At 40.3% G+C, this 57,671-nt stretch carries 43 protein-coding genes, 1 tRNA gene and 3 pseudogenes (1 of these 47 only partly in view); 33 read left to right on the forward strand and 14 right to left on the reverse strand.

The features are described from left to right. Positions 1–16: 16 nt before the first annotated feature. Positions 17–169: pseudogene (locus L5B83_RS12450) on the reverse strand (IS110 family transposase); the annotation flags it as partial. Between the two features lie 30 nt (positions 170–199). After that, positions 200–355, reverse strand: a pseudogene (locus L5B83_RS12455) (IS110 family transposase); the annotation flags it as partial. A 345-nt stretch (positions 356–700) separates the two neighbouring features. On the opposite strand from L5B83_RS12455, the gene hrpA reads away from it, so the two are divergent. Then, positions 701–4,609 carry an ATP-dependent RNA helicase HrpA gene (gene hrpA / locus L5B83_RS07035; RefSeq protein WP_265777988.1) on the forward strand — a complete coding sequence of 1,303 codons (3,909 nt, stop codon included), beginning with the start codon at positions 701–703 and terminating at the stop codon, positions 4,607–4,609. A gap of 161 nt (positions 4,610–4,770) precedes the next feature. Here the strand turns inward: hrpA and L5B83_RS07040 are convergent. Then, positions 4,771–4,887: pseudogene (locus tag L5B83_RS07040) on the reverse strand (YbhB/YbcL family Raf kinase inhibitor-like protein); the annotation flags it as partial. Positions 4,888–5,188: 301 nt separating this feature from the next. Here L5B83_RS07040 and L5B83_RS07045 point away from each other — a divergent pair. Continuing rightward, complete coding sequence (locus L5B83_RS07045) at positions 5,189–6,472, forward strand: SLC13 family permease (RefSeq protein WP_265778394.1); 1,284 nt, start codon at positions 5,189–5,191, stop codon at positions 6,470–6,472. Between the two features lie 98 nt (positions 6,473–6,570). Here L5B83_RS07045 and L5B83_RS07050 read toward each other — a convergent pair whose 3' ends face one another. Continuing rightward, positions 6,571–7,860, reverse strand: a complete 1,290-nt coding sequence (locus L5B83_RS07050) for a citrate synthase (protein WP_250363103.1) — start codon at positions 7,858–7,860, stop codon at positions 6,571–6,573. A 344-nt stretch (positions 7,861–8,204) separates the two neighbouring features. Here L5B83_RS07050 and sucA point away from each other — a divergent pair, with 344 nt between their 5' ends. From sucA to L5B83_RS07125, 15 genes are all read left to right on the forward strand, one after another. Then, positions 8,205–11,000 (forward strand): 2-oxoglutarate dehydrogenase E1 component, encoded by a 2,796-nt coding sequence (gene sucA, locus L5B83_RS07055; RefSeq protein WP_265777989.1) that lies wholly within the window; start codon positions 8,205–8,207, stop codon positions 10,998–11,000. Between the two features lie 77 nt (positions 11,001–11,077). Continuing rightward, a complete protein-coding gene (odhB, locus tag L5B83_RS07060) occupies positions 11,078–12,298 on the forward strand; it encodes a 2-oxoglutarate dehydrogenase complex dihydrolipoyllysine-residue succinyltransferase (protein WP_265777990.1) in 1,221 nt (406 codons plus the stop codon). Positions 12,299–12,399: 101 nt separating this feature from the next. Beyond that, positions 12,400–13,566 (forward strand): ADP-forming succinate--CoA ligase subunit beta, encoded by a 1,167-nt coding sequence (gene sucC, locus L5B83_RS07065; protein WP_250363100.1) that lies wholly within the window; start codon positions 12,400–12,402, stop codon positions 13,564–13,566. A 1-nt stretch (position 13,567) separates the two neighbouring features. Then, positions 13,568–14,440 (forward strand): succinate--CoA ligase subunit alpha, encoded by an 873-nt coding sequence (gene sucD, locus L5B83_RS07070; protein ID WP_265777991.1) that lies wholly within the window; start codon positions 13,568–13,570, stop codon positions 14,438–14,440. Positions 14,441–14,595: 155 nt separating this feature from the next. After that, on the forward strand, positions 14,596–16,506 hold the full coding sequence (locus L5B83_RS07075; RefSeq protein WP_265777992.1) for a TonB-dependent receptor plug domain-containing protein: 1,911 nt from the start codon (positions 14,596–14,598) through the stop codon (positions 16,504–16,506). Positions 16,507–16,594: 88 nt separating this feature from the next. Further along, positions 16,595–17,389, forward strand: a complete 795-nt coding sequence (locus L5B83_RS07080; protein ID WP_265777993.1) for a helical backbone metal receptor — start codon at positions 16,595–16,597, stop codon at positions 17,387–17,389. 5 nt (positions 17,390–17,394) lie between these two features. Next, the gene (locus tag L5B83_RS07085) at positions 17,395–18,366 is read left to right on the forward strand and encodes an iron ABC transporter permease (protein WP_268739355.1); all 972 of its coding nucleotides are present in this window, start codon (positions 17,395–17,397) and stop codon (positions 18,364–18,366) included. Then, positions 18,359–19,156, forward strand: a complete 798-nt coding sequence (locus tag L5B83_RS07090; RefSeq protein WP_265777994.1) for an ABC transporter ATP-binding protein — start codon at positions 18,359–18,361, stop codon at positions 19,154–19,156. The genes L5B83_RS07085 and L5B83_RS07090 overlap by 8 nt, the downstream gene beginning before the upstream one ends. Before the next feature lie 37 nt (positions 19,157–19,193). After that, positions 19,194–20,402 carry a PD-(D/E)XK nuclease family protein gene (locus L5B83_RS07095; RefSeq protein ID WP_265777995.1) on the forward strand — a complete coding sequence of 403 codons (1,209 nt, stop codon included), beginning with the start codon at positions 19,194–19,196 and terminating at the stop codon, positions 20,400–20,402. A gap of 261 nt (positions 20,403–20,663) precedes the next feature. Then, positions 20,664–22,592 (forward strand): ABC transporter ATP-binding protein, encoded by a 1,929-nt coding sequence (locus L5B83_RS07100; protein ID WP_265777996.1) that lies wholly within the window; start codon positions 20,664–20,666, stop codon positions 22,590–22,592. A gap of 151 nt (positions 22,593–22,743) precedes the next feature. Then, positions 22,744–24,117 (forward strand): YdgA family protein, encoded by a 1,374-nt coding sequence (locus tag L5B83_RS07105; protein WP_265777997.1) that lies wholly within the window; start codon positions 22,744–22,746, stop codon positions 24,115–24,117. 170 nt (positions 24,118–24,287) lie between these two features. Further along, a complete protein-coding gene (gene pxpB / locus L5B83_RS07110) occupies positions 24,288–24,938 on the forward strand; it encodes a 5-oxoprolinase subunit PxpB (protein WP_250350528.1) in 651 nt (216 codons plus the stop codon). Continuing rightward, the gene (locus tag L5B83_RS07115) at positions 24,935–25,867 is read left to right on the forward strand and encodes a biotin-dependent carboxyltransferase family protein (RefSeq protein ID WP_265777998.1); all 933 of its coding nucleotides are present in this window, start codon (positions 24,935–24,937) and stop codon (positions 25,865–25,867) included. Before pxpB ends, L5B83_RS07115 begins: the two co-directional genes overlap by 4 nt. After that, positions 25,854–26,594, forward strand: coding sequence for a 5-oxoprolinase subunit PxpA (gene pxpA / locus L5B83_RS07120; protein ID WP_250350526.1), 741 nt, complete (start codon positions 25,854–25,856; stop codon positions 26,592–26,594). The genes L5B83_RS07115 and pxpA overlap by 14 nt, the downstream gene beginning before the upstream one ends. A 41-nt stretch (positions 26,595–26,635) precedes the next feature. Then, positions 26,636–27,820 carry an NRAMP family divalent metal transporter gene (locus L5B83_RS07125; RefSeq protein WP_250350525.1) on the forward strand — a complete coding sequence of 395 codons (1,185 nt, stop codon included), beginning with the start codon at positions 26,636–26,638 and terminating at the stop codon, positions 27,818–27,820. Positions 27,821–27,887: 67 nt separating this feature from the next. On the opposite strand, the gene metH is transcribed toward L5B83_RS07125, so the two are convergent. From metH to ribA, 7 genes are all read right to left on the reverse strand, one after another. Continuing rightward, positions 27,888–31,577, reverse strand: a complete 3,690-nt coding sequence (gene metH / locus L5B83_RS07130; RefSeq protein WP_265777999.1) for a methionine synthase — start codon at positions 31,575–31,577, stop codon at positions 27,888–27,890. A 110-nt stretch (positions 31,578–31,687) separates the two neighbouring features. Next, a complete protein-coding gene (gene tilS, locus L5B83_RS07135; protein ID WP_265778000.1) occupies positions 31,688–32,980 on the reverse strand; it encodes a tRNA lysidine(34) synthetase TilS in 1,293 nt (430 codons plus the stop codon). 14 nt (positions 32,981–32,994) lie between these two features. Further along, complete coding sequence (gene pdxY, locus L5B83_RS07140) at positions 32,995–33,855, reverse strand: pyridoxal kinase PdxY (RefSeq protein WP_265778001.1); 861 nt, start codon at positions 33,853–33,855, stop codon at positions 32,995–32,997. Between the two features lie 75 nt (positions 33,856–33,930). After that, entirely contained in the window at positions 33,931–34,884 is a 954-nt protein-coding gene (gene accA / locus L5B83_RS07145; RefSeq protein WP_250363090.1) for an acetyl-CoA carboxylase carboxyl transferase subunit alpha, read from the reverse strand. Positions 34,885–35,036: 152 nt separating this feature from the next. Beyond that, a complete protein-coding gene (locus L5B83_RS07150; protein WP_250363089.1) occupies positions 35,037–35,627 on the reverse strand; it encodes a Fic/DOC family protein in 591 nt (196 codons plus the stop codon). After that, entirely contained in the window at positions 35,614–35,787 is a 174-nt protein-coding gene (locus L5B83_RS07155) for an antitoxin VbhA family protein (RefSeq protein WP_250350154.1), read from the reverse strand. The genes L5B83_RS07150 and L5B83_RS07155 overlap by 14 nt, the downstream gene beginning before the upstream one ends. 4 nt (positions 35,788–35,791) lie before the next feature. Continuing rightward, complete coding sequence (gene ribA, locus L5B83_RS07160) at positions 35,792–36,448, reverse strand: GTP cyclohydrolase II (RefSeq protein WP_250350155.1); 657 nt, start codon at positions 36,446–36,448, stop codon at positions 35,792–35,794. Positions 36,449–36,518: 70 nt separating this feature from the next. Here ribA and L5B83_RS07165 point away from each other — a divergent pair, with 70 nt between their 5' ends. Next, positions 36,519–37,250, forward strand: a complete 732-nt coding sequence (locus tag L5B83_RS07165; RefSeq protein ID WP_250363088.1) for a phosphatase PAP2 family protein — start codon at positions 36,519–36,521, stop codon at positions 37,248–37,250. Between the two features lie 42 nt (positions 37,251–37,292). After that, complete coding sequence (nagK, locus tag L5B83_RS07170; protein WP_265778002.1) at positions 37,293–38,207, forward strand: N-acetylglucosamine kinase; 915 nt, start codon at positions 37,293–37,295, stop codon at positions 38,205–38,207. Between the two features lie 133 nt (positions 38,208–38,340). Here the strand turns inward: nagK and L5B83_RS07175 are convergent, their stop codons facing one another. After that, a complete protein-coding gene (locus L5B83_RS07175) occupies positions 38,341–39,144 on the reverse strand; it encodes a gluconate 5-dehydrogenase (RefSeq protein ID WP_250363160.1) in 804 nt (267 codons plus the stop codon). A 414-nt stretch (positions 39,145–39,558) separates the two neighbouring features. Between L5B83_RS07175 and L5B83_RS07180 the strand changes: the two genes are divergently transcribed. From L5B83_RS07180 to truB, 8 genes are all read left to right on the forward strand, one after another. Then, entirely contained in the window at positions 39,559–41,001 is a 1,443-nt protein-coding gene (locus tag L5B83_RS07180) for an alanine/glycine:cation symporter family protein (RefSeq protein WP_265778003.1), read from the forward strand. Between the two features lie 24 nt (positions 41,002–41,025). Beyond that, positions 41,026–41,754, forward strand: a complete 729-nt coding sequence (locus L5B83_RS07185) for a protein kinase family protein (protein ID WP_442780627.1) — start codon at positions 41,026–41,028, stop codon at positions 41,752–41,754. Between the two features lie 81 nt (positions 41,755–41,835). Beyond that, positions 41,836–41,912 (forward strand) — tRNA-Met (locus L5B83_RS07190). Positions 41,913–42,033: 121 nt separating this feature from the next. Further along, positions 42,034–42,489 carry a ribosome maturation factor RimP gene (gene rimP, locus L5B83_RS07195; RefSeq protein WP_265778005.1) on the forward strand — a complete coding sequence of 152 codons (456 nt, stop codon included), beginning with the start codon at positions 42,034–42,036 and terminating at the stop codon, positions 42,487–42,489. 24 nt (positions 42,490–42,513) lie between these two features. Beyond that, positions 42,514–44,001, forward strand: coding sequence for a transcription termination factor NusA (gene nusA, locus L5B83_RS07200; protein ID WP_265778006.1), 1,488 nt, complete (start codon positions 42,514–42,516; stop codon positions 43,999–44,001). Positions 44,002–44,018: 17 nt separating this feature from the next. Continuing rightward, on the forward strand, positions 44,019–46,562 hold the full coding sequence (infB, locus tag L5B83_RS07205; RefSeq protein ID WP_250363157.1) for a translation initiation factor IF-2: 2,544 nt from the start codon (positions 44,019–44,021) through the stop codon (positions 46,560–46,562). A 128-nt stretch (positions 46,563–46,690) separates the two neighbouring features. Continuing rightward, positions 46,691–47,107 (forward strand): 30S ribosome-binding factor RbfA, encoded by a 417-nt coding sequence (gene rbfA, locus L5B83_RS07210; protein WP_250350478.1) that lies wholly within the window; start codon positions 46,691–46,693, stop codon positions 47,105–47,107. Beyond that, entirely contained in the window at positions 47,100–48,026 is a 927-nt protein-coding gene (gene truB / locus L5B83_RS07215; RefSeq protein ID WP_265778007.1) for a tRNA pseudouridine(55) synthase TruB, read from the forward strand. Before rbfA ends, truB begins: the two co-directional genes overlap by 8 nt. Positions 48,027–48,080: 54 nt before the next feature. Here truB and L5B83_RS07220 read toward each other — a convergent pair whose 3' ends face one another. Further along, on the reverse strand, positions 48,081–49,103 hold the full coding sequence (locus tag L5B83_RS07220) for a branched-chain amino acid aminotransferase (protein WP_265778008.1): 1,023 nt from the start codon (positions 49,101–49,103) through the stop codon (positions 48,081–48,083). Positions 49,104–49,589: 486 nt separating this feature from the next. On the opposite strand from L5B83_RS07220, the gene L5B83_RS07225 reads away from it, so the two are divergent. Together L5B83_RS07225 and rlmM are read left to right on the forward strand one after the other, a co-directional pair. Then, complete coding sequence (locus L5B83_RS07225) at positions 49,590–50,480, forward strand: transcriptional regulator GcvA (RefSeq protein WP_250350475.1); 891 nt, start codon at positions 49,590–49,592, stop codon at positions 50,478–50,480. Further along, positions 50,473–51,564 (forward strand): 23S rRNA (cytidine(2498)-2'-O)-methyltransferase RlmM, encoded by a 1,092-nt coding sequence (gene rlmM, locus L5B83_RS07230; RefSeq protein ID WP_265761821.1) that lies wholly within the window; start codon positions 50,473–50,475, stop codon positions 51,562–51,564. Before L5B83_RS07225 ends, rlmM begins: the two co-directional genes overlap by 8 nt. A gap of 143 nt (positions 51,565–51,707) precedes the next feature. On the opposite strand, the gene L5B83_RS07235 is transcribed toward rlmM, so the two are convergent. Next, the gene (locus L5B83_RS07235; protein WP_265761822.1) at positions 51,708–51,899 is read right to left on the reverse strand and encodes a hypothetical protein; all 192 of its coding nucleotides are present in this window, start codon (positions 51,897–51,899) and stop codon (positions 51,708–51,710) included. 122 nt (positions 51,900–52,021) lie between these two features. Between L5B83_RS07235 and L5B83_RS07240 the strand changes: the two genes are divergently transcribed. The 4 genes from L5B83_RS07240 to oppB all read left to right on the forward strand — a co-directional run. Continuing rightward, entirely contained in the window at positions 52,022–52,390 is a 369-nt protein-coding gene (locus L5B83_RS07240) for a transcriptional regulator (protein ID WP_265761823.1), read from the forward strand. A 160-nt stretch (positions 52,391–52,550) separates the two neighbouring features. Beyond that, the gene (gene uvrD / locus L5B83_RS07245; RefSeq protein ID WP_265778009.1) at positions 52,551–54,734 is read left to right on the forward strand and encodes a DNA helicase II; all 2,184 of its coding nucleotides are present in this window, start codon (positions 52,551–52,553) and stop codon (positions 54,732–54,734) included. Between the two features lie 526 nt (positions 54,735–55,260). Next, on the forward strand, positions 55,261–56,901 hold the full coding sequence (locus L5B83_RS07250) for an ABC transporter substrate-binding protein (protein WP_265778010.1): 1,641 nt from the start codon (positions 55,261–55,263) through the stop codon (positions 56,899–56,901). A 78-nt stretch (positions 56,902–56,979) separates the two neighbouring features. After that, positions 56,980–57,671, forward strand: partial view of an oligopeptide ABC transporter permease OppB gene (oppB, locus tag L5B83_RS07255; RefSeq protein ID WP_265778011.1) — the 5' portion only. 229 nt of this gene lie beyond the right edge of the window; 692 of the gene's 921 nt are visible here — the first part of the coding sequence; it begins with the start codon at positions 56,980–56,982; its stop codon lies beyond the right edge, outside the window.

The raw sequence follows: 57,671 nt of genomic DNA on the forward strand, positions 1-57,671 counted from the left end.
AATACAAATTCGTTAATTAAAGTGCGTAAGCATCCCATTGTGAGCCATCACGGACAATCGCATTTAAAATGGTCAGAAGCTTACGCATACAAGCGTTAATCGCCACTTTGAACGCCTTGCCATTCGCTCGCAAACGTTCGTAAAATTGTTTAAGCTTAGGTTCAAAGCGCACACAAACAAACGTTGCCACATGTATAAGGACAATTAAGTTAACACTGAAATCGCGTAAATACTCAATGGGATGCGCAATCCCTTTCGGGTTGTTGGCTTCAGTCTTTGTTCGTTTTGGGTTAGAAAGCCCAATTACGAAATGATGTTTAGCAACATCAATACCACAATAAGTTTGTTTATTCATCATTAACCTGCCTTGCATTCGGGTTTAAGTCTGGCAACTGTTCGGTTTTTTGGTGAAATATTATCTGCTCTCATTGCTACAATTCGGCTTGTTGTCTGGGGCGAACTCGAGATGCAGATAACGGGATTTTGTTGCTATTTTATATTAATCTTAATATACAAGGGATGGACCTATGTGTCCGTTCGTATAAAATCAAAACCAAAGTGCGGTGCAAATTTTATTTATTTTTTGATTGTTTTTAGTAAACTTGCCCACAAATATATAACAAGAAAACCTTGAAAATCATTCACGCTATTGATTATTTTACGCTTGATAAAAGCTAGCGTGAGCTTAGATATAAAACTAATGAAAAATACAAAACACAAACAACCATTTAACCCAGTACAAAAAGCCTTATTCACTCAATTAGGCGCGATAATGAACGTGGATTATCGCCGTTTGAAAGGGCGAATTAAAGGGCTACATCAAATCAAAAATGCCCAAACGCAAGAAAAAGTGGCGGCAGAAATCCAACTACAAATTCAGCAATCACAGGCACGTTTACAGCAACGTCAAGAAGCGGTTGGGAAAATAGAATTTCCTCAAAATTTACCAGTCAGTCAGCGCAAAGATGAAATTTTAAATGCCATTAAGCAAAATCAAGTGGTGATTATTGCGGGGGAAACGGGATCAGGAAAAACCACGCAATTACCTAAAATGTGTCTTGACTTAGGTTTGGGCAAAAAAGGGCTAATTGGGCATACCCAGCCCCGTCGTATTGCTGCTCGCAGTGTTGCAACGCGTATTGCAGAAGAATTACACTGTGAATTAGGCTCATTGGTGGGATATAAAGTGCGCTTTAATGATCAAATTAGCGATGAGACTCAAATTAAATTGATGACTGATGGGATCTTATTAGCCGAAATCCAAAGTGATCCTTTTTTAAATCAATATGATACCTTGATTATTGATGAAGCGCACGAACGCAGTTTGAACAATGATTTTATTCTTGGCTATCTGAAACAGCTATTACCAAAACGCCCTGATTTAAAAGTTATTATCACCTCAGCAACCATTGATGTAGAACGTTTTTCTCGCCATTTTAATAATGCCCCCATTATTGAAGTTTCAGGGCGAACTTACCCTGTTGAAGTGCGTTATCGTCCTGTGATTGAAACGGAAGAACAAGATCAAATTCAAGCTATTCTCAATGCGGTTGATGAACTGCAAGCAGAAGGGCGGGGCGATATTTTGATTTTCTTGAACGGTGAACGTGAAATTCGCGATACTGCTGACGCATTAGAAAAGCAGCAACTAAAACATACTGAAATCTTACCGCTCTTTGCACGTTTATCGGCACAAGAACAAAATAAAATTTTTCACCCAAGTGGCTTAAATCGTATTGTATTGGCAACGAATGTCGCTGAAACTTCACTGACCGTGCCGGGCATTAAATATGTGATTGATCCGGGAACCGCACGCATTTCTCGTTATAGCTATCGTACAAAGGTACAACGTCTTCCGATAGAACCTATTTCACAAGCCTCGGCTAATCAACGTAAAGGACGTTGTGGACGTGTATCAGAAGGGATTTGTATCCGCCTTTATTCAGAGGAGGATTTTAACCAACGTCCAGAATTTACTGATCCTGAAATTTTACGCACAAATTTAGCTTCGGTGATTTTGCAAATGACGGCACTCGGGCTAGATGATATTAGCGCATTTCCTTTTGTAGATGTCCCCGATAAACGCCATATCCAAGATGGCATTAAATTATTGGAAGAATTACAAGCCTTTCAAATGGTGAAGACCAAACAAGGCGAAAAACGCCAGCTCACCCAAATTGGGCGACAGCTTGCGCAACTTCCTGTTGATCCACGCTTGGGAAAAATGTTGCTCAGTGCAGTAAATAGTAATGCCTTACACGAGGTAATGATCATTGTAGCCGCACTCTCTATTCAAGATCCTAGAGAGCGCCCACAAGAAAAACAACAAGCAGCCGATGAAAAACATCGCCGTTTTGCGGATAAAAAATCTGATTTTCTGGCTTTTTTAAATTTGTGGAATTATTTGCAAGAACAGCAAAAGGCACTGAGTAAAAATCAATTCCGCCGTTTATGTCAGAAAGATTATTTGAACTATATCCGTGTACGTGAATGGCAGGATATTTATCATCAAATTCGTTTAACCGTGCGTGAAATAGGTTTGCCGATTAATTCGCAAACAGCAGAATATACCCAAATTCACACCGCACTGTTGGCTGGCTTGCTTTCTCATATTGGTATGAAAGAAGCGGAGAAGCAACAATATTTAGGTGCAAGAAATGCCCATTTTGCTATTTTTCCGAATTCCGTGTTATTTAAAAAACAGCCCAAATGGTGTATTGCCGCAGAATTAGTGGAAACCTCAAAACTATGGGGGAGAATGGTGGCAGAGATTGATCCTGAATGGATTGAGCCTTTAGCTCAACATTTAGTGAAAAAATCTTATGCTGAACCACGTTGGTCAAAAGCTAAAGGGGCAGTGATTGCCAATGAAAAAGTAACCCTCTATGGCGTGCCAATTGTGGCAAGTCGTCCAGTCAATTATGGACGAATAGATCCGATTGTCAGCCGAGAAATCTTTATTCAATCAGCATTAGTTGAAGGAAATTGGCACACTAAACACGCCTTTTTCTTAAAAAATCAACAACTTATCCGCGAAGTGGAAGAGTTGGAACATAAAAGCCGTCGTCGAGATATTTTAGTTGATGAACGCACATTATTTGACTTTTATGATCAACGCATTGGCACGGAAGTGGTGTCACAAAAGCATTTTGATACTTGGTGGAAAAAAGCTCGCCAACAAGATCCTGAATTGCTTAATTTTGAAAAAGCCTTTCTTACCAATGACAATGCGAATGTCAGTGAGTTAGATTTTCCGAATTTCTGGCATCAGGGTAACGTAAAATTAAAACTGAGCTATCAATTTGAGCCGGGTATGGAAGCCGATGGGGTAACCGTGCATATTCCCTTGCCATTGCTGAATCAAGTAGAAATGCAAGGTTTTGACTGGCAAATTCCGGGGCTACGCAAAGAGCTGATTATTGCACTGATTAAATCCCTGCCAAAAACCTTACGCCGCCATTTTGTGCCTGCGCCGAATTATGCGGAAGCCTTTCTTGGGCGGGTGAATGATTTAGATAAACCGTTGTTAGAAACCCTTTCTGCGGAATTGCGTAAAATAACAGGCGTTTATGTTGCCCCTGATGAATGGAATTTAAGCCAAATTTCACCGCACTTAACAATGACGTTTCGTGTCGTCAATGAGAAAGGGAAAAAAATTACTGAAAGTAAAAATTTAGATGAATTAAAAGTCCATTTAAAAGAGCAAGTACAAGAAACGTTGTCAGCAGTTGCAGATGAAGGTATTGAACAAACAGGTATTCATTTATGGAATTTCGATCAGTTACCGCAATATTATGAACAGAAAAAACAAGGCTTTACCATCAAAGCCTATCCTGCCATTGTGGATGAAAAAGAGTCTGTAGGAATTAAATTGTTTGAAACAGAATTTGAGCAAGCAGTGGCAATGGAACAGGGGCTACGCCGTTTATTATTACTCAATGTTCCATCACCAATAAAATATTTACACGAAAAACTGCCGAATAAATCAAAATTGGGGCTCTATTTCACGCCTTTTGGTAAGGTACTGGAATTAATTGACGATTGTATTGCTTGTGCAGTGGATAAATTAGTACAAGATTTTGGTGGTTTTGTGTGGAATGAACAGGATTTCGAGCGTTTAAAAGAGCATATTCGTGCAAATTTAAATGAAACCACGGTGGAAATTGCCAAACAAGTTGAAGAAATATTGACACGGGTCTTTGAAATCAATAAACGTTTAAAAGGCAAAATGGATTTCACCTTAGCTTTTGCACTTTCAGATATTAAAGCGCAAATTAATCATCTGATTTATCCAAATTTTGTACAGAAAACAGGCTATCAACGTTTACCCGATTTATTGCGTTATTTGCAAGCTATTGATAAACGTATGGATAAATTACTGCAAGATCCTAATCGTGATCGCGCCGCAATGCTAAGAGTAGAAAACGTACAAAACGCCTATCAGCAGTTATTGCTAAAACTGCCAAAATCGAAGCCAATCCCAGCAGAAGTGGCGGAAATTCCTTATATGATAGAAGAATTAAGAGTAAGTTTATTTGCTCAACAATTAGGGACGAAATATCCTATTTCAGATAAGCGGATTTTGAGTGCGATTAATACATTGGGGTAACGGTAAATTGCTAGAATAGAAATAATGACTTTTTTCTATCTCTTTTTGCTCTTTGAGCGACTAACTTTCTTTTGCTTACCCAAAAGAAAGTTAGTCGCTCAACGAGCGAAATTCGTGATTAATCCCAAAGAAAAAAGACATTTAAGGTAGAATAAAAAATCTTCTGCGATGTCAAATTTGCCTAACACACTTGCCCAACTGTTTGCCCCTTGTACATAATCCGTGGCGCTTTGGCTTTCATTTTTTTGTATGGAAGTGTGCGTTAAATTGTCGATAACAAGAAATTAAAAATAGTTAAAAAGTTAGTCGTAATTTTAACTTTTAATTAATAATTTAGCGGAAAAAATAAATCAAAGAAGTCATTTATTTGAATGGGATCACAACAAATTCTAAGTAAATTCTTTATATTAAACAAGCGGTAATCAAACAGTTTGAGGTTTTATATGGGAATTAAACAATATTGGCAAGGAATGCAAACCTTAAATAATAAAAAATTTTTTTGCTTTCTTTTTTCTATTATTTTTGCCTTATTGCTTACCTTGTTTGCTTCTGATGCAAGTTTTACAAAAATTCAAAATTATGTGCTATTTCTACTCTTTTTTTTCCATTAGTTTATGGGTAACAGAGGCCATTCCGCCTTTTTCCGTCAGTATTTTGATTGTAGGGTTTCTTGTACTGATAATGGGAAAAAGTGAGGCCTATGATGCAATGAAATATTTGCAGACGTGGTCAGATAGTGTGATTTGGCTATTTTTAGGCGGATTTTTCCTTGCGGAAGCAATGAAGAAAACCAAACTTGATATAATGTTGTTAAAAGCTGTGCTACCAAGATTTGGCACAAATCCCCTTTATGTGCTGTGGGGGCTAATGCTTGTTACCGCGGTGATGTCAATGGTGATGAGTAACACCGCAACCACGGCAATGATGATCGCCACAATCAGCACATTATTCTCGCGTTTATCTGAACAGGGGCATTTATCTAAAGCGTTACTATTAGGCATTCCTGCGGCAGCCTCGGTGGGGGGAATGGGGACAATTATTGGCTCTGCACCGAATGCTATTGCCGTGGGAGCATTAGAAAAATTGGGTTATCCTATTTCCTTTTTAGAGTGGATGATGGTCGGCGCGCCTTTAGCATTTTTATTGCTCTTTATTTTCTGGCGGGTGTTAATTTATAAATACAAATTAAAACATCAGGCACCTTTGCGTTTTGATTTTTTAACCCAAGATGAAGAAGACACAACCAACCAAGAAAGATTACATAAAACGATCGTACTAATTATTTTAGCGATCACGCTATTTTGTTGGCTGACTTCTAAATGGATAGGCATTCCTGTTGCCGCAGCTTCTGGCATTCCCATCGTTGGCTTAACAATGACAGGCGTGCTAGAGGCAAAAGATATTCGCCGTTTACCTTGGGATACCTTAATGCTCGTTGCAGGTGGATTGGCGTTAGGGCTTGCGATTGAAGAACAGCAAATCACCACACATTTTGTTGAGAAAATTAGCCATATTCAAGTGAGTTTTGTCTTATTGCTGATTTTATTTGGTTTTATCACAGTGTTATTGTCGAATTTTATGAGTAATACCGCCGCAACAACGATTCTTATCCCGATGGGGGTATCATTACTTGCAATGGTAGGGGGGGAAGGTGCAACCCCTACGATTTTGCCTTTAGTGATCGGGTTAAGTGCGTCTTGCGCTTTATTTTTACCCGTTTCCACTCCGCCAAATGCCATTGCATTTAGTACGGGGTTGATTAAACAATCTGAATTTCGTTTAGGCGGGGTAATCATTGGTTTACTGGGGCCTGCACTGACAATTGTGTGGATAATGTTATTGGCAACAGTTCATTTGGTTTAGAGAAAGGCAACGCTAAGATCGTTATGCTTTTTCGTGCGAAAAACCACAATAAAAAACCACCGCACTTTAAAAGTGCGGTGGTTTTTTTGTTCTTTTCGTTATTCTTTTCCTTCCAACGGAGTAAACGGACGTTCTGTGTGTCCTGTATAAAGTTGGCGAGGACGTACAATTTTCATATTGCCCGGTTTAAACATTTCTTTCCAGTGTGCGATCCAACCGACTGTTCTTGCAAGCGCGAAGATAACCGTAAACATTGAGGTTGGAATGCCTATGGCTTTTAAGATAATACCTGAATAGAAATCTACATTTGGATAGAGTTTGTGGTCGATAAAATAGGGATCGCTTAATGCAATACGCTCTAGTTCCATTGCTACATCGAATAATGGGTTATTAATATTCAATTCTTTAAGCACTTCGTGGCAGGTTTGACGCATCACTTTCGCACGAGGATCATAGTTTTTATAAACACGGTGTCCAAAACCCATTAAACGAAATGGATCGTTTTTGTCTTTGGCGCGCGCGATATATTCTGGAATGCGTTCAATACGACCAATTTCCTCTAACATATTGATACAGGCTTCGTTTGCACCACCGTGTGCAGGCCCCCAAAGGGAGGCAATACCCGCAGCAATACAAGCAAATGGATTTGCCCCTGAGGAAGCGGCAGTTCGCACCGTAGAGGTCGAGGCGTTTTGTTCGTGATCGGCGTGTAGGATAAAAATGCGATCCATTGCACGTTCAAGTACGGGATTGACTTCATAAGGCTCACAAGGCGTTGCGAACATCATATGTAAGAAATTACCTGAATAAGAGAGTTTATTCAGCGGAAACATAAAAGGCTGCCCGATAGAATATTTGTAACACATCGCAGCAAGTGTTGGCATTTTTGCCAGTAGGCGAATCGCGGTAAGTTCACGGTGTTCAATGTCATTAATATCTAAGGAATCGTGATAGAACGCAGCTAATGCACCACTTACCCCACACATAATTGCCATCGGATGAGAATCTCGGCGGAACCCGTGGAAGAAACGGGAAATTTGTTCGTGGACAAGGGTATGTTTGCGCACCAATTGGCGGAACGCTTTGTATTCTTCTGCATTTGGGCGTTCGCCAAATAATAATAAGTGTGCGACTTCTAAATAATCCGCATTTTGTGCTAAATCAGCAATCGGATAACCACGGTGGAGGAGAATGCCGTTGTCGCCGTCGATATAGGTAATTTCAGACACACAAGAGGCGGTGGACATAAAACCGGGGTCAAAGGTAAAAAGTTTATTTTTTACTAGAGATTGAACGTCAATGACATCATAGCCGAGTGAACCTTTACGCATTGGGAGTTCAAGTTCACGTCCATCATTTAAGGTGAGTTTTGCATTTAATTCTGTCATAGATCTTCCTCTTTTGTTGGCGTTGATAATGTTGTATTTGTTGAATTATTATACTTTCTAATGAATTTTCACTATAACCTGTTATGGCGTAGCTGTCTTTAATATTTACAAAAAAATTTTGTTAAGGAAATGTTATTTTCTCAAAAATGAGAGACAGATCAAAAAATCAAGAAAATGTTAATGTTTTGTTAATTGAATTGGTTGCGAATTAGGGGAATTTGATTTTAAATTATTCGACTAGCACTGAAAGAAAAATCAATGCGTGTTTCTGATTGAATCCTATGTATAATAAACCTAATGAATTTTAGGTTGTAAATTCTACCCAACCAAGCTAGGTGGTATTAATGAAACAAACAAGCCCAATTAGTGAATGGTTAGCTTCAAGTGCGTTAAATGGAGCAAACCAGTCTTATATTGAAGAACTGTATGAAAGCTATCTTCAAGATCCCCATTCTGTTGATGAAAGCTGGCAGCAAATTTTTGATCAATTACCCAAACACACCGTCGTAGAGCAAGCCCATTCGCCTATTCGTCAATATTTTAAACGTTTGGCAAGAGATGCTCAGGTGGAGGGCGTGACTGTCATTGATCCAAAAGTTAGCGGACGACTGGTAAAAGTGTTGCAATGGGTGAATGCACACCGTAATCGTGGGCATTTACACGCGGATCTTGATCCATTAAAACTTTGGCAACGTATGGATTCGCCAACCTTAGACTATAAATTCTATGGTTTTACCGATGATGATCTTGATGAAGAATTTGACATCAGTGGTTATGTGTATGACAAAGAGAGAATTAGCCTGCGTGAGCTTTCTTCATCATTGAAAGGCACTTACTGTGGCACGATTGGGCTTGAGTTTATGCACGTTAATGACCTTGCGGCACGAACTTGGTTACAGAAAAAGTTAGAAAATTGGTTAAATCAACCATTATTTAGCAAACAAGAACAGCTTAAATTCCTTGAAGAATTAACGGCCGCAGATGGTTTGGAGCGTTACCTTGGTGCGAAATTTCCCGGTGCAAAACGTTTTTCTCTTGAAGGCAGTGATGCGTTTATTTTGCTGATGAAAGAAATGATTCGTCAAGGGGCGAAACAAGGCATTAAAGAAATCGTAATGGGAATGGCACACCGTGGGCGATTAAACCTATTAGTGAATGTGCTGGGCAAAAAGCCGGCAGAATTATTTGATGAATTTGCTGGAAAGCACTACGGTAACGGAACGGGCGATGTGAAATATCACCAAGGTTTTTCTTCAGATTTTATGACCGATGATGGGGTGGTGCATTTAGCACTGGCATTTAATCCTTCTCACTTGGAAATTGTCAATCCTGTGGTGCTTGGTTCAGTACGAGCGCGACAAACCCGACTTAACGATGCAGAACGCTCACAAGTGTTACCTATCACGGTACACGGCGATTCTGCGGTAGCTGGGCAGGGCGTGGTGCAAGAAACCCTAAATATGTCTGCTACGCGTGGTTATTCCGTGGGTGGAACGATCCGAGTTGTCATCAATAACCAAATTGGCTTTACCACCTCTAATCCGCACGATACGCGTTCAACGGAATACAGCACCGATATTGGTAAAATGATTGAAGCGCCTGTTATTCACGTAAATGGTGATGATCCAGAAGCTGTCGCTTATGCGGCAAGAATGGCGGTGGAGTTTAGAAATAAATTTAAACGAGATATTTTTATTGATTTAGTTTCTTACCGCCGTCACGGTCATAATGAAGCCGATGAACCTGCAGTCACGCAACCGTTAATGTATGAGCGCATTAAACGTCATCCTACTCCACGCAAAGTGTATGCCGATCGCTTAATTGCAGAAAATGTGATTGATGAAGCTTACAGTTTAGAATTAATGAATAAGTATCGTGATGCGTTAGATAATGGCGATTGTGTTGTTCCAGAATGGCGTGAACGTGATGTTGAAGCCTCTGATTGGATGAAATTCCTTAGCCAAGAATGGTCAGATTATGAAGGCAGTATTGATGAGCAACGCTTTACTGCGCTTGCCTTAAAAGTGTGTGAATACCCAGAAAATCACCCAATTCATTCCAGAGTGAAAAAAATTTATGATGATCGTAACTTAATGGCAAAAGGCGAAAAACCATTTGATTGGGGAATGGCGGAAACAATGGCGTATGCCACGTTACTTGATGAAGGTTATAATGTTCGCCTATCAGGAGAAGATGCGGGACGTGGCACATTTTTCCATCGTCACTCCGTATTGCATAGCCAAAAAGATGGTACTGTCTATACGCCATTAGCGCATCTACATAACCAACAAGGGCATTTTGAAGTTTGGGATTCTGTGCTTTCAGAAGAAGCCGTGCTAGCTTATGAATATGGTTATGCCACCACAATGCCAAGAACGCTTACATTGTGGGAAGCGCAATTTGGTGATTTTGCTAACGTGGCGCAAGTGGTAATTGACCAATTTATTAGCTCAGGTGAACAAAAATGGGGCAGAATGTGTGGCTTGGTGATGTTATTACCACACGGTTATGAAGGACAAGGGCCAGAACATTCATCGGCACGTTTAGAACGTTATTTACAACTTTGTGCGCAACAAAATATGCAAGTGTGTGTACCTTCAACGCCTGCACAGATTTATCATTTATTACGCCGTCAAATGATCCGCAAAGTGCGTCGTCCACTTATTGTGATTACGCCAAAATCCTTACTTCGCCACCCACTTGCTGTATCCAGTAAAGAAGAATTAGTGAATGGCATTTATCAGAATGTGATTGGCGAAATTGATCATCTCGATCCAAAGCAAGTGAAACGTGTGGTAATGTGTTCGGGTAAAGTGTATTACGATTTATTAGAACAACGTCGCAAGAATAATCAAACAGATGTGGCGATTATTCGTATTGAACAGCTTTATCCTTATCCGCACGAAGAAATGAAAGCGATACTTGCGCCTTATCGCCACGTAACGGATTATGTATGGTGTCAAGAAGAACCACAAAACCAAGGCGCGTGGTATTGTAGCCAGCATAATTTTGTGAGTTCATTGCCAGAACAGGGTAAATTACGCTATGTGGGCAGACCGGCTTCGGCATCGCCAGCAGTGGGATATCTAGCTTTACATAATGAACAGCAACGTGATTTAGTGAATGAGGCATTAGCCTAATCTTAAAAGTGCGGTCAAAAAATACCGCACTTTTATGCAAACAAACATAAATAAGACACTCTAAGAAGGAATAAAAAATGAGCGATTTTGAGATTTTAACTCCCGTGCTACCTGAATCTGTGGCAGATGCAACGGTTGCCACTTGGCATAAAAAAGTGGGTGATCAAGTAAAACGTGATGACGTCCTTGTAGAAATTGAAACGGATAAAGTGGTGTTAGAAGTGCCTGCACAAGGTGATGGTGTGCTTGAAAGTATTTTACAAGCAGAAGGGGCAACGGTAATCAGCAATCAAGTGCTAGGCAAAGTAACTGCTCAAGCGATAGTTGGAAATGATACAAAAGAAAGTGTGCAAAAAGTCGAGCAAACTCCTGCCGATCGCCATTTAGCAAATTTAACGTCAGAACCGACAAATAGCGATACGTTAAGCCCGGCAGCTCGTCGGTTATTAGCAGAAAATGATTTAACTGCTGATCAAGTACAGGGAACGGGCGTAGGGGGACGTATTACTCGTGAAGATATTGAACGCACGGTTGCCCAGCGAGCAAGCCAAGCTCAGCCAAAGCAAGAAGCAACGCCAACCACATTAAATGTGGCAGGGCGTGATGAAAAACGTGTGCCGATGACCCGCTTACGCAAGCGGGTGGCAGAGCGTTTATTAGAAGCGAAAAATAGCACCGCAATGCTGACAACGTTTAACGAAGTCGATATGCAACCGATTATGCAACTACGTAAAAAATACGCAGAAAAATTTGAAAAATTACACGATACTCGCTTAGGGTTTATGTCTTTCTACGTTAAAGCCGTGGTGGAAGCACTAAAACGCTATCCAGAAGTGAATGCCTCTATTGACGGTGATGATATTGTGTATCACAACTATTTTGATATTAGTATTGCCGTTTCCACCCCGCGTGGCTTAGTGACCCCTGTATTACGCAATTGTGATAAGCTGAGTATGGCGGAAATTGAAAAGCAAATCAAAACCTTAGCTGAGAAAGGACGTGATGGTAAATTAACGGTGGAAGATCTCACGGGCGGAAACTTCACCATTACTAATGGCGGTGTGTTTGGCTCATTAATGTCCACGCCGATCATCAACCCACCGCAAAGTGCCATTTTAGGTATGCACGCCATTAAAGATCGTCCAGTGGCTGTGAACGGCGAAGTCGTGATTCGCCCAATGATGTATTTAGCGCTTTCTTACGATCATCGTTTAATTGATGGACGTGAAAGTGTCGGCTTCTTAGTGACTATTAAAGAAATGCTGGAAGATCCAACACGTTTATTATTAGAAGTGTAGTCTTAACTTAAGGCGATAAGGAGACTTATCGCCTTATTTTTATCAGTTTACCAGCGGATTTATTGTGAAGCACAGCACAACAAAGGGAGAGAGACAACGCGATGAATTTACACGAATATCAAGCAAAACAACTGTTTGCGCAATACGGATTACCCGTAGGTGAAGGTTATGCGTGCGAAACGCTAGAGCAAGGCTTGGAGGCCATTCAAAAATTAGGTGGCTCAAAATGGGTGTTAAAATGCCAAGTTCACGCAGGCGGACGTGGCAAGGCTGGCGGTGTGCAAGTGGTCAGCAGCGAACAACAAGTGCGGGCATTTTTTGACAAATTTTTAGGCAAGCGTCTTGTTACTTTTCAAACAGATAGCAAAGGACAGCCTATTAATCATATTTATGTGACGAACTGCGTGGCGGTGAAAAAAGAATTGTATCTGAGTGCGATTGTAGATCGTCGTTCGCAACAAATTGTCTTTATGGTTTCCACAGCGGGGGGCGTGAATATTGAAGAAGTGGCGGAAAAAACACCGCACTTATTACATCGTATCGCGATTGATTTATCCGTGGGTGGAATGCCATATCAAGGGAGAGAATTGGCTTTCAAACTGGGCTTAACAGGCAAACAAATCAAGCAATTTACCGACATATTTTGTCAGCTAAGTCGCTTATTTATCGAAAAAGATCTCGCCTTATTAGAAGTGAATCCATTGGTCATTTTGGATAATGATGATCTCACTTGTCTTGATGCCAAAATCGTGGTGGACAGTAATGCGTTATATCGTCATCCAGATTTACTTGCGATGCGTGATCTCAGTCAAGAAGATCCCCGTGAAGCCGAAGCAGAAAAATGGAATCTTAATTATGTAGCATTAGATGGCAACATTGGCTGTATGGTTAATGGGGCAGGATTAGCAATGGGAACAATGGATATTGTTAAATTATACGGCGGACAGCCAGCTAATTTCCTCGATGTAGGGGGAGGGGCAACCAAAGAACGTGTGGCTGAGGCGTTTAAAATCATCTTAACCGATCCGGCAGTAAAAGCGATTTTAGTCAATATTTTCGGTGGCATTGTACGTTGTGATTTGATTGCCGAAGGCATTATTGCTGCAAGCAAAGAAGTGGGGGTGAATGTCCCTGTGGTGGTACGTTTAGAAGGGACAAATGCGGAATTGGGCAGAGCAATGCTCGCAGAAAGTGAGACCAACATTATTTCTGCACAAAGTTTACAACAAGCGGCAAGCGAAGTCGTGAAAGCGGCAAGAGGAGAATAAAATGTCAATTTTAGTGAATAAAAACACCAAAGTGATTTGCCAAGGTTTCACCGGTGGACAAGGCACATTTCATTCAGAACAGGCGCTTGCTTATGGCACAAAATTAGTGGGAGGCGTTTCTCCCGGTAAAGGAGGCACAACTCATCTGGGCTTGCCTGTTTTTAACACCGTGCGTGAAGCGGTAAACCAAACTGGCGCAACGGCAACAGTAATTTATGTTCCTGCCCCTTTTTGTAAAGATGCCATTTTTGAAGCCATTGATGCAGGAATATCACTGATTGTTTGTATTACGGAAGGCATTCCAACCTTAGATATGCTCCAAGTAAAACAAAAACTCAATGAAACAGGCGTAGTGATGATAGGGCCAAACTGCCCGGGAATTATCACCCCTGATGAATGCAAAATTGGCATTATGCCGGGGAATATCCACCAAAAAGGGCGCGTTGGTATTGTCTCTCGTTCAGGCACATTAACTTATGAAGCGGTAAAACAAACAACGGATCAAGGTTTTGGGCAATCCACTTGCGTTGGGATTGGGGGCGATCCTATTCCCGGCTCAAGTTTTATTGATATTCTGCAACGTTTTCAACAAGATCCCGAAACTGAAGCCATCGTGATGATTGGTGAAATAGGAGGAAGTGCGGAAGAAGACGCCGCAGAATTTATTCGCCATAACATCACTAAACCCGTAGTGGCATATATTGCTGGCATCACTGCGCCAAAAGGGAAACGAATGGGACACGCTGGTGCGATTATTAGTGGAGGCAAAGGCACTGCCGATGAAAAAATCCACGCTCTACAACAAGCCGGCGTAACCACCGTGAAAAGCCTTGCGGAGATTGGAATAGCGTTAAGGAAAATCTTAACGCAATAAGTCATTTCTAAAGTGCGGTCAGTTTTTGCTGATTTTTTATAACGGCAAAGATAGAAAAATGAATAACATTCATTGTAATAATGAATAATTCGGATTTGCGAAGCAAGTGGGGCTGTGTCAAAATAGCGCCATTTTTTATGTAGAAAGGAAAGACAATGCAAAAAAATATGATTACCACAGCAATGTTGTTTGCGTTTTCTAGCGCACTTTATGCCACAGAAAACGTAACACAAAGCGAAGCTCTTGCACCTATTTATGTGTATTCTGCTTATGCCACTCCCGTGAATGAAGATCAAACTGCCTCATCCGTGACGGTTTTAACTGAAAAAGATTTTGCTGAACGCGATGCCACTTATGTTTCTGATGTATTAAAAACTGTGCCAAGTGTGGCAATCGGTGCTTCAGGGGGACGCGGTGCGATAACAAGTTTATTCTTGCGTGGTGCAAATTCTAACCAAACCGCTGTTTTTATTGATGGTGTAAGAGTGAATGATATTGGCAGCGGTGGTTTTGATTTTGGTGGCTTAACCTTAAGCAATATTGATCGCATTGAAGTGTTGCGTGGTGAACAATCTGCGTTATGGGGCAGTGATGCAATGGGCGGTGTGGTATATATCACCACGAAAACAGGCCTGCATACAGATAAACCATTTAATGTAGATTTTAATGTCGGAATGGGATCAAAAGGCACTTATGATGCTTCAGCCACAGTATCAGGCTATAACAAAGGCTTTTATTATGCATTTTCTGGTGATAGCCATAGTACAAAAAATATTTCTGCATTGAGTGAACATCGCTTTTATTATCGCTCAGAAGATGGACACGCTGTCCAAACGTATGGAGCGACAGAAAGAGATAAATTCCACCGTGATGGCGTTTCAGCAAAATTAGGCTATGATGATGGCAGACAAGGTGTGGAAGTATTGGCTTCTCATTCATCTCAAACGGTTCATACCGATCCGTATTTATTAAGCCAAGAAGCCACAGCAGATAATTATTCTCGCACACGCCAAGATTTATTAAAATTAAGCGGTTATTACGGTACAGAGCAAGATCTCTTAAAGCATCACTTCAGCGTGAGCAAAGTGAAAACTAAGGTGGATAACCATTCTTCTGATTCTAATGAAACCCGCGGTAAGCGCATTAATGGTAGCTATCAATTAGACATTAATTTTGACCGCGAAGGGGAGATTACCCAAGGTTTAAGTTTGTTAGCCGATTATCAAAAAACAAAATTTGATTCTCTAAATTTCATTGATAAAGAAACCAAAGCCTTTACGGAAAAAAGCATTGCGGCGGAATATCGTTTATTTAGCAAAGCGGATCACAGCCTTTCATTAAGTGGCCGTTATGTGGATAACTCAAAATATAAAAATGCCTTTGTGGGGCGCATTGCGGGGGCTTATCGTCTATCTGATAACTTGAAAGCCCACGCCAGCTTTGGCAGTGCTATTCACAATCCAAGTTTAATTGATTTTTATGGTTGGTATGGTTCTTATGCAGCTAACCCAAATTTAAAACCCGAGAAAAGTGTCGGTGGCGAATTTGGTTTATTGTTGGAAAGTAACGATAAAGCGCATCAACTTGATGTAACCTATTTTGCACGCAAAGTTGAAGATTTAATTAGTGCAACTAGAACACAATCTATCAATCTTGAAGGCAAAAGCCGCATCAAAGGCGTTGAAGTCGCTTATAACGGCAAAATCACCGATGATTTAAGCGCTTATGCCAATTATACTTATACCCAAACAAAAGATAGTAACGGTCAAGCATTACTTCGCCGTCCAAAACATATGGCAAATTTAGGTTTAGCCTATCATATCACAGAAGCGTTGGGTGCGAATGTGAATGTAAACTATGTGGGTAAACGCATTGATACTATTTATCCTGCAAGAGTAAAAATGCCTTCTTACACCTTGGTTAGCCTTGGCGCGAATTATCAAGTTACGCCAAACTTAAATGTGTATGCCAACTTGAATAATCTGTTTGATAAAAAATATGAAAGCGTTGCAGGCTATGGCCAATATGGTCGCACCTTATATGTGGGCTTAAAAGGCAGCTTCTAACCCATAAGCAGATAGGCTTTTGTGAAAGTGCGGTGTAAAATTAATAAAATTTTCACCGCACTTTGTTTTTTGGGGACATCATTTTTTAATGCAAAAAATTCGCGTATTTTTCACCGCACTTTTCTTTTCCGTTCCGCTTTGGGCGCAAGAGCAATTTGTCTCACTGACATTGTGTAGTGATAGGCTTTTGGCTGAATTAGCACGCCCTGAACAAATTGCCGCACAATCTATTTATTCAACTAATCCCTTAATGATGCTGGATAAAGTTAATCAACATAAACCCGCACTTGAAGCGCGATTAACAGATTTGTTGCCTTATTTAGATAAAACCATTTTGCTCAATGAGCAGTTTTATCCGCAACTGGTCGCCGATCTCAAAAAACTTGGCGTAAAGATTTTCCCTATTAATGATAGCCCACAAACGGCAGAGCAGCTTTTTGCATTAATCCTACAATTAGGCAAACGCCTTGGTAATGAAAAACACGCACAGCAACTGGTGGCAAAGCTAAAAAACAGCGATTTTCAGCTTAATCAAGCTCACACCCACACCTTAATTCTTTCTGATACTGGGGTGGTAGAACCCATTTTTCCGCAATATCAAGTGTTGCTAAAATTGCTTGGCTTAACCCCCCTCGAAAATGCAGTAACCGCACAAAATTTTTCCCTTGAGAAACTGTTGCGTGCGCAACCGAATTGGCTGATTTCTATCCGTGATAAACAAGGTTATAACGAACAGGCTGAAGTGCTTAATCACCCTTTGTTAGCCAATATGTTTCCCGCACAACGAATGGCAACAATGCCATTAAAATATGGCTATTGCTTTGATCACGGTGTTTGGCAAGGGGCGGAAATGATTTATCGCCAACTCAATAAGGAAGAATAACTAGAATGAAACGATTAAACCTTTCCCTTTTTGTCTTATTACTTTTGTTGATTGCCTTTGCCATTTTTCATCAGCTTGGTGATTTTGCGCATTTACGCAATGCACAAGGGATTGCTACGGATATGCGAGCTTTGGTGTTATGGGACATTCGTTTGCCACGTCTAGGTTTGGCTATTTTAACCGGAGCAAGCCTTGCTGTGGCGGGCAATGCAATGCAAGGATTATTTCAAAATCCATTGGCTAGCCCCGGCTTACTTGGCGCAGCAAATGGGGCAACCACTGCAAGCGTGTTTTTACTGTATTATTTTTCTTTACCCTTATCCTTTTTACTGTTTGGTGGCATTTTAGGAGCGTTAGGCAGTTTTTTGTTGGTTTATTTCATCGCTAAAAATAAAGGCACAACAATGATGATTTTAGCAGGGGTTGCAGTGAATATGTTACTCGGTTCAGCCATTGCATTATTACTTTCCAATGCGCAAAGCCCTTGGGCATTAGCGGAATTATACCGCTGGTTACAGGGTTCATTAATCTGGGCGAAAATAACACCGCTCTTGCTTTCATTGCCTATTGTGGTGGGCGGTGCAATTTGTTTATATTGCCAACGCCGTTACCTCGATTTACTCACCTTCGGGGAAGAAACCGCTAGCACGATGGGTATTGACCCAAAACGTAGCTTTTTTATCACCACTCTTGGCGTGGCGTTGCTGGTGGGCGCAACCATTCCACAAACAGGGACAATCGGATTTATTGGCTTAATTGCGCCGCACTTTGCCCGCATTTGGATCAAAAAACAACCATCACAACTTTATTTGACAAGTGGCTTAATGGGCGCATTACTGTTGTTAGTTGCTGATCTTGCTATTCAATATATCCCGTTTTTCTCGCATATTTATATTGGCACACTGACCGCCATTATTGGCGCCCCTTGCTTGATTTGGATCTTGCTTACCCAACAACGGAGATTAGCCCGTGATTAAATTGCATAATGTTAGCCTTTCCTACGGCATTCAGAATATCACTTGCCACATTCCGCAAGGTAAATTGGTGGGCATAATGGGCGGTAATGGAGCAGGGAAGTCCACTTTGCTCAAAGCCATTGCTGGCATTTTACCACTTGAAACAGGCACGATTTTATTTAATGAACAACCGCTCAATAAAATGAGCTTAATTCAAAAAAGCCAAATATTGGCGTATTTCGCTCAAAACACAGCGATTTATTGGGATTTATCTGTCTATGATGTTATCGCACTTGGTTTACCTGAAACGATGGATAATCTTAGTGAAAAAGTGCGGTCAAAAAAAGACACGTTTTTTGATCGTTTATTTCACTCATCAAATAAGCAATGGCAGAAAGAAAAGATCCAGCAAATCGCTTGCCAATTTTCGGTTCAACATCTGTTAGAACAACCTTTCCAACAGCTTTCAGGTGGCGAAAAAGCCCGTGTTCAGCTTGCCCGTTGTTGCATAAAAAACGCACCAATCTTATTGGCAGACGAACCCATTGCCCCCCTTGATCCTTATTATCAAATTGATATTTTAGAACAATTAAAATCACTCACCCCAAGCACCACCTGCGTTGTCGCCATTCACCACCTTGATCTGGCTTACCGTTTCTGCGATGAGATTATCTTGCTACACCAAGGCAACTTACTCGCCCACGGCAATACGCAAGATGCCTTAACCGCAGAAAATTTAGCCATTGCGTTTGGCGTTAAGGCGGAGATTGATGTGGAAAAAAGAATGTTTGGAACTATTCATAAATTATGATTAATTATTTATATTTAATCAAAAATGAGAAAAGAAAATGACAAGTGAACCACTTAAATCCTTATCTGAAATTCATAAAACACTCGCTTTTTTTCAGCGTGAAAATGCTAAAACAGAGTTATATGATGCGAGCCGTTTTAGCCCTTTTCAATTTATAAGAACTAATGAAAATGGTTTATCTGAAATCATTGCATTCTTACTTGACCCTAGTCAAAATCACGGGCAGCAAGACTTATTTTTAAATAGTCTATTAAAATATTTAAACCTGCCAGAATATTTGTCTTATAACAACGTGTCAGTAACTTGTGAAAACGCAACTTTTAATAATAGAAGACACGATATTTTTATTGAAGATTTTTTACATAATAAACGCCAATGGATTATTTCTATTGAAAATAAGTTAAGATATGCAGTCGATCAAAATAACCAATTAGAAGATTACTGGAAAGATATTAATCGTTATAGCCCTAATTTTTGTTGTTTGATCTATTTATCCCCGTTTAAGAAACCGCCTAGTGAACAATCTATTGATACAGATAGATGGAATAAATTAATTCAAGATAATCAAGCAAAAGCTATTGGTGCAGAAGATCTGATTAAGTGGCTGGAGCAAACGCCAATAGTCGCTCCAAATATTCGGGCTTTTTGTCAGAGTTTTATACAGTTTTTAAAGGAAGATATTATGAATGAAACAAAAGAAAATAATCAATTATTAGATGAGTTAGTGAAAAATCCTAATTGGGTTGAAACAGCAACAACGTTATTAGAGTTATCAGATAATATTTATCAAAAATTAGAAGATAGTTTAGTTCAACAACTTCAGAAGATCCTTAACGATAACAAAAAATATTCGAGAATGATTAAATATAACTGGCATTTTTATAATATACATAAAGAAGGTATTTTCCTTGATAAAGAAGATAAAAAGTATTCTTGGAGTATAGGTATCGCAAATGACAATAAAAAGTATCATAATGTATATTATGGATTTTGGGCTAATAAAGATAATATCTCACAGGAAAATTACCAAAGATTAGAAGAAATATTTAAATTAGAAGGATTTGAACAAGCTAAATGGTGGATACAATGGCAATATTGCAATGGAAACTTAAGAAATTGGGATGGAAAAACTTGGAAAGACGTTATCACTGGTCATCTAGCAAAACAAATTTTTGAGTTATTAGAGCCTTTTATTAAGCAAGCCAATGAAAATTTAGAAGAATTAAAATGCATTACGAATAAATAGAAAAAGTGCGGTGATTTTTCACCGCATTTTTGTGTATTTTCTTCTGAAGATTAGATCTTATCTTCTATCAATTGATCTAATAGGCAGCTAGGTTCTAGCTGACAGGCTTCAGATTTGATTTGATCTTCTAGAATTCATCAACTATAAATCATTTTTACTTTTTAAAAAGAGAGCAAAATGGCACATCGTTCTTATTTCTACTCAATATGATGAATAACTGCTAAAATAAGGACAATTTTTTAAGAAATTAAAGGACATAATGTGGCGTTAATTAGTCTAACCAACGGTTATCTTTCTTTTAGTGATCATCCCTTGCTAGATCACACGGATTTATACATTGAAGCAGGCGAACGTGTTTGTTTAGTTGGGCGTAATGGGGTAGGCAAATCTACCTTAATGAAAATTTTGGCAGGCGAAATGGTGATGGACGACGGACGTCTGCAATTTGAGCGTGATTTAGTCATTTCTCGCCTTGAACAAGATCCCCCTCGCAATGCACAGGGTAACGTGTTTGATTACGTTGCAGAAGGTATTGCGCATTTAGCTGATTTATTGAAAGAATATCACCGCACTTCTGATTTACTTGAACAGCAATATAGTGAAAGTACGCTAAATCGTTTGGCAGAAATTCAAACTCAGCTTGAACACGCAGATGGCTGGCGTTTTGAAAATAAAATTCGTGAAACCCTAATGAAACTAGGGCTTGAAGCAAATATGCGATTGGCTGAGTTATCCGGTGGCTGGTTACGTAAAGCGGCACTGGCTCGTGCATTGGTGTGTGATCCTGATGTATTATTGCTCGATGAACCCACTAACCATCTTGATGTTGATGCTATTGAATGGCTAGAAAATTTCTTGCTGAGCTTTACTGACTCAATTATTTTTATTTCTCACGATCGTGCTTTTATCAGCAAAATGGCGACCCGCATTGTGGATCTTGATCGTGGACAATTAGTCTCTTACCCGGGCGATTACGCTAAATATCTTATTGAAAAAGAAGAAAATCTTCGTGTTGAAGCGTTACAAAATGAATTATTTGATAAAAAACTTGCTCAAGAAGAAGTTTGGATTCGGCAAGGGATTAAAGCACGCCGAACCCGTAATGAAGGGCGAGTGAGAGCGTTGAAAGCCTTGCGAGAAGAACGTCGTCAGCGTAGAGACGTGCAGGGCAGTGCCAAGTTACAAGTGGATAATTCTACCCGTTCAGGCAAAATCGTCTTTGAAGTTGAAGATGTGAGTTATGAAATTGCAGGGAAAACACTGGTTTCGCATTTTTCAACGACGATTTTGCGTGGTGATAAAATCGCTTTGGTAGGAGCAAATGGCATAGGTAAAACGACGTTAATTAAATTGCTCTTGGGTGAAATTCAGCCAACTTCTGGGCATATTAAATGTGGCACAAAATTAGAAATTGCTTATTTTGATCAGTATCGTGCTGATCTCGATCCTGAAAAAACGGTAATGGATAACGTTGCAGATGGCAAACAAGATATTGAAGTTAATGGTGTAAAACGCCACGTTTTAGGTTATTTGCAAGATTTCTTATTTCCACCAAAACGCGCAATGGTGCCAGTGAAAGCCCTTTCAGGGGGGGAACGTAACCGCTTGTTATTAGCAAAATTATTGCTTAAACCAAATAATTTACTGATTTTGGACGAGCCAACCAATGATCTGGATGTGGAAACCTTAGAATTATTGGAAGAATTACTAGCTGATTATCAAGGCACGTTGCTGATTGTGAGCCACGATCGCCAATTTATTGATAACACAGCAACAGAATCCTACATTTTTGAAGGCAATGGGATTATTAACAAATATGTGGGCGGTTTCCACGATGCGAAACAGCAACAAGCGAATGTATTTGCCTTGAAAGAAGCAGAAAAAGCGAAAGAGAAAAAAGCAGAAAGCGTGCTGGAACTTAGCAAGGTTTCACATAAGCCAGTAAAACATCGCCCCGTGAAACTTTCTTACAACGAGCAACGAGAGCTAGAACAATTGCCGCAAAAATTGGAAAATTTGGAAGAAAAAATCACCGCACTTCAAGCGGAAGTCTCTGATCCCAATTTTTTCCAGCAAGATCACCAATACACCACAGACAAACTCCAACAACTCGCTGAAGCAGAGCAGGCGTTAGAACAAGCATTTGCCCGTTGGGAAATGTTGGAAGAAAAGAAAAGTGGCGCGAGTTGATCATTGACTGTAAAAATAAGTGCGGTGGTTTTTTAACAAGTTTTGCCTATTAAATTGTCTCAAAAACCACCGCACTTTATTTTTATACGATTTTTGCGATTTATGGCTAATTGTGTTATTTTTCTGCAAATTTTATTTAAAAGGAAAAGTAATGAAAAAATCAGTTTTATCCGTAGGATTGCTTGCTATTCTTGGTGGTGCTTGGTGCGGTGGTGCGTGGTACACAGGAAAAATCACCGAACAAAAATATATCGACTATATTCAATTTAGTAATCAACGTTTACAGCAATCTTTTGCTGACACAGGCTATTCTGTGCAAATCAAAGATGCCGTTTTAGATCGTGGCTTTTTTAGTTCAAATGTTCATTACCAGCTAGAAATAAAAGACGCAACCTTCAATGAAGTCATTCCTTTTGTGGGAAAAATTTATCACGGCCCTATCACCTTAAATGATTTTTCTTTTGCATTATTTTCTGCGGATACAGAAGTAGAAAAAACGCCAGAGACACAGGCTTATTTTGCAGATAATGGAAAAAATCCATTGAGAACAGTTGTAAGAATGAGTTATGGCGAAGCATTAAAAGGAAAAATTGGCTCTGATGTTATTTATAAGCTGGAAGAGAATGGCGAGATTAGTTGGAATATAACAGGTAAATTTAATTTAAATCAGGAAGGATATGGAAAATCTGAAATCAATGCGAGTAAGTTTTCTTTTCTTGATCCTAAGGGAGTACGCATTATTGCGGAAAATGTAGAGACTGAAGGCGACTTTTTACCAACACAATGGAAAAATATTTATCAAGGAAAATCCAAAGTTACTATTAAAAAAATTGCTGTAAATAAAGACTCAGAAAAAGAAGAAATCACTTTCGATAACATCAACGCAAAAGGGAATGTTAAAGTTAAAGAGAATTTCTTAGATATGGACTTTGATTATGATGTTAAAAATATTTCCATAAATAATAAACCAATTACAGGATTGAAACTGGCGGGGGAAATCAACCATATTTCTGCTGACGCATTGAATCGGTTAAATGAGCTGAATGAAGATAATCGTGCTAATACTCAACTTTTTGAGCAAGTTCAAACAGAAATTTTGGCAAATCAGCCTGTGTTGAATATTACAAAACTTGAACTTTTTAATGATAAAGGTAAAGCATTAGACGGAAATCTAGAAATGGCTTTGAATAAAGATGCGCCATCATTAATTGAAAGCAGTAAACTTTTTAATGCATTTAATAAGTTTCAAATTAATGCCAAGTTAGAGAAAAAAGGTGTCGTTCAATTGGCTACAAACTTATCTGAGGTGTATGGTCATATTGGACCAGAGCAAGAAATTGAAAATACTATCCAGCATTATTTTTCTGATGCAGAACAGCATAATCTGCTAGTGATAAAAGAGAATAATGCCACGTTTAACCTCTTTTTGGATAAAGAAAAACAAAAACTCATTTTTAATCATCAAGAACTCTCGGAGAAAGAAGTTGTAATGACATTCTTCTTACTAATGATGAATATGCGTTAATTTAATGATAAAAGCCACTTGGAAATGAAGTGGCTTTTTATTTTTCAATAAAAATAACTTATCAAATTTGAATAAATTCTATCTTAAGTAAAATTCTGCATTTTTCCCTTGACAGTATGTTGAAAGAACGTTAGAAAAATAACATCTTATTAACAAGTTAGGGGTGTTTTATGCTAACTTTTTCTTTAACCAGCGAACGTTCTCTTCTTTGTTCTTTACCGCCACCTGCGGAGCTAAAAAAACAACAACGTATTTGGCTTGTTGCGGAGCAAATGCGTCAGCATCCAGATATACAAGAAGTGGTGGTGGGAATGAATAACTTCACCTTGTTTTATCATTTTGACATAAATCCAACCGCACTTGAGCAACAAGTTTTGCACTATTGGCAACAAAGCGAGCAGCAAATTCAAGTCCGAGAAAGTCGATTAATTGAAATTCCTGTGCATTATGGTGGGGAATTTGGCGAAGATTTATTTGATGTTGCAAAATTTCATCACACCACACCAGAAGACATTATTCAACGCCACACAGCACCCACTTATACGGTTTTTATGATGGGCTTTCAACCGGGATTTCCCTATTTAGGTGGCTTGCCTGAAAATCTTCATACGCCAAGACGCGATCAACCTAGAACCAAAGTTCCCGCTGGTTCAGTAGGTATTGGTGGTAGCCAAACAGGGGTTTATCCCTTTACTTCACCGGGAGGATGGCAATTACTTGGGCGAACAGAAATGCCATTATTTGATATTCGGCAAGATCCGCCCGTGTTATTAATGGCGGGGGATAACGTAAAATTTGTAGTGGAGAGTATAACGCTATGATTTACATTGAAACGATGTATGGATTTGCCCATATCCAAGATCTAGGGCGTTTTGGTTTTCGTAATTTTGGCATTGGACACGCAGGCGCAATGGACGCATTGGCATTGCAGGCGGGTAATCTTTTACTGAAAAATGAGCCTAATAGTGCCGCCATTGAAGTAACCTTAGGCGGTTTTAGTCTTACTTTTGATTGCGATACGCCTTTTTGTTTAACGGGAGCGTTGTGCGAAGCCTTTCTTGATGACCAGCCGATTTATTCTTATTGGCGATACACCGCAAAACCACGTCAGCGTTTAACGGTCAAACGGCTCACAATGGGGAACTATCTTTATCTTTGTGTCGCTGGTGGTTTTAATGTGCCAAAAGTGCTAGGCGCTTACAGCACGGATCTCAAAGCAGAATTTGGTGGCTATCAAGGGCGCTTACTGCGTGCGGGAGATCACTTAGCAACAGCAAAACGTGATACTTTCCTTTCTTCCATCAGTATTGAACCGATTGATTTCACAAATAGCATTCATCTTGTTGCTTCATCAGAATTTACGGCGTTCACGGCTCAAAGTCAGCAAGATTTGCAACATCAACCTTGGCGATTAGAAAAAAATAGCAGTCGAATGGGGTACCGATTTCGTGGTGAGCAAAAACTCAATCTCACCCAACCGTTGGAAATGCTTTCTTACGCCGCACCAATGGGAACAGTGCAAGTGCCACCAGATGGAATGCCGATTATTTTAATGGCGGACACCCAAACTACGGGCGGTTATCCTAAAATTGCTTGTGTAATCGAGGCAGATTTGGGGCGTTTAGCGCAAACACCATTAGAAAGTGCGGTGCATTTTTCTGTCATTTCTCATCAAGAGGCGCGGGAACGTTATCAACAAAATCAAGATTATTTAGCCCAAATAAGGAGAAAAGTAAATGAAACACGTTGATTTAAATGTGGATTTAGCAGAGGGCTGTGGTAATGATCAACGCTTATTACAGCTTGTAACATCAGCCAATGTCGCTTGCGGTTTACACGCAGGGGATTTTAACGAAATGCGAAAAGCGATTCGTTGGGCGAAAGAAAATCAAGTACAAGTCGGTGCGCACCCAAGTTTTCCCGATCGGGATAATTTCGGTCGCACGAATATGCAGTTGCCTGATGAAGTATTGAAAGCCTGTTTGCTGTATCAACTTGGCGCAATTAAAGCGCTTTGCGAAGCGGAAGATGTGCCACTGACTTATGTTAAACCGCACGGTGCCTTGTATAACCAAGCGGCAAAAGATGAGGCACTGGCGACGTTGATTGCGCAAACCTTAAAAGCTTTTGATCCCAAACTTAAATTAATGGGTTTATCGGGAAGTTTAATGTTGAATGTAGCAGAGCAACAAGGCTTAGGCATTATTTCAGAAGTGTTTGCCGATCGTCATTATCTTGCTGATGGTTCATTAGTGCCTCGTACTCGCCCAGATGCAATGGTAGAAAGTGATGATGAGGCGATTAGCCAAGTACTACAAATGGTGCTACAAGGTACCGTGCCTAGTGTTGAAGGAGTCGCCGTGCCAATCAAAGCGGATAGTATTTGTTTGCACGGAGACGGTGAACACGCCATTTCTTTTGCCGAAAAAATTCGTCAGGCTTTAACAGAACACAACATTCAATTGAAATCAAATTAAACCTAAAACAAACGAATAACAACAATATACAGGAGTATTTTATGATAAAAAACCGCAGTGCATTATTAGGTGCCGCTTTTCTGATGGCAACTTCTGCGATTGGACCCGGCTTTTTAACTCAAACCGCAACTTTCACCCAAACTTTATTCGCAAGCTTCGGATTTGTGATTTTACTCTCTATTCTGCTTGATATTGGGGCGCAATTAAATATTTGGCGTATCGTTGCCGTCTCGGAGAAAAAAGCACAAGACATTGCTAATGCGGTCTTACCGGGGGCAGGCTATTTCTTAGCAGTATTAATTGTAATGGGTGGCTTAGCATTTAATATTGGTAATGTCGGTGGCGCTGGCTTGGGGTTAAATATCCTGACAGGCTTGCCTGCGGAAACTGGCGCGATTATCAGTGGAGCAATTGCGGTTGGTATTTTTCTTTTTAAAGAAGCGGGAAAAATAATGGATCGCTTTGCACAAGTGATGGGCTTTGTGATGATCGCACTGACAATCTATGTTGCGCTTAATGCCCAACCACCAATTGCTGAGGCAGCGGTTCATACCTTTATGCCAGAAAAACTTGATGTGATTGCAATTGTTACCCTCGTTGGGGGAACCGTTGGTGGATATATCACTTTTGCTGGCGCGCATCGTTTACTTGATGCGGGGATAACGGGGAAAGACGCCTTAAAAGAAGTCAGTAAAAGTTCTGTTTCTGCCATTTTGATCGCATCAATTATGCGCGTGGTGTTATTCCTTGCTGTGTTAGGCGTGGTCTCGCAAGGTGTAAAACTTGATCCAGCTAACCCCGCCGCAACGCCTTTTTCTCACGTGGCAGGTAATCTGGGTTTAATTATTTTTGGTATCGTGATTTGGGCAGCGTCGATTACTTCTGTCATTGGGGCGGCTTACACCTCCGTTTCTTTCTTAACCACTTTCTCACCATTTATTGCTAAGCATAGAAATTGCTGGATTATTGTCTTTATTGTTATTTCTACCGCCGTGCTTGCAACTATCGGGAAACCTGCACAAGTGCTTGTTTTTGTTGGAACGTTAAATGGTTTAATTCTGCCAATCTCACTCGGATTAATTTTACTCGCAGCACATCGTAGTAAAATTGTCGGAGACTACAAACACCCTGTTTGGATGACGGCAGCAGGCGCGTTAGTGGTGATTTTGATGGCAGTATTAAGTGTAATGACCTTATCAAAATACATTGGCAACCTAATGGCGTGATGGCGACTTGAGCATACAAAAAGTGCGGTGAAAAATCACCGCACTTTTTTAGTTTACTTATTTGAATTTATTTCATCGAAACACCGAGCCATTTGTGCATTTCTTTTGCATTCCAACCTTTGCGTTTGGCGTAGTTTAGCGCTTGATCTTCATCAATGCGACCTAGGGTGAAATAGTTGCTGGCTGGGTGGGTGAAGTACCAACCACAGACACTGGCAGCAGGCCACATTGCGTAGCTTTCAGTGAGCTTCATTCCAATGCGTTGTTCCACTTCAAGGAGATCCCAAATCAATTGTTTTTCTGTATGTTCTGGGCAACTTGGATAACCCGGGGCGGGGCGAATGCCGACATAATTTTCTGCAATGAGATTTTCATTATTGAAGGTTTCATTGGAATAGCCCCATACCTTAGTGCGAAGCTCAAAGTGTAAGTATTCTGCCATTGCTTCAGCTAAACGATCACCTATTGCTTGTAGTAAAATCGCATTGTAATCATCACCTGCAGCTTTGAAGCTATCCACTAAGTCGTGTTCTTCAATGCCAGCACAGACGGCGAACATACCGAGCCAATCTTGCTGTCCACTTTCGCGATCGGCGATAAAATCACTTAAAGCAAAATTATAGGGGCTTTTGCTATTTTTTCCGCGTTCACTTTGTTGTCGTAAATGGTGTGCAATACCTGCAACAGAAGTGCGGTCAGAATGTTGATAAATTTCAATATCATCGCCTTTACGATAAGCAGGGAAAATTCCCATAATACCACTTGGCTTGAGCTTGCCATTTTGTTCAAATTCATCGAGCATTTGTTGGGCATCATTATAGACTTTGCGTGCTTCCTCGCCGCCTTCAGGATAATCAAAGGCGTCAGGATAGCCGCCCATTAATCCCCATAAACGGAAAAATGGTGACCAGTCAATAAATTGACGTAAGGTTGAAATTGGTACATTTTTGTATTCGATAATGCCAGTTTGTTTTGGTTGTGGTATTTGATAATCCGCCCATTCGCCAGAAAACGCGGGGAACGCGTTAGCGCGTGCTTGTTCAATTGGGAGCTGTTGGCGTAATGGTTTGCGGTTGGCAAAACTGTGCTGAATTTTTTCGTATTCTTGTTTGGTACGTTGCCAAAGTTCCGCTTTGCTTTCTGGGTTCATCAAGGCAGCACAAACCGTTACTGCGCGGGACGCGTTGGTGGTGTAGATCACTTCGTGCTTGTATTTTGGATAGAGTTTGATCGCGGTATGCTCTTTGGAGGTGGTTGCACCACCGATAATCACAGGCAAGCTCAAGCCTAGGCGGTTCATTTCGCCTAAGAAGTATTCCATTTCATCTAAAGACGGTGTGATTAACCCACTCAATCCAATAATATCGGCGTTTTCGTTGATTGCTGTTTCAATGATTTTATCCGCCGGCACCATTACGCCGAGATCGATCACTTCAAAATTATTACATTGCAATACGACACTCACAATGTTTTTGCCGATGTCGTGGACGTCCCCTTTTACCGTAGCGATGACGACTTTTCCGCTTGAGACACCTTGCTGTTTGGTCGCGTTAATAAAAGGTTCTAAATAAGCGACGGATTGTTTCATCACGCGTGCGGATTTTACCACTTGTGGTAGGAACATTTTGCCGTCTCCGAATAGATCCCCCACCACATCCATTCCTGCCATTAATGGGCCTTCGATCACTTCCAATGGGGAGCTAAATTGCAAACGCGCTTCTTCCGTGTCTTCAATAATATGGCTGGTGATCCCTTTTACTAAGGCGTGTTTTAGGCGTTCTTCCACAGGCCAAGTACGCCATTCAGCCACACCATTATCGTTATTTTCACTGGCGACCCCTTTGTATTTGTCGGCAATATCTAGTAGGCGATCGGTGGCATCAGCACGGCGATTGAGTACGGCATCTTCTACAATTTCACGCAATTCGGGATCAAGATCATCATAAATTGCTAATTGACCCGCATTGACGATCCCCATATCCATACCTTGTTTGATCGCGTGGTAAAGGAAAACCGCGTGAATAGCTTCACGCATCGGATTGTTACCACGGAACGAGAAGGAAACATTGGATACGCCACCAGAAATTTTTGCGTGGGGAAGTGCGCGTTTAATTCGCCCTGTGGCGTTAATAAAATCGACGCCATAGTTGTTGTGTTCTTCAATCCCTGTGCCGATTGCGAAGATATTTGGGTCAAAAATAATATCTTCAGGAGGAAAGCCCACTTCATCGACCAAAATATGGTAAGCACGGGTACAGATTTCCACTTTACGTTCTTCTGTGTCTGCTTGTCCGACTTCATCAAACGCCATCACCACCGCAGCAGCGCCATAACGACGAATCAGTTTGGCTTGTGCGACAAATTTCTCTTTACCTTCTTTAAGGGAAATGGAATTGACAATCCCCTTGCCTTGAATAGATTGCAAACCGGCTTCAATGACTTCCCATTTGGACGAATCGATCATCACTGGCACTTTGGCAGCATCAGGTTCAGTCGCCATAATATTAAGGAATTGAACCATACATTTTTCACTGTCGAGTAATGCTTCATCCATATTGACATCGATCACTTGAGCGCCATTTTCCACTTGGTCAATGGCAATCTCAATGGCTTCAGCATAGCGTTCTTCTTTAATTAATTTTTTAAATTTTGCAGAACCCGTCACATTATTGCGTTCGCCTACGTTTACAAAGAGGCTGTTTTCATCAATGTTTAGCGGCTCTAAGCCAGATAAACGCATTGCCACCGGTAAATCAGGCAAGGCTCTTGGTGGCACATTTTTAACAACATCGGCAATGGCTTGGATATGCTCTGGCGTTGTGCCACAACAGCCTCCGACAATATTAAGCCAACCATTTTCTGCCCATTCCTGAATATAGCTAGCCATTTCCTCTGCACCTAAGTCGTAACCCCCAAAGGCATTTGGCAACCCTGCATTAGGGTGAACAGACACATAGGTTTCACTGATTTTAGACATCACTTCCACATATTGACGCAATTCTTTTGGGCCTAATGCACAGTTTAAGCCGAAAGAAAGCGGTTTTACGTGGCGAAGCGAGTTATAAAATGCTTCGGTGGTTTGCCCTGAGAGCGTACGTCCTGAGGCATCGGTAATCGTGCCAGAAATCATAATAGGTAATTTGATCTCAAGTTCTTCAAACACTTGATCAATCGCAAAGGCGGCGGCTTTGGCATTGAGGGTGTCGAAAATCGTTTCGATCATAATCAGATCCGCGCCTCCTTCAATTAAGCCTTTGGTTGCTTCTGCATAGGCATCCACTAATTGCATAAAGGTGATATTGCGGTAAGCCGGATCATTAACATTCGGTGAAATAGACGCCGTGCGGTTAGTTGGCCCAAGCACGCCAGCCACAAAACGGGGCTTTTCTGGCGTGCTATATTTATCCGCCGCTAAACGAGCCAATTTCGCGCCGGCAAAATTTAGCTCATAAGCGATACTCTCAAGGGCATAATCCGCTTGTGCAATGGTGGTGGCGGAAAAGGTGTTGGTTTCAATAATATCTGCACCAGCGGCAAGATATTTTTCGTGAATAGCTTGAATCACCAAAGGTTGGGTAAGGGTAAGTAAATCATTATTTCCGCGTAAATCGATCGGGCTATCTTTAAAACGTTCACCACGAAAATCTGCTTCGGTGAGTTTATATTGTTGAATCATTGTTCCCATCGCACCATCTAAAATAAGAATGCGATCTTTAAGGGCTTGTGAAATAAGAGAAAAAGAAGGATGTTGTTTCATTTTGTTACAGCTTAGCGTTTAATAAATAACAGGCATAATAGAAATAAGGTGGGGTTGTGTCAAACCTTATCTTTATGCGGGAAAATGTGTCGGGTAAACTTGTACAAGTTTTATGTGCTTGCAGGCACAAAATTTTGAAAGAATCCTACCGCACTTTGAAAATTCTCTCCATAGAAAATGAGTGGGGTACGTTGGCGTTGCCAAACAGGTACATTATGCGCTTGCCATAATTTTTTTATGTCCTGATGAATGCCTTGTGCATTGTGAACTTTGCCCGAATAAGCAAAACGAATGGAGATCGGTAAATTTGTCAGTGGGAGGGAATAAATTTGATTTTGCCACTGAACTTGAATGGCTGATTCTGTTTGGCTAAAACAAATTGTTCCCAACTGATCGGGCAGTGCAAGGGGCTGGTTTAAGATCACAGGAATGTGAATTTGGCGCAGATCGGCAAAGATTTCCGTTAAATACAGACACTGTTGATAACGGCGGAGCATTTTATCTCCCAGTTGAAATTGTGGATTACGATCCGGTTGAGCCAGAATCACATCTTGAATCAGTTGTTCTAACTGCTTGGTGGAAGGCATAGGCTGTTGTAAGGTTTCCAACCATAAGCGGAGCAGGGCGTTTTGTTTCAATACAGACCATTGCGAGAAATCCGTCAAATCAAAAGTGCGGTGCATTTTATTGGCATATTTTTCTAGTTCAGGCTGTAATAATTCTGTTAAAAGTTGCTGCTGCTGCGCACAATGAGTGGCACTGCGTTGCACCGCTTGATCGAAATTTTCCCATCGTTCACGCAGCTTCGGTAAGATTTCATTACGTAAGAAATTGCGTTCGTACTGGTTATCTTGATTGCTTTCATCTTCAATCCAAGATAATTGATTTTCTATGGCATATTGCCAAAGTTGTTGGCGTGAAAAGTCGAGTAGAGGGCGAAAAATACGCAGATTAAATACCGCACTTTGTGCTTTCATTGCAGATAAACCACTTACGCCACTGCCACGTTTTAAGGCAAGAAAAAAGGTTTCCGTTTGATCTTGTTGATGATGTGCGGTGAGTAATATTTCTTGTGTTTTAATATGACGCGCAATAGCCTGATAGCGCGCTTGGCGGGCAGCCGCTTCAATGCCCATTCCTTGAACAAGTTGCACTTTTTTGATGATCAGTGGAATGGAAAATTGTTGGCAAAGCTGCTGGCAGTGGCGAACCCAATCATCGGCATTAGGGCTTAATCCGTGATGAATATGGATCGCGCGCAACGCTAAGTGCGGTTGGTTTTCGCGTAATTTTGCTAACAGAGCAAGCAATACGGTGGAATCCAGCCCACCGCTTAACGCAATAAGAAAATGCGTGTTAGGCTGGCGTTGTAATTGCTGTTGAACTTGCTCAATTAGCGTCATAGCAGAGAGGCGTATTACGCCAGTTTAACCGCTTTAAATTGGCTTACTGGGCGAACAATTTGTTCACGTGCCGCCACAATTTGCAGCTCATAATTATCCTGCTGTTGTGTAACGGTCATTACATCATTGACGGCATTCGCCGTATGCTCAAAGGCTTCCACATCGCTTTTGCCGTTGAGTAAATTCGCCATAAATAGTCCCGCAGTTAAATCACCAACACCAACAGGCTCTTTTTTGAATTGGTGAAGTGGGCGACTAATATGCCAAATACCTTGTTCATTCGCGAATAACATTTCAAATTGGCTTGGATCTTGTCCTACCTTACTTAAATGTTTTACCAAGACTTTTTTTGGCCCTTTCGTTAAAATCAGGTTTACTGCATTAATGGCTTGGGTAAAATTTTCTACAGGCAAATCACTCAACTCACGCAATTCGACTAAATTTGGGGTGATAATATCCGCTTGTGCCATAGCCAGATTGATGAGATTTTCTTTCACCCCATCTGCCACGATACAGCCTTTGTCTGGATGTCCCATCACGGGATCGCATAAATAAACCGCATTTGGATTGCGTGCTTTCACTTTTTGTACGGCATTAATGATTTCTTCCACTTGCTCAGCCGCACCGATATAACCTGAAATCACCGCATCGCATTTGTGTAATTTACCAATATTATCAATGCCTTGCACGATTTCACCAATTTGTTCTTGTGGCATTACCATTCCAGTCCATTGACCATATTGTGTATGATTAGAAAATTGAACGGTGTTTAACGCCCAAACATCAATACCGAGTAACTGCATCGGGAAGGTGGCAGATTTATTGCCAGCATAGCCATAAACAACGTGAGATTGAATAGAAAGAAGGTGTTTCATTTTGCTATCCTTATTGTGCATTTCTAAAAATGCGTGAAAGTAAAAGTGCGGTTAAAAAACCGCACATTTTTTATTTTAGCAATAACCGTAACTCATTAAGCGTTGGTAACGACGCTCTAGCAAGGTGTCGGAATCAAGAATTTCTAAGTCGGCTAAATCATCAAGTAAACGTTGTTTCAGATTTTGTGCCATTTGCTCATAATTGCGATGCGCTCCGCCCAATGGTTCAGGGATAATATTATCAATCAGTGATAATTTTTGCAGACGATCCGCAGTTAAGCCCATTACTTCTGCGGCAGTAGAGGCTTTTTCGGCACTTTTCCATAGGATAGAAGCACAGCCTTCAGGGGAGATCACGGAATAAGTACTGTATTGCAACATATTTACTTTATCCCCCACACCAATGGCTAACGCACCGCCTGAACCACCTTCACCAATGACAGTACAAATAATCGGCACTTTTAGCATAGACATTTCACGCAAGTTGCGAGCAATGGCTTCCGATTGCCCACGTTCTTCTGCACCTACGCCGGGGTATGCACCGGGTGTATCAATAAACGTGATAATAGGGAGTTTAAAACGCTCTGCCATTTCCATTAAACGTAAGGCTTTGCGATAACCTTCAGGGGCAGGCATACCAAAATTACGTTTTACTTTATCTTTTACGCTACGACCTTTCTGATGACCTATCACCATAACCGGTTTACCGTCTAGACGAGCTAAACCACCTACAATCGCTTTATCATCAGCAAAGGCGCGATCGCCTGCTAATTCTTCAAATTCAGTGAAAATATGCTCAATATAGTCTAATGTATAAGGACGATTCGGGTGGCGAGCCATACGGGAAACTTGCCACGCATCTAAATTCGCAAATGTTTTTTTGGTTAATTCTTCGCTTTTTTTCTGTAAGCGAGCAATTTCATCATCAAGATTGATTTCACTGTCTTGTCCCGCGACTGCGCGTAACGATTCAATTTTCGCTTCAAGTTCAGCAATCGGGAGTTCAAAATCTAAGTATTCTTGGCTCATTTGTTATTCCTAGTTTTTCGGCAAAATTAGTAAGCACTTTAGCAATATTTTACTTAGCGTGCAAATATACCCAATATTTTATGCGTTTTTTGCAAAAAAAGTAGTGTTTTTTGCAGTTAGCTGGTTAGACGACTTGCTAAAATCTTTTTTTATTATTTGGGAATGGGGGTTAATCCCTGCTTAATAATTTTTTCTAAAGCACTGTAATCGCATTTATGCGATAAAATAGACGCTTGAATCATTTCATCTTCACTTACTTGTTCAAAATTTAAGTAAAAGCCTAGGGTTTTAGCTAATTGATGAATGAATAATCGTTGTGTTCGACCATTGCCCTCACGGAACGGGTGTATCGCATTTATTTCCCCTAAATAATAAGCCAATCTTGCTGGGATTTTTTCAGAAGCTGTACTTTTTAAAAATTGTTCGTTTTTTAGCTGATTAAACAATTTTTCTAACTCTGGAACAATTCTTGAACTTGTTGCAAACATTGTATCGCCTTTGCAAATATCAATATTTCTAATTTCACCTGCCCAAGAATAGATTTCATTAAACAAATGTTTATGAATGGCTTTTAGGTGAGCAATATCAAATTGCCCTTGCATAGGTGTAATCAATAATATCGCAGTTTGAATCGCTGTAATTTGAGCTTCTTTTTTATCTAGTTCCTCTTGCGTTTCGATTTTTAGCTTATTAATGAGTACGCCATTTTTATTTAGCATAGGATCAGTGCTACGATACTTCATTCGTTTTCACTTTTAATTCTGCAATAGTGATTTCACCAATTACCCATTTTTGAAAATAATGGAGTATTTCTGGGGGAAGGTATAGCCCTTCAAGCCGATTATTATCAATCGCAAATTGTAAGGCTTGCTGTTTAATCTGTTGTTCTTGTAGATGATGCATTATTTTATTCCTTACGTGGTACTTCTTCCTGACAATGTGGGCAGGTCATTAAGTGCTTTTCGTGGTTGTGAATAATAAAATGCCCCATTTTTTTGGCTTTAGTGTCAAGATATTCTGTATTGTAACGATTTTCCCCCACATTAAGCGGTACACGTTCTACCACGTTGATTCCCGCTTTTTTCATCGTATCAATTTTATTTGGATTATTGGTGAGCAGGCGGACTTGTTTTACGCCAAGCAGATCAAAAATATCCGCACAAACTTCAAAGTTACGCTCGTCTGCGGCAAATCCTAAGGCAAGATTCGCTTCAATGGTATCCATTCCTTGATCTTGTAAAGAATAAGCGCGAATTTTATTAATTAAGCCAATGCCTCGCCCTTCTTCACGGTGATAAATAAGCACGCCACGCCCCGCTTCACTAATTTGACGCAATGCAGTGGCAAGCTGAAAGCCACAATCACATTTCAGGCTGTGTAGGGCATCGCCCGTTAAACATTCAGAGTGAATACGAGCCAAAACAGGCTCATCTTGATTGCTAATATCGCCCATCACTAAGGCAACGTGTTCTTTTTTTGTATCAGGAAACTCAAAGCCCACAATGCGGAATAAACCAAACTCGGTGGGTAAATTCGCTTCAGTAACCCGTTGAATTTTTGTCATAGCAAAATCCTTCATTCTTTTTTTATTGAATAATGTTAAAATGACGTTTTTATTATTATGAGTCATTAAAATGTTAAAACGTCTTTCATTATATACCTTATTGCTTTGCCTTGTGCCTTTTTTTGCGTGGCTAACAAACTGGCACTGGCAAGGGGATGAACATAACACCGCTTTTGATACATTTCTCTATTTTTTAACCGAAACAGGTAGCATACCTTACGCAATCATTACCTGTGCTTTGTTTGCGTTGGCATATTTTTTCTGTATCAAAGACAAAAAGCAAGCCCTTGCAGTAATTAGCGTAATGGCACTTTCTGTTGCAGTTACGCAAGGGGTGAAATCTGCGTTAAAAACGGTTTTTGCTGAGCCTCGTCCTTTTATTGTGCAATTAGCCGAAAAATCAAGCGTCAGCCCAGAATATTTTTATGATCAGCCACGTAATGTACGAGCGCAAATCGTATTGGATTATTACGCAGATAAACCTCAAATTAATCCTCATCTTGTTCATCATCGCAGTAAAGAAACGGGGTATTCCTTCCCATCAGGGCATAGCATTTTTGCTGCCACTTGGCTAATGCTTGCTGTTGGCTTCGGGCAGTTGCTAGGGCGGAATAATAAAGGAATGAAATGGCTCACTACTGGCATTACCATTTGGGCAGTATTAATGCTGATAAGCCGTTTACGTTTAGGAATGCATTATCCCATTGATTTATTGGCTTCCGTGTTGCTAGCGTGGGTATTTCATTGCGGATTATTTGATTGGATCAAAAATAAACCGATTTTCAACCGCACTTTGCAATAATAAAGTGCGGTCAGATTTTTAATTGTTTTATTGAGGTAAAAAATGTTATACGGATTTGATATTGGTGGCACAAAAATTGAACTTGCCGTATTCGATGAAAAATTGCAAAAACACTACTCCGAACGGGTAGATACGCCAAAAGAAAGCTATGAGCAATGGCTTGATACCCTTGTTAATTTAGTGAAAAAAGCCGATGAAAAATTTGGTGAAAAAGGCACGGTTGGGCTAGGCTTACCGGGTTTTGTAAATCACGAAACAGGTTTAGCGGAAATCACCAATATTCGCGTGGCAGATAATAAGCCCATTTTACGTGATTTGAGCCAGCGTTTAGAGCGTGAAGTACGGGCAGAAAATGATGCCAATTGTTTTGCCTTGTCAGAAGCGTGGGCGGAAGAAAATCAGCATTACCCAAGTGTGTTAGGGTTAATCTTAGGCACGGGCTTTGGCGGTGGATTAGTCGTTGACGGCAAAATTTACTCAGGGCAAATTGGTATGGCGGGTGAACTTGGTCATATGCAACTCAATTATCACGCCTTAAAATTGCTTGGCTGGGATAACGCCCCGATTTATGAGTGTGGCTGTGGCAACCGCGCTTGCTTAGATACCTATCTTTCAGGGCGAGGCTTTGAGATGCTCTACCGTGATCTAAAAGGAGAAAGCCTATCCGCCAAAGAAATTATCCAACGTTTTTATGCGAAGGATCAACGAGCGGTAGCATTTGTAGAAATGTTCGTGGAACTCGCTGCCATTTCTATCGGCAATATCATCACTGCTCTTGATCCGCATTTAATTGTACTCGGCGGTGGTTTATCCAACTTTGATTATCTCTACGAAGCGCTACCTAAAGCCCTACCTAAACACCTACTGCGTAGTGCCAAAATTCCTACTATTAAAAAAGCCAAATACGGCGATTCAGGTGGCGTAAGAGGTGCAGCAGCGTTGTTTCTTTCGCGCTAATTTTAGGATTAGATTATTCCATTTGTCCTAACAAAATGTGAGACGCTTTGTTTAGAAGGGGAATAGATAAATAAAAAATGTAGAAGATCCCAGATCTTCTACATTCTCACTTGAATTAAAACCAATCAGTAATTTACGGCTGTTTACCAATATATGCCAAGATACCGCCATCAACGTATAAAATATGACCATTGATGAAGTTTGAGGCATCAGAAGACAAGAATACTGCCGCGCCAGCGAGATCTTCTGGCGTACCCCAACGCGCTGCAGGGGTTTTAGCGATGATGAATTGATCGAATGGGTGGCGAGAGCCGTCAGGTTGTCTTTCGCGTAATGGTGCTGTTTGTGGTGTGGCGATATAACCCGGGCCGATCCCGTTACATTGAATATTTGCTTCACCAAATTCTGAACAGATGTTTTTGGTGAGCATTTTTAATCCGCCTTTGGCAGAGGCATAACCCACCACAGTTTCACGGCCTAATTCACTCATCATTGAGCAGATGTTGATGATTTTACCGTGTCCTTTTTTAATCATTGAAGGTAATACGGCTTTTGACATAATGAATGGGCCAGTCAAATCGATGTCGATAATTTTACGGTAGTCTGCTGCGCTGGTTTCTAGCATTGGGATACGTTGGATAATCCCCGCATTGTTTACTAAAATATCAATCACGCCCACTTCATTTTCAATTTTAGCGACGTGTTCTTTTACCGCATTTTCGTCTGTTACATCAAATAAATAACCCTGTGCGTCAATGCCTGCTTCTTTATAGGCAGCGAGACCTTTTTTTAGGTTTTCTTCGTTTACATCATTGAATACAATTTTTGCACCTGCCTGACTGAGTGCTGATGCGATAGCAAAGCCGATACCGTATGATGCCCCTGTAACTAAGGCGATTTTACCTTTTAATGAGAATTGCTCTAAAATATTTGACATAGTTGCTCCTTAAACTCCTTAAAATGAGGTTGTCATTGAAATTTATTATTTAGACTTTGTAATTTTAAAATTATTAAACCATTATTTCAATTTTATTATAGCGAATTATGAGAAATAGAATGTGATGTAGTTCACATTTTTGTGAATTGCACCGAATTTTTATGCCTTATGAGGTTTTTGATGAAAAATTTGAGTAAATAATCAGCGATTTTATTTTTGAACTCTATTTTTTGTTTAATCTCTCCTCACTCTTTTTAGTCAGTGAATTAAATGTTGAATAATAAAGTGCGGTAATTTTTTTAAAAGTTTTTAAAAATAGAGGATTTTTTAATTTTTTATTCTCTTTTTTATCCTAATTGTTCTCTCTTTATATAAAATCTATTAGAATGCAGTCTTTCATTATGAGGAGAAATTATGATTGAGCAAATTATCAGCAACGTGGAACACGCCTTAACGTGGTTTGTCGAAACATTTGATGGCCCTCTTTGGGATATTACCGTAATTACCCTTTTAAGTGTCGGCATTTTCTTTACCGTGACGACAGGGTTGGTGCAATTACGTTTATTTCCACAGAGTTTACGTGAAATGTGGTTTGGGCGTGCTTCTACGGGGGATTCTTTAACACCCTTTCAAGCCTTTGCAACAGGGCTAGCGAGCCGTGTGGGTGTAGGGAATATTGGCGGTGTTGCCACAGCAATTGCGATTGGTGGTGAAGGCGCGGTGTTCTGGATGTGGGTAACGGCGTTGATTGGTATGTCCAGTGCAGTGGCAGAGTCGTCTCTTGCTCAATTATATAAATTAAAAGATAAAGATGGGGTGAGCCGCGGTGGACCTGCTTATTATATTGTGCAAGGCTTAAAATCTCGCTGGCTGGCAGCGTGCTTTGCCATTGCGTTAATCTTTACCTTTGGTTTTGCCTTTAATGCGGTGCAATCTAATGCCATTGTTGAAGCAACAGGTAATGCGTGGAAATGGAATCCAAATTACGTAGGAATTGGCTTGGTGATTTTAACCGCCTTAATTATTTTTGGTGGGGTGAAACGTATTGGTAAAGTATCGGCTCGTATTGTACCGATAATGGCACTGTTCTATTTAATTATGGCAGTAATCATTATGGGAATGCATATTGAAATGATCCCAACTGTGATTGCTAACATTGTGCATAGTGCCTTCTCTTTTGATGCAATGGCTGGCGGTATGTTTGGGGCGATTTTCTCTAAAGCAATGCTAATGGGAATTAAACGTGGTTTATTTTCTAACGAAGCGGGTATGGGATCGGCGCCAAATGCGGCGGCCACTGCGGATGTTAAACACCCGGTGAGCCAAGGGTTAATTCAAATGCTTGGCGTGTTTGTTGATACCATTATTGTGTGTTCTTGTACGGCTATCATCATTTTGCTATCAGACAATTACGGTGGTGAAACGCTGAAAAGTATTTCCCTTACGCAAAACGCTTTACAATATCACGTGGGTGAATTTGGTTTGCATTTCCTTGCTTTTATCTTATTGCTATTTGCATTTTCTTCTATTATTGGTAACTATGCCTATGCAGAAAGTAATATCCGTTTCCTCAAAAATCGCCCTGTAGTGGTGTTTCTTTTCCGCTTAGTGGTGTTATTTTTCGTGTACTTTGGTGCAGTGAATTCAGGGAATGTGGTATGGAGCTTCGCAGATACGGTAATGGCCGTGATGGCATTAATTAACTTGGTGTCTATCGTGTTGCTTTCACCGATTGTTTGGACGTTATTAAAAGATTATCAGCGCCAAATTAAAGCAGGCATTCGTGAGCCAGAATTTAAAATTGAAGAGCATCCTGAGCTTCTTAAACGTGGCGTAAATCCAGATGTTTGGAAATAATTATTGATGTAAGTATGAGGTTGTTTGATGTCAGCACAACACATTGAATTTCAAGAAAAGGTGCAAGCCTTGCTAAAACAGCATAAAGGTGAGCGAATTATTAGCTTTGAATATGAAAATCAGCGCTACTGGCTCAAACAACCTGAACAACTTAAAGGTGTCTGGCGTTTACTTAAACCGCAACCCAAAAAAGCTTTTCAAAACGAATTGAACACCTTGCAGTTTTTAGCTGAAAAAAAAGCACCCGTGCCACAATTAATGGCATTTGGCGAAGATTTTTTAGTGCTAAAAGATGCGGGTAAGACTATCAGCTATTGGGTGGATAAACCTGATCTCAGTTCAATACAGAAGCTGGCTATTTTGGAAGATGGGGTAAAAGCCTTAACGGATTTGCATAAGAAAGGTTTGGTTCACGGTCGCCCAGCACTACGTGATATGGCGTGGCACGAAGGCAAGGTACAGTTTATTGATTTTGAATCCCGTTCTAATCAGACGAATTTAAATTGGCAAAAAGTACGAGATAGCCTTATTTTTATTCACAGTCTTGGGCGTTCAGATAGCATTTCTGATGAGCAAATGCGTTTAACCATCGAGAAATATCAACAATACTGTGAATCTGATATTTGGCAACGAACGGTTTCTTTTTTGCGAAAAAACCGTTGGCTGTATTATTTATTGTTACCTTTTAAACCTATTGCAAGAATGGATCTTATTGCGATTTATCGTTTATTTGAAAATACCTTAAACAACTAAGTGCGGTGCTTTTTTACAAGTTTTTTTGATAAAGCCTTGCTATTTGTTTTTCTATAGGTATAATACGCCACATATTTCGGACGCGGGGTGGAGCAGCTTGGTAGCTCGTCGGGCTCATAACCCGAAGGTCGTTGGTTCAAATCCAGCCCCCGCAACCAATTCATAGAAAGTTCAGTAAAAAGAACCCCAATTTTGGGGTTTTTTTGTACGAGCAATTTAGATGTAGAACTGGGCTGATAGCCCTTTTTTTACGTCCTAATTTTGTGTAGGAGGCGCTAATTGGCAACATTAGAAGAAAAATTATCTGATTTACTCAAGGATTCTGTACAGGATTTAGGCTGTGAACTTTGGGGTATCGAATGCCAGCGCATGGGAAGATTTTTAACCGTGCGTTTATATATTGATAAAGAGGGTGGCGTAACCGTTGATGATTGTGCAGATGTGAGCCGTCAGGTCAGCGCAATTTTAGATGTGGAAGATCCGATTGCGGATAAATATAACCTTGAAGTCTCTTCACCGGGGCTTGATCGTCCATTATTTACCTTAGCGCAATATGCTCGCTTTATTGATCAAGAGATTATCGTGCATTTACGTATTCCTGTATTAGAACGCCGTAAGTGGCAAGGAAAATTAGCGCATATTGAAAATGATATGCTGACGTTAATAGTTGATGGACAGCCTCAAGTATTGGTATTTGGTAACATTCAAAAAGCCAATGTGGTACCTAAATTTTAAGTTTATATAGGAAGAAAAGAAAAAATGAGTAAAGAGATTTTATTAGCTGCGGAAGCAGTATCAAATGAAAAATTGTTACCTCGTGAGAAAATTTTTGAAGCTTTAGAAAGTGCGATTGCTCTCTCTACGAGAAAAAAATATGAACAAGAAATTGATGTGCGTGTAGTGATCGATCCAAAAACGGGTGAATTTGATACATTCCGTCGCTGGTTAGTGGTGGATGAAGTAACCAATCCAACAAAAGAAATCACCCTTGAAGCGGCACAATTTGATGATCCTAAGGTACAGGTTGGGGATTATGTGGAAGATCAAATTGAATCTGTGGCGTTTGACCGTATTACAATGCAAACCGCACGCCAAGTGATTAGTAGCAAAATCCGTGAAGCGGAGCGTAATAAAATCGTTGAGCAATTCCGTTCTAATGAGGGCGAAATTGTGACGGGAACGGTGAAAAAAGTAAACCGTGAAAATATTATTTTAGATTTAGGTCAGCAAGCGGAAGCGGTGATTTTGCGTGAAGATATGTTACCACGCGAGAATTTCCGCCCGGGTGATCGTGTGCGTGGTGTGTTATACCGTGTTAGCCCAGAAAGCAAAGGCGCACAGCTTTTTGTTACCCGTGCAAAACCTGAAATGATTATCGAATTATTCCGCATTGAAGTGCCAGAAATCGGTGAAGAGCTGATTGAAATCAAAGGTGCAGCACGTGATCCGGGTTCGCGCGCTAAAATTGCTGTAAAAAGCAATGATAAACGTATTGATCCTGTTGGGGCTTGTGTCGGAATGCGCGGTTCACGCGTGCAGGCAATTACCAATGAATTAGGCGGAGAGCGTGTTGATATTGTGTTATGGGATGACAATCCAGCTCAGTTTGTGATTAATGCAATGGCACCGGCGGATGTGACGTCTATTGTTGTTGATGAAGATAATCATTCTATGGATATTGCGGTTGAAGCGGAAAACTTGCCACAAGCCATCGGACGTAATGGACAAAATGTACGTCTAGCCAAACAACTGACAGGTTGGACATTAAATGTAATGACCACAGAAGAGCTTAATGAAAAACATCAAGCTGAAGATAATAAAGTGCTTAAACGCTTTATTGAGGCATTAGAAATTGATGAAGAATTTGCTCAAATCCTTGTAGAAGAAGGGTTCACTAGCTTAGAAGAACTTGCTTATGTTCCAGTTAATGAATTAACAGCAATTGATGGGTTAGAAGATGAAGATCTTGTTGAGGAATTACAAACTCGAGCTAAAAACGCCTTGACTGCTGCGGCATTAGCGGAAGAAGAAGCGTTAAAACAAGCGCATATTGAAGATAAATTATTAAATCTTGAAGGAATGAACCGCCATCTTGCGTTCAAATTAGCAGAAAAACAAATCACGACCTTAGAAGAATTAGCGGAACAAGGTGTGGATGATTTAGCCGATATTGAAGAATTAAGTGCCGAACAGGCCGCAGATTTAATTATGGCGGCACGTAATATTTGTTGGTTCAGTGAAGAATAAAGAAGGGTGTAAAAACTATGGTAGATGAAGTCAAAAAATCGGATGCACCGAAAAAATTAAGCATACAACGCCGTACTAAAACCACGGCAAATACCACCACAAGTACTGGTAAAAATAAAACAGTACAAGTAGAGGTACGCAAAAAACGCACTGTTCCAACAGAAGCTGCAATTCGTGCGGAAGAAGAGGCTCGCTTAAAAGCAAAACAAGAAGCTGAGAAGAAAGCGGCTGAAGAGAAAGCAGCCGCAGAAAAAGCACAGAAAGAAGCTGAAAAAGCGAAAAAAGAAGCGGAAAAAGCAGAGCAGGAAAAACGTCAGGCTGAACAAAAAGCAAAAGAAAATGCGGATAAAACCGCAAAAGACAGCGCGAATAAAGCAATTAATGAAGAAAAAGAACGTCTTAAAGCCGAAGAAGCAGAGCTTCGCCGTAAAGCGGATGAATTAGCACGTCAAAAAGCAGAAGAGCAAGCCCGTAAAGCGGCAGAAGAAGCGAAACGCTATGCGGATTTAGCAAGTGCGGATGAAAAAAATGAAATTTCTGAAGATTATTCAGATTATCATCTGACTTCAAGCTATGCGCGCGAAGCAGAAGACGAAGAAGAGCGCCGCAATGAAAATCGTGGTCGTGGTAAAAATAAAGTTGTCAAAGCGAAAAAAGGCGGACGTGAAGACGACAACAACAAAAATGAGCGTGAATCAAATCGTCGTAATCAAAAAGACATTAAAGGTGGCAAAGGCGCGAAAGGTAAGCAAGGCAAAAAAGGTAGTAGCTTACAACAAGGCTTCACCAAGCCCGCAGCACCAGTAAACCGTGATGTGGTGATTGGGGAAACCATTACCGTCGCGGAACTTGCGAACAAAATGGCAGTGAAAGCCACTGAAATCATCAAAACAATGATGAAAATGGGCGAAATGGTTACCATTAACCAAGTGATCGATCAAGAAACAGCACAGCTTGTAGCCGAAGAAATGGGACACAAAGTGATCCTACGCAAAGAAAATGAGCTAGAAGAATCTGTATTAGGCGATCGTGATGTGAATGCTGAAAAAGTAAATCGTGCGCCAGTGGTAACTATTATGGGACACGTTGATCACGGTAAAACTTCCTTACTTGACTACATTCGTAAAGCCAAAGTGGCAGCTGGCGAGGCGGGTGGGATTACCCAACACATTGGTGCTTACCACGTTGAAACAGATGATGGCAAAATGATCACTTTCCTTGATACCCCGGGACACGCCGCCTTTACCTCAATGCGTGCGCGTGGTGCAAAAGCAACGGATATCGTCGTGCTTGTGGTTGCCGCAGATGATGGCGTGATGCCACAAACCATTGAAGCAATCCAACACGCAAAAGCAGCCGGTGTGCCAATCGTTGTGGCGGTGAATAAAATTGATAAGCCTGAAGCAAACCCAGATCGCGTCGAACAAGAGTTGTTGCAACACGAAGTAATTGCAGAAAAATTTGGTGGCGATACCCAGTTTGTTTATGTTTCTGCGAAAAAAGGAACAGGGGTGGATGAATTACTTGAAGCCATCTTATTACAATCTGAAGTGTTAGAACTCAGTGCCGTGAAAGACGGAATGGCAACTGGGGTGGTGATTGAGTCATATCTTGATAAAGGCCGTGGTCCAGTGGCAACCATCTTAGTTCAATCAGGAACATTACGCCGTGGTGATATTGTGCTTTGTGGTTTTGAATATGGCCGTGTACGTGCAATGCGAGATGAAAATGGTAAAGACATTTCAGAAGCAGGCCCATCAATTCCAGTGGAAGTATTAGGCTTATCTGGTGTGCCATCTGCGGGTGATGAAGCCACTGTGGTACGTGATGAGAAAAAAGCCCGTGAGGTGGCACTATATCGTCAAGGTAAATTCCGTGAAGTGAAATTAGCCCGTCAGCAAAAAGCGAAGTTGGAAAATATGTTCAGCAATATGGCAGAAGGCGATGTGGCAGAATTGAACGTTATTGTCAAAGCAGATGTTCAAGGTTCGGTAGAAGCGATCGTTCAAGCCTTACAAGAGCTTTCAACCGCAGAAGTGAAAGTGAATGTCGTTGGTTCTGGCGTGGGCGGAATTACTGAAACCGATGCAACTTTAGCTGCGGCATCTAATGCGATTATTGTTGGTTTTAACGTTCGTGCCGATGCGTCAGCACGCCGTATCATTGAAAATGAAAATATTGATTTGCGTTATTATTCTATTATTTATGAACTACTTAACGAAATCAAAGCAGCGATGAGCGGTATGTTACAGCCTGAATTTAAGCAAGAAATTATCGGTCTTGCAGAAGTGCGTGATGTATTCCGTCATCCGAAATTTGGTGCAATCGCAGGTTGTATGGTTACCGAAGGTGTGGTGAAACGTAATAACCCAATCCGTGTATTACGTGATAACGTGGTGATCTTTGAAGGGGAATTGGAATCTCTCCGCCGTTTCAAAGATGACGTCGCAGAAGTGCGTAATGGAATGGAATGCGGTATTGGCGTGAAAAACTACAACGATGTGAAAGTTGGTGACCAAATTGAAGTCTTTGAAGTGGTTGAAATTAAACGCTCAATTTAATGAATGAGAAAGTGCGGGTGTTTTTATCCGCACTTTTACTTAACACAATAAATGGGATAGGCTTTTCGTCACAGGTTACACCTTAAGCGAGGCAAGCGTTATCCTCTTTTTATTTATAGGAAAAGGAAATGGCAAGAGAATTTAAACGCTCAGATCGCGTAGCACAGGAATTACAAAAAGAAATTGCAGTCATTTTACAGCGTGAAGTCAAAGATCCTCGTATTGGAATGGTTACCGTTTCTGATGTAGAAGTGTCGCGCGATTTGGCTTATGCAAAAGTTTTTGTAACCTTTTTATTTGATCAAGATGAAAGTATTATTGAAAGTGGAATGAAAGGGTTAGAAAAAGCTGCACCTTATATCCGTTCATTATTGGCGAAAGCGATGCGTTTACGGATCGTTCCTGAGCTACGTTTTATTTATGATCAATCTTTGGTCGAAGGAATGAGAATGTCTAACTTGGTGAGTGAAGTGATTCGTGATGATGAAAAACGCCACCAGCCAGAACCGCATAACCAAGAAGATGCCGACAAAAATAATGAGTAGAGCAAAAAATAAAGGTCGCCACATTCACGGAATTTTTTTGTTAGATAAGCCACAAGGGGCAAGTTCTAACCAAATTATGCAACAAGTGAAACGGCTTTTTCAGGCAAATAAGGCAGGGCATACAGGGGCGTTAGATCCCCTCGCTACGGGGATGTTGCCCATTTGTTTAGGTGAGGCGACCAAGTTTTCGCAATATTTGCTTGATTCTGATAAGCGTTATTTGGTCACGGCGAAATTGGGTGAACGTACAGATACCTCTGATGCAGATGGACAAGTGGTGCAACATCGAGAAGTGCGGGTGGAAATCTCAGAAATTTTGACCGCACTTGATCAATTTCGTGGCGAGATTATGCAAGTGCCGACAATGTTTTCAGCCTTGAAACATCAAGGGAAACCGCTATATGAATATGCGCGTGCAGGCATTACCGTGGAACGTGAACCACGTCCCATCACCATTTTTGAACTGAAATTTATTGATTACCAAGCTCCTTATTTAACGCTGGAAGTACATTGTTCTAAAGGCACTTATATTCGCACTTTAGTTGATGATTTAGGTGAAGTGTTAGGTTGTGGCGCACACGTAACGATGCTTCGCCGCCTTGCGGTGGCGGATTATCCGCAGCAAGCGATGATGCGCTTAGAAGATCTTAACGCCTTAAGCGAACAGCAGGATTTAAGTTTGCTAGATCAGCATTTATTACCTATCGACAGTGCGGTGAAATCCTTACCCGCTTTGCTTTTAACTGCTGAGCAAAGCCGAGCCGTAGGCTTTGGGCAACGTGTGAAGTTTGATAATCCCCAACAGATTTACGGACAGGTGCGGTTATTTTCTGATAAACATCAGTTTTTAGGTGTGGCAGAAGTGGATAAAAATAACGTTATCCGACCAAGCCGAATGGTCGCATTAGATTTATTATAAAGATTAAAGGGGCAAACGCCCCTTTTTTATTTGTCTTGATTTTATTTGGAAAATTTATTCCACTTTAACAATCCAACCTTCAGGCGCTTCAATATCACCAAATTGAATACCTGTCAGTTCGTTATAAAGACGTTGGGTGATTTCGCCAACTTCTGTTTCTGAATAGAAAACGTGGAAGTCATCGCCATATTGAATACCGCCAATTGGTGTAATCACTGCCGCTGTTCCACAAGCCCCAGCTTCTTTGAATTGGTCTAATTCATTAATATAAATATCCCCTTCAAGGGTATCTAAACCAAGACGTTCTTTTGCCAAATAGAGCAGAGAATATTTCGTGATACTTGGTAAAATTGATGGGGAAAGCGGGGTAATAAACTTATTATCTTTCGTGATACCAAAGAAATTTGCTGAACCCACTTCTTCAATTTTAGTGTGAGTGGCGGGATCAAGATAAATACAGTCACTAAAGTTACGCTGTTTGGCTAATTTGCCCGGATAAAGGCTTGCTGCATAGTTTCCGCCCACTTTAGCCGCGCCAGTACCTTGTGGGGCTGCACGATCGTAGCCAGAAACAATAAAATTAGTCGGTTTCATTCCACCTTTGAAATAGGCACCGACAGGACAACAGAAAATAGAAAAGATGTATTCTTTTGCAGGGGTTACGCCTACATTATCTCCCACGCCAATCACAAATGGACGTAAGTAAAGTGTTGCTCCTGTGCCGTAAGGGGCAAGCCAAGATTGATTCGCTTTGACAACTTGTTTACAGGCATCAATAAACATTTCAACAGGGACTTCAGGCATGAGTAAACGTTGGCAACTTTTTTGCATTCTTAAGGCATTTTGATCTGGACGGAAAAGATTAATTGAGCCATCTTTACAGCGATATGCTTTTAACCCCTCAAAGCATTGTTGTCCATAATGTAATGCGGTTGATCCCTCGCTAATATGAAGCACATTATCTTGGGTGAGTTCCCCTTTAGACCATTCTCCGTCTTTCCAGTGAGCAATATAACGATAATCCGTTTTGATATAGCCAAAACCAAGATTTTGCCAGTCAATGTTTTTTAGTGTCATTTTATTTCCTTATTAATGATGTTGTTACAACAGAATGGTTTTAATCTACACCATTATTTAAAACTTGCAACAATAAAAGTGCGGTTATTTTTGAATTTATTTTTTCTTAGAAAAAATACGATGTCTTCTGTACGGCTAACAAGGAAATCTATTTCGAGGAAAAGTGAAACTGTGGTAGGATCTCGCACATAAAAAAACACCGCTCAATTGAGCGGTGTCTAACCTAATTAGGTCAAAAAATATACAGGAAGTGAAATGAGTAACTAATCAGTTACTCTGTTCGGTTTCCCGAACTATGCAAACACAACATCATACTTAAGTCGAAACTCTTAACCAATAAGGAATTACCAATCATTAAGTATGCGCGTATTGTAGTGAGATGTACGGACGAGAACAAAGGATATTTTTTTATCCCTTGCATTAAAAAAACTAATAGATAAATCAGTGAGTTAGTATAACTGATTATTTTTCATTTGAGAAGAATTTATGTATAAACGTTTGCCTCCCTTGAATTCACTGAAAGCTTTTGAATGTGCGGCTCGCCATTTGAGTTTCACAAAAGCAGCGGATGAACTCTTTGTGACCCAAGCAGCAGTGAGTCATCAAATTAAATTATTAGAAGATTTTTTAGGCATTGAATTATTTAAACGTCAGCACCGAGCGTTAGTGCTAACTGAGTTAGGACAGATTTATTTCAAAGAAGTGACAGAGATTTTACGCCGTTTGTCTGAGGTTACGCAAAAACTAATGACGCAGAAAAATGAAAAACATATTGCGATTAGTGTACCCCAAACCTTTGGCATTCAGTGGCTTGTGCCTCGTTTAAGTGGGTTTAATGCCCTTTATCCAGATATTGAAGTTCGCTTGACAGGCGTGGATCAAGATGAAGGATTGCTGAACCGCGAAATTGATATTGCGATTTATTATGGACGTGGCGCGTGGGAAAATCTGCAAGTGGAAAAATTAGCAGAGGAAAATTTGCTCTTGCTTGCCTCACCAAAATTATTGGCTAAACAGCCGGTATATTCAGCAGATGATCTTAAAAAACATACGCTGATTCATATTCATACCCGTGATAACTGGCAAAATATGGCGAATCATTTACAATTAAAAGCGTTGGACATTCAGCACGGCCCTATTTTCAGCCATACTTTTATGGCCTTGCAAGCTGCCGTACACGGACAAGGCATTGTACTCGCTAACCGTGTGCTAGCTCAGCAAGAAATTGATCGTGGTACACTGCAAGTGGTGTTACCAATCCAACTCAAAGATCCAAAATCTTTTTATGTAGTTAATCAATTAGATAAAGCGAATGATGAGCAAATTCTCGCATTTCGCCAATGGATAATTAAAGAAATAAGAAACAATAATGAATAAACTTGCCTTATATTGCCGTATTGGCTTTGAAAAAGAACTTGCCGCCGAAATTACTGATAAAGCAGCCGAACGTGGTATTTTTGGCTTCGCCCGTGTTGAGCCAAATTCAGGTTATGTGATTTTTGAATGTTATCAGGCTGGTGAGGCGGATCGATTGGCACAAGAACTGCCTTTTGACCAACTGATTTTTGCTCGCCAAATGATTGTTGTATCAGATTTATTACAAGACCTCTCACCTGAAGATCGTATTAGCCCTATTTTATTGCAATATCAGCAAGATGAATTGGCGAAAAAACTCAAAAATAGCACCGAATTATTTGTTGAAACTGCCGACACCAATGAAGCAAAAGAATTGTCTGGATTTTGCCGTAAATTTACCGTACCTTTGCGTAATATTTTGAAAAAAGAAGGCTTTTTACAGGGCAAAGGCAATCATCAACATACCCTAACGTTGCACGTTTTTTTCTTGCAATCAACAGCGTGCTATGTAGGGTATTCTTACAACCATAATCATTCGCCATATTTTATGGGCATTCAACGGCTTAAATTCCCCGCAGAGGCACCAAGTCGCTCGACCTTAAAATTAGAAGAAGCCATTTTAACCTTCATTCCTAAACAAAAAGAAAGCCAATACTTAAATGAAAATCAGTATGCGGTTGATCTCGGTGCTTGCCCGGGAGGATGGACGTATCAATTGGTTAAACGTGGTTTATTTGTTTATGCGGTAGATCACGGCAAAATGGCAGCGAGCCTACACGAAACGGGTCGCATTGAACATTGTGCTGAAGACGGTTTTAAATTTCAACCACCGAAACGTCGCCGTATTGATTGGCTAGTATGTGATATGGTCGAACAGCCAAGTCGTATTGCGCAATTAATTACAAAATGGTTCATTAATGGGTGGTGCCAAGCCAGCATTTTTAATTTAAAATTGCCAATGAAAAAACGTTATGTAGAAGTGAAAGAATGCCTAGCAATGATTGAACAAGCCTTAGATCAACAAGGAATGAAATTCAAACTTAAAGCAAAGCATCTGTATCACGATAGGGAAGAGATCACCGTTTATCTCTATTTACTGCCTTAATTAAAGTGCGGTGGAAAATTTGCTAATTTTATCTTACTGAATAGCTTTAATGTTGTCTTAATTCAGTTTATAAACTCCCCCAAAGAAAATAAGCGTTTCTCTTAGTGGTAAAGAGGAACGCTTATTTGTTATTAATGGCTTTTTTAGTATTTAGAGCCTAAAGCCTTACCAACAGCTTCTGACGCTTTACTACTTGCTTCAATTTGCGCTCTTTGTACCGCACTATCTTTCGCTGAGTTTGCAATATTGCCTAATTCCTTTTGTAATTCTGCACAGCCTACAAGTGAGGTTGATACGATAGCCATTGCAGCAAAAAATAATTTGTTCAATTTCATATTAATATCCTTCTAAATAAAAAATAGTGATGAACGTTTAAGATAACACTTAAACCAATATAGTTTAATATTAAACTATATTGGTTTACAAGAGGTTTTTTCAATCGGTCATAATTCACCAAATGAAAATACCGAATGAAAAAGAAAAATTTAGTGAGAGATTGAAGCTAGCACTTGCAACAAAATATCCTAACACATTGAAAAATAGTGAAATTGCAACGAAATTTAATCTCCAGCACCCAAATGAGCCAGTGACACAGCAAGCGGTTTACAAGTGGTTAAACGGCTTAGCAATTCCTTCACTGGATAAAATTGATACCTTAGCAAATTGGTTAAAGGTAAAACCAATTTGGTTAAGGTATGGCGTGTCTGAACATACACAAATAGATACAATGAATGAAACTCTAGTTGAATTGATTTCTTCCTTATCTGAAAAGCAAAAACGAGCAATCTTACAGCTTATTTTGGCATTTCAAACGGGAGAGGAATAAGTAAACTTTTGCCCGTTTTTTGAACTAGAAATAACGTACGGTTTATTGTGTTCTTACACCAAAGTGCGGTGGAAAATTCATAAAAATTTCACCGCACTTCTTGCCTTTTAGCAAAATCCCCCTATAATTTAAAACTGTATAAAAAAACAGTGGTGATGTGATGGATATTTCAGAATTACTTGATGGATTAAATGATAAACAACGTGAGGCAGTCGCCGCCCCCTTGGGCAACTACTTAGTGTTAGCTGGCGCGGGTAGTGGTAAAACGCGAGTGCTAACTTATCGTATTGCTTGGTTGATTGCGGTAGAGCAAATTTCTGAAGGCAGTATAATGGCAGTCACCTTTACCAATAAAGCCGCTGCAGAAATGCGTCATCGAATTGAGCAAACATTGGCGAAATATTCATCACAACGCATAATGGGAATGTGGACTGGCACATTTCATAGTATTGCACACCGTCTATTACGCGCCCATTATGCGGATGCTGGGCTACCACAGGATTTTCAAATTTTAGATAGTGATGATCAGCAACGTTTGATTAAACGCTTGATTAAACTACATAATATTGACGAAAAAGCGTATCCGCCGAAACAGGCTTGCTGGTATATTAATAACAAAAAAGAAGAAGGTTTGCGTCCGCATCAACTTGATGATGAGGGTGATATTCAAGAACGCACTTGGATTAAAATTTATCAAATTTATCAAGATGCTTGTGATAGAGCGGGCTTGTTAGATTTTTCTGAATTATTGTTGCGAGCGTATGAATTGTGGCTGAAAAAACCATTAATTTTGCAACGTTATCAGCAGCGTTTTTCGCATATTTTGGTGGACGAGTTCCAAGATACCAACAAAATCCAATATGCGTGGATCAAATTATTGGTGGGAGAAACGGGTAAAATAATGATCGTAGGCGATGACGATCAGTCTATTTATGGCTGGCGTGGCGCACAAGTTGAAAATATTCACCGTTTCTTAGAAGATTTTCATAATGCACAAACCATTCGCCTTGAGCAAAATTATCGTTCTACGGGCAATATTCTCAACAGTGCCAACCATTTAATTGCGAATAATAGTAACCGTCTTGGTAAGGATTTATGGACGGAGGGGGAGCAAGGCGATCCTGTTGGGATTTATGCCGCCTTTAATGAAATTGACGAAGCTCAGTTTGTGGCAAGCCAAATCAAAATCTGGCTCGATGATGGTGGAAAATTAGATGATTGTGCTATTTTATATCGTAGTAATAGCCAATCTCGTGTTATTGAAGAAGCCTTAATTCGCGCCCAAATTCCTTATCGAATTTATGGTGGATTGCGTTTCTTTGAACGGCAAGAAATTAAAGATGCCTTAGCGTATTTACGTTTGATCGCCAATCGCTTTGATGATGCCGCCTTTGAGCGAGTGATCAACACTCCAGCCCGAGGAATTGGCGATCGAACCTTAGATGTGTTACGTCAATTAACTCGTGAGCGACAAATTACTCTATGGCAAGCCATTCACGTTGCCATTCAGGAAAATATGTTAGCAGGACGGGCAGCAACCGCTTTATTGCGTTTTACGGAATTAATTAATTCCTTACAACAAGATAGTGCAGAAATGCCACTATTTGCCCAAACTGATTTTGTCATTAAACACTCCGGCTTGTATGAAATGTATAAGCAGGAGAAAGGTGAAAAAGGTGAAGTGCGGATCGAAAATTTGGAAGAACTGGTGAGTGCAACTCGAGAATTTATTAAACCAGATGAAGCAGAAGAAATGACAGATTTAATGGCATTTCTCACCCACGCCTCTTTAGAAGCGGGGGAAGAACAGGCCTCAGCCCATGAATCAAGTGTACAAATGATGACATTACATTCCGCCAAAGGGTTAGAATTTGCACGTGTGTTTATGATTGGGGTGGAAGAAGGTTTATTTCCGAGTTTCCGTTCTTTTGAAGAACCGGGGCGTTTAGAAGAGGAACGCCGTCTGGCTTATGTTGGCATCACCCGAGCCAAGCAAAAACTTACCATTAGCTATGCGGAAAGCCGCCGATTATATGGCAAAGAAGAACGCCATATTCCCTCTCGTTTTATTGAAGAATTACCAAAGGATTGTATTCAAGAAGTGCGTTTACGTGGCACGGTGACGCGTGCGTATAATCGTGCTGCCGTCGGTTCGTTAAATAGTCATAAAGCTAGAAATGATAGGGAATGGCGAATGGGACAAAAAGTTAGACACGCTAAATTTGGTAATGGCACAATTATTAATGTGGAAGGTGAAGACAATAACACCCGACTACAAATCGCTTTCCAAGGAGAAGGAATTAAATGGCTGATTGCGGCATTGGCGAAGCTAGAGAAGGTCTGATAAATATTTGAGAAAAACACTGCACTTTACTCTGTGTCTCAATGTCAGATTTTCTTACAAATTCAGGGATAGCGAGTAGATATGATAGCGAAGGTACCAATCGTTGTATTCAATTGAAATAGTTTTAGATGTGATGGATGAACATTTACTTTTAACCATTACATCTAAAACGATAGTCATTTCACTTCAAAATAACGAAGATGTTGCGAGTTCCACTACATCTTAGTCGTATATTTTAACTCGTTGAAGTTTTATCTACTCTAGATTTTATGTAGCGATAAAATCAGAGCAAGGTTATTTTCCTTCTCGATCTTCTATTCTCACCGTATTGAGTACCTTATCTTGTTTGATTTTTTAATGTAAACGATAACAGAAAAATGCGGGCTTTTTTTGCTATTTTTTGTAAATGGAATATTGCAATACTCTTTGAACGACAAAATTCCCAATGATTTCGCAATTTCTTATTTACAAGTTTAAAAAATTCCTTTATTAATTAAGACCATTTTATAAAAAATCAGGAGTAAATATGCACACTTTATTTAAAAAATCATTACTGTCGGCATTATTAGGATTGTCTTTATCAGTAGGGACTGTAATGGCGGCGAATGTGCCAGAAGGCACGCAATTAGCGGATAAGCAAGAATTAATCTGGAATGTGAGTTCAAACCCTGCCACCCTTGATCCTCAGAAAATGGAAGGCGATGTTGAGGGGAATTATGCACGTCAACTATATGAAACATTAGTGATTTCTGATGCGAAAGGGCATATTATACCCGGTGCGGCGAGTTCTTGGGAACACAGTGACGACTTTAAAACGTGGACATTCCATTTACGCCCTGAAGCGAAATGGTCTAATGGCGAGCCTGTGGTGGCTGGTGATTTTGTCTATGCTTGGCAACGTTTAGCCGATCCTAAAACTGCCTCACCTTATTCAAGTTTCCTTGAGTTCGTCAAATTAAAAAATGCCGATCAAGTGATTGCTGGCAAACTTTCACCCGCTGAGTTAGGTGTGGAGGCGAAAGACGATCATACGTTAGTGTTGCATTTAACGGAATCCGTTCCTTATGTGGATAAATTGGTTGAACATTATGTATTAGCGCCAGTGAATAAACAGGTCGTAGAACAGTTTGGTGATAATTGGACAAAACCCGGGAATTTAGTTGGTAATGGGGCGTTTGTATTAAAATCCGCGGTGGTTAATGAAAAAGCGGAATTAGAACGTAATCCATATTATTGGGATAATGCACATACTGTATTAGAAAAAATCGTATTATTGCCGATTGAATCCGCTTCAATAGATGTCTCTCGTTACCGTGCTGGTGATGAAGATATGACAGGAAAAGAAATTCCAATTGAGCTTTATGCCAAAGTCAAAAAAGAGTTGGGCGATGAATTAACACACGCCCCGCAACTTTGTACTTATCTTTATGAAATTAACACCGCCAAAGCGCCATTTGATAATCCTAAAGTGCGTAAAGCTTTGTCTTTAGCGTTAGAGCGTGAAATTTTAACGGATAAAATCTTACAACAAGGTCAAAAACCTGCTTATATTTTTACCCCACCATTTATCAATGGCGCGGAAAAAATGGCAAATCCTGAATGGGCGAATTGGACACAAGATCAGCGTAATCAAGCTGCGCTTAACCTATTGAAAGAAGCGGGATTTGATAAATCACACCCATTAAATTTTAACTTATTGTATAACACCTCAGACAACCATAAGAAATTGGCGAGTGCAGCACAATCTATTTGGAAGAAAAATTTACAAGGGGTTGTCAATGTAACCCTAGAAAATCAGGAATGGAAAACCTATCTAGATACGCGTCATCAAGGCAATTTTGATGTAGCGCGTGCGGGTTGGTGTGCCGATTATAATGAAGCGAGTACGTTCTTAAATTATTATTTATCCAACAGTGCAAATAATACAGCATTCTATAAAAACGCTGCTTATGATGCCTTGATTGCTTCCGCATTTAACGCACAAAATGATGAACAACGTGCTGAAATTTATGCACAAGCAGAGCAAATATTAGACAATGATACTGCACTGATCCCCGTTTATCATTATGTGCAGCCTCGCCTGATTAAGCCTTGGGTAAAAGGTTTTGCTTATGCACATCCTGCACAAAACTATTATTTAAAAGACGTTTATATTATTAAACATTAATCTTTTTACACCCGCACATGGTTTACATTATTAAGTGCGGGTGTTTTTTCGTTATTTTTATCTTTGTGGGATAACATTATGCTTAAATTAATTTTTCGCCGTATCTTAGAGGCGATCCCAACCCTATTTATTTTAATCACGGTTTCTTTTTTTATGATGCGACTTGCCCCCGGTAGTCCATTTTCCAGTGAAAAAAATTACCCCCCAGAAGTGATCGCAAATATCGAAGCAAAATATCACTTAAATGAGCCACTTATGGTGCAATATGGGATTTATTTGAAAGATTTAGCGCACGGTGATTTTGGTCCTTCCTTTAAATATAAGGATTACACGGTTAATCAGCTTGTTGCACAATCTTTCCCTGTTTCCTTAAAGTTAGGTTTTTCTGCCTTTTTAATCGCACTGATATGCGGCATTTCTGCTGGTGTGATTGCGGCATTAAAGCAAAACAAGTGGCTAGATTATTTAATAATGACCTTTGCAATGACAGGTGTTGTTGTACCGAGTTTTGTTGTTGCGCCGTTGTTAATATTAATTTTTTCGATTACGCTGAAATGGCTTCCCTCTGGCGGCTGGGAAGGGGGACAGCTAAGTAATATTATCTTACCAATGATTGCGCTTTCTTTATCCTATATTGCCAGCATTGCTCGAATTATGCGTAGTTCAATGATTGAAGTATTGCATTCAAATTTTATCCGTACGGCAAAATCGAAAGGATTACCGATGTCGCGTATTATCTTAAAACACGCGTTACGTCCCGCGTTATTACC

It is taken from the genome of Avibacterium sp. 21-599 (assembly GCF_026226765.1).
Taxonomy (GTDB): Bacteria; Pseudomonadota; Gammaproteobacteria; order Enterobacterales; family Pasteurellaceae; genus Avibacterium.

Coding starts and splice junctions, on each gene's coding strand:
- hrpA (WP_265777988.1), top strand. CDS start 701: ATGAAAAATACAAAACACAAACAACCATTTAACCCAGTACAAAAAGCC.
- L5B83_RS07045 (WP_265778394.1), top strand. CDS start 5,189: ATGTGCTATTTCTACTCTTTTTTTTCCATTAGTTTATGGGTAACAGAG.
- L5B83_RS07050 (WP_250363103.1), bottom strand. CDS start 7,860: ATGACAGAATTAAATGCAAAACTCACCTTAAATGATGGACGTGAACTT.
- sucA (WP_265777989.1), top strand. CDS start 8,205: ATGAAACAAACAAGCCCAATTAGTGAATGGTTAGCTTCAAGTGCGTTA.
- odhB (WP_265777990.1), top strand. CDS start 11,078: ATGAGCGATTTTGAGATTTTAACTCCCGTGCTACCTGAATCTGTGGCA.
- sucC (WP_250363100.1), top strand. CDS start 12,400: ATGAATTTACACGAATATCAAGCAAAACAACTGTTTGCGCAATACGGA.
- sucD (WP_265777991.1), top strand. CDS start 13,568: ATGTCAATTTTAGTGAATAAAAACACCAAAGTGATTTGCCAAGGTTTC.
- L5B83_RS07075 (WP_265777992.1), top strand. CDS start 14,596: ATGCAAAAAAATATGATTACCACAGCAATGTTGTTTGCGTTTTCTAGC.
- L5B83_RS07080 (WP_265777993.1), top strand. CDS start 16,595: ATGCAAAAAATTCGCGTATTTTTCACCGCACTTTTCTTTTCCGTTCCG.
- L5B83_RS07085 (WP_268739355.1), top strand. CDS start 17,395: ATGAAACGATTAAACCTTTCCCTTTTTGTCTTATTACTTTTGTTGATT.
- L5B83_RS07095 (WP_265777995.1), top strand. CDS start 19,194: ATGACAAGTGAACCACTTAAATCCTTATCTGAAATTCATAAAACACTC.
- L5B83_RS07105 (WP_265777997.1), top strand. CDS start 22,744: ATGAAAAAATCAGTTTTATCCGTAGGATTGCTTGCTATTCTTGGTGGT.
- pxpB (WP_250350528.1), top strand. CDS start 24,288: ATGCTAACTTTTTCTTTAACCAGCGAACGTTCTCTTCTTTGTTCTTTA.
- L5B83_RS07115 (WP_265777998.1), top strand. CDS start 24,935: ATGATTTACATTGAAACGATGTATGGATTTGCCCATATCCAAGATCTA.
- pxpA (WP_250350526.1), top strand. CDS start 25,854: ATGAAACACGTTGATTTAAATGTGGATTTAGCAGAGGGCTGTGGTAAT.
- L5B83_RS07125 (WP_250350525.1), top strand. CDS start 26,636: ATGATAAAAAACCGCAGTGCATTATTAGGTGCCGCTTTTCTGATGGCA.
- metH (WP_265777999.1), bottom strand. CDS start 31,577: ATGAAACAACATCCTTCTTTTTCTCTTATTTCACAAGCCCTTAAAGAT.
- tilS (WP_265778000.1), bottom strand. CDS start 32,980: ATGACGCTAATTGAGCAAGTTCAACAGCAATTACAACGCCAGCCTAAC.
- pdxY (WP_265778001.1), bottom strand. CDS start 33,855: ATGAAACACCTTCTTTCTATTCAATCTCACGTTGTTTATGGCTATGCT.
- accA (WP_250363090.1), bottom strand. CDS start 34,884: ATGAGCCAAGAATACTTAGATTTTGAACTCCCGATTGCTGAACTTGAA.
- L5B83_RS07150 (WP_250363089.1), bottom strand. CDS start 35,627: ATGAAGTATCGTAGCACTGATCCTATGCTAAATAAAAATGGCGTACTC.
- L5B83_RS07155 (WP_250350154.1), bottom strand. CDS start 35,787: ATGCATCATCTACAAGAACAACAGATTAAACAGCAAGCCTTACAATTT.
- ribA (WP_250350155.1), bottom strand. CDS start 36,448: ATGACAAAAATTCAACGGGTTACTGAAGCGAATTTACCCACCGAGTTT.
- L5B83_RS07165 (WP_250363088.1), top strand. CDS start 36,519: ATGTTAAAACGTCTTTCATTATATACCTTATTGCTTTGCCTTGTGCCT.
- nagK (WP_265778002.1), top strand. CDS start 37,293: ATGTTATACGGATTTGATATTGGTGGCACAAAAATTGAACTTGCCGTA.
- L5B83_RS07175 (WP_250363160.1), bottom strand. CDS start 39,144: ATGTCAAATATTTTAGAGCAATTCTCATTAAAAGGTAAAATCGCCTTA.
- L5B83_RS07180 (WP_265778003.1), top strand. CDS start 39,559: ATGATTGAGCAAATTATCAGCAACGTGGAACACGCCTTAACGTGGTTT.
- nusA (WP_265778006.1), top strand. CDS start 42,514: ATGAGTAAAGAGATTTTATTAGCTGCGGAAGCAGTATCAAATGAAAAA.
- infB (WP_250363157.1), top strand. CDS start 44,019: ATGGTAGATGAAGTCAAAAAATCGGATGCACCGAAAAAATTAAGCATA.
- rbfA (WP_250350478.1), top strand. CDS start 46,691: ATGGCAAGAGAATTTAAACGCTCAGATCGCGTAGCACAGGAATTACAA.
- truB (WP_265778007.1), top strand. CDS start 47,100: ATGAGTAGAGCAAAAAATAAAGGTCGCCACATTCACGGAATTTTTTTG.
- L5B83_RS07220 (WP_265778008.1), bottom strand. CDS start 49,103: ATGACACTAAAAAACATTGACTGGCAAAATCTTGGTTTTGGCTATATC.
- L5B83_RS07225 (WP_250350475.1), top strand. CDS start 49,590: ATGTATAAACGTTTGCCTCCCTTGAATTCACTGAAAGCTTTTGAATGT.
- rlmM (WP_265761821.1), top strand. CDS start 50,473: ATGAATAAACTTGCCTTATATTGCCGTATTGGCTTTGAAAAAGAACTT.
- L5B83_RS07235 (WP_265761822.1), bottom strand. CDS start 51,899: ATGAAATTGAACAAATTATTTTTTGCTGCAATGGCTATCGTATCAACC.
- L5B83_RS07240 (WP_265761823.1), top strand. CDS start 52,022: ATGAAAATACCGAATGAAAAAGAAAAATTTAGTGAGAGATTGAAGCTA.
- uvrD (WP_265778009.1), top strand. CDS start 52,551: ATGGATATTTCAGAATTACTTGATGGATTAAATGATAAACAACGTGAG.
- L5B83_RS07250 (WP_265778010.1), top strand. CDS start 55,261: ATGCACACTTTATTTAAAAAATCATTACTGTCGGCATTATTAGGATTG.